This window comes from Spirosoma sp. SC4-14 (genome assembly GCF_037201965.1).
GTDB lineage: Bacteria > Bacteroidota > Bacteroidia > Cytophagales > Spirosomataceae > Spirosoma.
In genome coordinates this window covers 5,670,630-5,728,300 of record NZ_CP147518.1, presented here as the reverse complement: position 1 = coordinate 5,728,300, position 57,671 = coordinate 5,670,630, and the positions used below count along the sequence as shown (strand labels likewise).

Below are 57,671 nucleotides of genomic sequence, written 5' to 3'. Positions count from 1 at the left end.
GCGTGTCGATGCTTATTTCAATGAGAATTCACTTTCACCCCATGCCAATGGGGCTATGTGGGGAAAAGCAATTTTCTTTTTAGGGGGCTACGCACTGCTCTATGGTCTGATTTTATCGAATCTGTTTGGTATTTGGGTTATGCTTGGAATGGCCATGCTGTTGGGCGTATTTGCGGCCTGTATTGGTTTTAACGTGTCGCACGATGCGCTGCATGGTGCTTTTTCGGCTCGCCCGTGGGTAAATCGACTATTGGGGAGTAGCTTCTACCTGCTGGGCGCTAATCCCTACATCTGGAAGATTACGCATAATGTTGTGCATCATACCTACACGAATATACCGGGCCATGACGAAGATATTGAATTTGCGCCGGGCCTGGTACGGCTCGACCCACAGGACACCCTTCACCCCTGGCACCGCTATCAGCAGTGGTATACGATTCCGCTGTATGCACTGGCTTCGCTTTCGTGGGTGTTTCGTAAGGATTATGTCAAGTTTTTCAAGAAACAGATTGGCCAGCGCGACAACTCCTCGCATCCACAACGCGAATACATAAACCTGTTTGGCTCCAAAGTGCTCTATTATTGCTTCTTTCTGCTACTGCCCATGATTGTGCTTGATGTAGCCTGGTGGCAGGTGGTAGTGGGTTTTGTGATGATGCATCTGGCCGAAGGATTAGTGCTGGGGCTGGTTTTTCAACTGGCTCACGTTGTTGAAGGAACGCTTTTTCCAATGCCAGACGAGCAGGGGGATATTCAGAGTGCATGGGCCATTCATCAGTTATATACAACGGCCAATTTTGCTCCGCGCAGCCGGTTAGCCGCTTTTGTGTGCGGAGGCCTGAACCGGCAAATCGAACACCATCTTTTTCCCAAGGTCTGTCACATTCATTATCCAGCCATAACAAGTATTGTTCAACGAACGGCGACTGAATTTGGCTTGCCTTATATGGAAAACAAAAGCTTTGGATCGGCACTTCGGTCGCATTTTCGACTTTTGCGGCAACTGGGCCGTCGACCTGTTAACGAATCTATTTCAGGAGCAACTGTCTGTCAGTCTGATCTTATTAAGGTTAGCAATTAATCGGCATCCGGTACCCTTCCGCGAATTTCATTTTTTTCACCTTTTTCTTTTATTCCAATGGCTTCACAGCAGGATTTAGACTTTACCTATACCACGATCGATAAAATTTTTCGCCTGAGCATGGGCCAGACCGGCGATTATAGCGGAGCTATGTATAACGGCGATTTCTCGCTTACCCTGGAGCAGGCACAGCGTCAGAAACACAAATTTATTGCCGATAGCCTGGGAGTTGGACCTGGCACCCGGATTCTGGATATGGGTTGTGGCTGGGGGCCTTTCCTGCAATATAGTAAAGAACGGGGCGCTATCGGAAAAGGCGTGACTCTATCGAGCGGACAGGCAGAAGCCTGCCGGGAAAATGGTTTGTCGGTCGATATTAAAGATTGCCGACAGATTACGCCCGCCGATTATGGCACATTCGACGCCGTTAGCTGTATTGGCGGGATGGAGCATTTCTGTTCTGTAGAGCAGTATCAGGCAGGGCAGCAGGACAAGGTATATGCCGATTTTTTTCAGTCACTTACCCACTTGCTACCCGTAGGGGGGCGGTTTTATATGCAGACAATGGTATTTGGCAAAAATATGATTCCGTTTGAAGACATCAGTCTCGATGCGCCTAAAGATTCTCCTTCTTATGCCCTGGCACTGATGATTGCTCAGTTTCCGGGTTCCTGGCTACCCTATGGTCCCGAGCAGGTAATTCGGAATGCACAACCGCACTTTAAACTTATTTCGCAAAGTAGCGGACGACTGGATTATATCGAAACCATTGGCCAGTGGCGTAAGCGATTCCGGGCTTTTAATCTTCAGAAATACCTGCTTTATGCGTCATTATTACCTCGTATGCTGACCAGCAAAGCCTTTCGCGATCTGATTGCCGTGTTTCGGGTTAGCCCTAACCGGGTGTGCTTTCAGCAGGAAACAATGGAACATTACCGGCTTGTTTTTGAAAAAGTATAGCGGCAAACAATGGTCGATGCAACACTCAGAACAAATAGTGTAACGCGCTGTAATCTTTTTGTTAATAAACGCGTTACATTTATATAGCGCTGTCCAGATGCTTGCTAACCGGCAGTCAGATGCCTTTATTCATGACCGACTGCCCGGATGCTATCTGCAATGAACAGTACCTGTCAGCGCACTCTGTTTCGGGGTTCAACCTGTTCGAATCCTGGGTTTTATGGCTATCGATCGTGGCAGTTGCCTTGCCCAATCGAAAGAGCATTATTGACGGTTGTGTTGCGGTAGAGTTAGTGTATATCTGCCATGGCAGGAACGAACGGACTTCTTTAATGGGTCGGCATTTACACTTTCGCTGTCGTTATTTGATACGGGCTTTTTCCCGGTGCTATCTGCTTTCGCTGCCCTAAGACAAACAGGGCAAATTCATTGCCAACGAATGCCTGTCAACGAATAAGAACTGGGAAACCAGTTTGCCTTTGCTTACCCATCAGTGAACCAATATAGATGAATTAATACCTAGATGAGAGAAACCTCAAAATTATCGGCTAAAGAGCGTCAGCAGGCGGCTCGCCAACTCATTGAAGCCTCCAAAAAGCCCTACTTTATACGAGATGAACCTCGTACGGTTTTGTATTTGACTGCCGAACAGGCAGCCAAACGGCAAGACCTGATTCCTCAGGTTGGGAATTCGTTTGTAGAAACAGGCCAGTAATTTTATCGGTTATGACGATAATTTTTAATTACCTGTTTACGCCAATCGAAGGGTTTTTTAAAACACGAGTTCCTATTCGGATTCGGTCAGGAAAAGTACTTCCTAAAGGAATAGCACTAACGGCTATGGACCTCGACGGTATTGATCTGCTCTTATGGTCTGGCAAGAATCTGATTGTTACGGTCAGTGAAGGAGTCTATACCATTCACGGGTTGGTCGACTCGTAATTAGGATATCTCGAAAGCGATTTTCTGTCTTCCTATGGCTATTGATCCTTTTGTGTCCATCATTCTGTTCGGCGGCTTCAACGAAGTGGCTCTTCCCCGGAATGCGCAACTTTATGAGGTAGAGGTCAATGGGTACGAAGTTAGTTTGCTTTTTAAGGTCGATACCAACGTTGCAATCGAATATCGACAGTTTTATGTGGCTTTCAACAATGCCCCAACCGATTATGAACATGGTATTCTGCGTTTGTTGAAACGATTACCGTTTAAGGATGGAACCTCAATAGCAATGATTTATGAGGTTTACCCCTATATATTATCGTAATGCTGTATCCGACAGGACGGTATTCGGTATCTAAACCTGAAACCACTATGGTCGATAACGCCACTTCTGTTAAGTCCTTAAAGCGGATTCATGAGTTGCTGGAATCTCCGCTTTTTCGAGAAAACTCTAGCGATGATGCACCCTGGAAATCGGCATTTGCCGAATTGATCATGTTGGTCAATGATCTTCTGGTTGAGGAAAATGCTGTGGGTCATCGGGTTAGCTTTTATGAAGGTGTCGGTGTAAACGGTAAAATTCAGGATATAACCTCCCTTGTTGATTGGCTTCATTCCTATCTGCCGGGCTCTCCGGCCGATTTAACGGCTCGGTTGGCCTATCAGGGGTATTATCATCGCTTAAACCGATACTTCGGTCGGGGAACCGGCTATTTTGCTAATGGCCTCTTTTTTACCAGCGACTATGACGACGATGTTGCGTTTTTTCTGGATGATCAACGCATATACCTGAATCATCATATAAGCCGGGCCGTTGATGAGGCCGAACATCATTTGCTTCCTTAAACAACCGTCCGTCGGGTTCATTCAGGCGGGAAAAATAAATAATCAGCATTCTCCACATGGACTAGTATGTGTGCTCCTGCTAGTCTCGCGAGATAAACTACAAACTATGGAAACATTCAGTAAAAGAGAAAAAGAAAAACAGCGTCAGAAAAAGAGAAAACAAAAGCAGGAAAAGATGGAAAGCCGTAAAGCGAGTACGCCAAAAGGTCAATCGCTGGATCAGATGCTTGCTTATGTAGATGAAAACGGTAATCTGTCGACCACCCCGCCCGATCCACGTCGGCAACGGACTGTGAATGAGGAGGATATTCAGATTGGTGTTCCCCGGCAGTCGGACATAGCAGAAGGAACGAAGATTCATCAGGGAATTGTAACTTCCTTTTCGGCTTCTAAGGGGTATGGTTTTATTAAAGACACACAGACTCAGGCCAGCGTTTTTGTGCATATCAACTCGCTATTGGAACCAATCAATGAACAGGATCGGGTTAGTTTTACACTAACCATGACTCCCAAAGGCCCAAGCGCAATTGAGGTGAAGAAAGCAGCGAAACCCGAATGATTATATAGCTGAATGTCAATAGCGGGCACTATTTGGTTTGCTGATGCTAGTTGATTTTCAGAAGGTTAAAAAGCTGGTTGAGCGAATGGTGTTAGTGTGGTGGTGGCTATGGCCTTCAAAAAGCCCTGTGTTGGCAGACCGAGAGCTACTGGTATTCGCTCCGTCTGCCTTCAAATCGCTAACGCAAACAGCTTCTAATGAATGGATAATTAATTTTACTAACTTATTAACTTCCTGTATGAGCGAATTCCCTCGAATAACTCCCAAAATGCGCAAGTCTGTGGCGCTAGAGCCTATTCCAACCGATAAAAAACCTTATCTGGTGCGTGGTATGCCTGGTACTATTCTGTATATGACGCTCGAACAGGCAACAAAACGAGATGATTTGATTCCTCAATTTATACGTTTGCCATTAGGGGTTGAAGAGTGAAGTATGCTCGCTCATATAGCTTCTTAAGCTAATCGTGAGACGATCCCATTATAAGTAAAGGGCCAGCAAGATTTCGTCTTGCTGGCCCTTTACTTATGGCAAACCTGAAGCTGGTTAACGCACAAGTCGTATAGGCACCTAAAGACTGGAGGTGAAATACAACTGAAGCTTCATCTGGTCGTTTGCTTTTTGCTGGTTGCCCAGAGTAACCCGTTGAATTAACTCCTTTACGGATGGCGCTGTACTGGCTACTGTAAGTAGAAGCGGACGATTGGGAATATTTCGTCTGATTATCTGACCAATGTAGGCTGTCAGGTCGAACGTATAGGTATCCTTGAGCATTAGTGGCGTATCACTGACACTATAGCCAACGGTATACGGTACCTGCCCCGACGATGTGCCGGGTATGTTCGAAACAACTTCGTTCTGGCTGTTGGTCCCATACAAGGTTAACGCTGTTGGCGGACCTGCGTTATCGCTCAGGCTTTTGCGAACCGGACTAACTACCAGAAAAGCACCATTAATACCCGCAAAATTGTCGGATTGAAGAAACTTATCCAGATAAGGTAGTTCAAGGCGCGTTTGCAGGCCCGATCCCCACGATATAAACGTAGTATTATCTGTTAATTGGCTACTAATGGCATCCGAACGATTTTTTAACCCTTTCAATGGCGTGTTGCTCAGGTCTTTTTTCAACTCCGTAAAGTGAGTTGTCGAAAGAGTAAACAGCAGATTCTGACTGGTGGGTGTCACGCCTGACGTGGGATCGGTGGAGTGATAATACAACCGTAAGCCCGTTACAGTTGAACCATAGGAATTTGCAAAACCACGAAATGAATTTACTGTCGATTGCCCCACAAACGCAAAGCCAGGAAGCATTTCGGCCAGCGTCGTATTGCTACTGATGTCGTTATTCTGAATTTTTGTGAATAACGATTGGGCTAGCGTATCTGGGAAACGCACGGTAATCAGTTGGGTTCCGGTATTGTAGTTGGGTACAATCGTTTTCGATACCAGCGGATTTTCTTCGTAGCTAGCTGTGCTGGTGTTGTAATAGGCTAATCCGGCAACAATAGGTTTTTTAAGCTTATGCACGTTCAGCGTGAAGGCTGTGGTTGTATCGCCATACGAGAATGCATAACCTAATTCGAGCACCAGCGAATCAACCGTCAGATTCGTTGTCGTTGCTAACGAGTTCGATGGATAATCAACTGATGTAAAGGTTTTGGCCGTCAATTGTCCGGTTTGTGCATCAGACCAATGACCAACCACAATATTATTATCGCTAGAAGTTGCAAACGAATCGGCTTTCAGAACGGTCGAGGCCAGAATCGTCACAGTGTCAATCGGTTGCAGCAACAACTGCTGAGGGTTGATGACCGATTGACCTATGTTAAGGTCGCCTGATTGGCAAGCAGACAGTATAATACCGGTCAGCAGCAACAAACCGGCGTACCACAGAGTACGCATCATAAAAAACAAATCAGGGAATTTTAACGCCTAACTGGCGCAATTCGTCATGGGTAAGAGTTGGTAAATCCTTCTCTTGTTCTAATTTCTCAACCGCTCGCTCACCGACCTTCTGGGCCTGCTCTGCGTTGGCAAAGCCAACTGTGCCGGCAACACCCGGCACAGTTGGCTGATGAATAAATGCCTTTCCGTTTCTCAGAATATCGTAGCCCCAGCCCTTTCCCGTATCAAATACCTGCACCTCATAATTCGTGTGTCGAGGATAAAACAGGTAAGCCGTCAGAAAGCCAAGTACAACCATCACCCAAAGCAACCCTTTGCGGATCGTTACCGTACCAGAAACCTGGTTATGTGGCTGGGTAGGCTTCTGTTGTAGTATTGACATGGAACAATTTATAATTCCTGAGCAATTGTCGGATCAAACTCCCACAGGTCATCATATTTAGACGATGAACCGTTGGTACCCGTTGCAACATAGCCTTTACCGCCAATAGCAAAGCCAACGGCATAAGTCCGGCTAACACCCTCGAAAGCGCCTAGCGAGTTTGACCACAGATCGGTTGATGGATCATATTCCCACACAACCGTACCGTTTGAGTTACCATTGGTCAGGTAGCCTTTGTTGTTAATGGTAAACGCAACGGCATAGCTCCGGGTAATCGAAGAGGTCTGATCATCGGTGAATTGAGCTTTCTCAATCCACAAATCCTGTGCAGGGTCGTAGCCATACCAGTCCCGTTGAGCCAGCCCATTGTTATTGCCGGTACCAACATAACCAATGCCATTGATAACCATAGCAACGCCACCTTCGCGTTTGGCACCGCTGTAGCTGGCAACTTTTGTCCAGGCATTTTGGGTTGGATCAAAAGCCCAGAAATCTTTCAGGTAGTTGCCATCGAAACCTGTGCCAACATAACCTTTTGTGCCAATGCTGAAGGCAACAGCACCTGTGCGGGCCGTACCACCAAAATCGGCAACTGCTTTCCAGGTGTTTGAGGTCTGGTCATATTCCCAGAAATCTTTCAGCCGGTCGCCATTGGCATTGATACCTGTTCCTACATATCCTTTTGTGCCGATTGAAAACCCAACAGCACTATAACGGGCCACACCAGCCATATCGGCTAGCTGAACCCAGGTGTTTTTATTCTGATCATACGCCCAGAAATCTTTCAGGCGTTCGTTGCTGGAATTAAGACCAGTGCCCAGATAACCAAAATTGCCGATAACAAAACTAACCGCATTGGAACGTGCCGGACCTTCCAGTTCGGAACGACTTTTCCAGTCGCCCAGTACAGTGGCATCTGAGCTTTTGCAACCAACGAGCGCTCCAGCCCAGCCTATACAAACAAGTCCTAAGGCCCAGTTGATGAGCTGCGAACGGCGGTGATTTTTAGTATCCTGGTCTGCTTGAGATTGAGTAGCCGTAGGGGATATTAACTTCGGCATGGAGCCTTTTGCCGAACGAAATCGGATTGGAAAATGAATCATGAAAGATAGCGTAAACGAAAGAACTAAACCGTAAAGTTACACCAATTTGCGTTAAGACTAACGCATTTGACGGCCTGATCGAACAGATTTAGAGCCAATTAGCTGATTGTTACTCCTGCGAGCCAATGCTATCTAACTCTGACCTGTGTGAGGTCGAACGTCAAATGCGCTTTGCAAAATTACTTCAAACTGGCTTTACTTACTAACGGGGGCTATTCATAAAAATTCTTAATTATTGAAGTAGACCGTAAAGTTTGTACCTGATTTTATAGAAAAATGCCCTTTCGATGGGCCGCACCGTGTTCCTTGGTAGTGATTATCAGGAAAATCCGGTGCAGCCAAAGAAAGGGCTCTCATCTCACAGGTTGAGATTTTTAAGACGCCGGAACATCTGACTGCCGCCCGCTTTCCGTTGAATCGACGAACCGAGTGCTTTCAACGGGTTTTGCGAAACGCCCAGCCGACTGTTGGCCGTGCCTGATATGTAGCCCAGAGCCGCGCTAAGCAGCGCTTCGCGCGTGTCGCCAAGCGGATACAGATTGATCGGTTCCTGGACTTCTACTGATGGTGTGAAACCGCCCGAGTAATCGGACTGGCCAAGGCTGTTATAGGACTTAAAGACAATCGGTTGCATACCCCATTTGATTTGTCCACTGTCGTCGGTAACCGTAATCGAGCCAACATTTTTGCCGACGGTTGTGGTGCCAATGGTCGTAACGGTCATGTAGGGACGCAGGCCATTAATCACCAATTCGCTCGAAGAGGCCGTCCAGTCGGTTGTTAAGACAATCAATCGCGACAGATTGCCGCCGATGTTCTGGGCCTTTGTGCTGAATTTTTGCAAAAAGAAATCGCTGCCGTATTGTTGGGTAAGATAGGGAGTCAAGGTGGCATTCCATTCTTCGCGGAAATAGAGCTTGCTGGCATCGACACCTTTTCCGATCAAACTGGCCAGATTGGCCGATGAAGATGTATAGCCGCCCGGATTGTAGCGCAGGTCGAGAATCATTTCATTGACACCCTGCGCCTTGAATTTGCTGAAAATAGCATCGACCTGATCGTCATAGTCAGTGCCGTTGCTGCCGTTTGGTGCCGGAACAAACTGATTGTACACTAAATAACCGATGGTTTTGCTGCCAACCGTATAAACTGAGTCCAGAAAGACCGGATTTTCCTGGAACACAGCCGTTGTTATGGTTTTGGTGACGTCGGTATCAAGAATCGACTGGTTGCTTACCTGGGCCAGCCCAAATGTGTAGGTCGTCATATCGCCAAAAAGCAGCGACTGATAATTGTCGACGGTAATTCCTTGCCCGTTTACCTTGCTGATAATATCGCCCCGTTTTAAACCGGCCTGATCGGCCGGAGAACCGGGCAACACATACAGCACCTGTGCAATGACGTCGTTCGAATTGGCCGCACGCAAATACAGCGTAAATTCCATTCCGGTCGTTTTTGTTTCGCCACTGAGTTCGGCCGTCAGATTATCGGCACTTTCTTCAATCCACGAAAACCGGTCGCCATCGGGGCGCGCAGTAGCATCATAGCTATAGAGAATGGAGTCGAAAAAGTCGGAAGGGGCCAGGGTTGTGTCGGGGTTCGCCGGAATCTTGTCGTTCCAGTAATAAACTTCCCGCATATTTTCCAGAATCCAATGATCGACGAGTGAGTTGTTGGTCGATGTTGTGCGTGTTTGCGGAGAAATTGTGTCCGCATTTTTGTTACAGGAGGTAAACGTTAATACCAAAAAAGTCAATAGTCCGGCAATCGACAGTTGCCCGATAAACCGATTGTGAGATGTGTTGGACATAAGATTTGTTGCCTGAATCTGTATAGTAAGAAGAGTATTGATTCTCTTCTGCTGACAGATACGTTTGGCCTGATTGGAGTGTTGCAGTCGGTGCGATTGTTGACTTATTGGTAGCTGTTAATTGGTTAAAAAATAGCTGTAAGTCAGTTGGTTAGTTTAAAGGGCTTAACAGCATTTTAATGTGCTAAACAGACATAAAAAAGCCTGAATCTGACTATCAGATTCAGGCTTTTGGCCAACGTAAACCTAAAAGGTTTCCAAAACCTTTTAGGTTTATTTAAAACGGTCAGGCGCAAACGGTTCGAGCGGCAGGCTGGTTGGTTTTCCCTGAACAGCCTCTGCTACTAACAGACCCGTAGCTGGGCCGAGGCTTACGCCCATCATGCCATGACCGGTCGCCAGCGTTACGTTATTCAGACTTCGAATCCGGCCAATGTAGGGCAGCCCATCGGGCGAGCAAGGACGCAAACCCCGCCAAACCGTTTCGGTAGCGGGCATCTGTACGGTTAAGTCGGGGTAGTAGTGATTAATGGCCTGCACAATGCCCCGAACCCGATTTGGATTAACGTGAAGATCAGTACCGGCAATTTCGAGCGTACCGGCCAGTCGCAGTTGCCCGTTCATAGGAGTGGCCGTTGCCCGTGCTTCGAGCATAATGGCCGGTACCCGAATGGCCTGTTCGGGTTTGGGAAGCATAAAACTATAGCCTTTGCCACCTTGCAGCGGTAAGGCCAGACCTAGTTTATGCATCAACTCCGGCGACCAGGCTCCGGCTGCAACCACTACCTGATCGAACGAATAGGCTCCCGTTGTGGTAAGCACTTCCCGAATGCTGCCATTCTGAATCGAAAAATCACGAACATGTTGATTCTCCAGCAAGGTTACGCCCATTTGCCGTAACTGAACAACCAGTTCCTGAATCAACTGATTCGGGTAAATATGCGCATCGCCAGGGTAGTAAACAGCTCCACGAACGGTCACGCGGGCATTGGGCTCCAAATCCTGAACCTGCTTGCCCGTCAGCACCTGAGCTTCAACGCCTGCTCGGTTGGCAACATCGGCTTCGTCGGCCATTTCGTGCTCATTGTCAACAGTTTGGTAGAGCATGAGCAGGCCATGTTCTTTCCAGCCAAAGTCCAGTTTGTCGGAAGTCGCCAGCTCCTGGTATAACTTCTTGCTGAGCAGACTCAGGTCGCGCAGAACCGGAATAGCCCGTTCAACGTGTTCGGCAGTCGCATGTCGATGGAAAAGCCAGCCCCAACGCAGTAACTCACGGTTGAGCCGGGGTTTTACGTAAAAAGGGCTGGTCGACCGAAACATCCAGCGGATGCCTTTGGCGATCATGCCCGGTGCTGCCAGTGGAATAATATGACTCGGCACAATCATACCTGCGTTGCCATGCGAACAACTGTCGGCAAAGGTGCCATTTTCGAGTACCGTTACATCATGCCCGGCCCGACGTAGATAATAAGCCGAAAACAATCCGCTAACACCTCCGCCAATAATGCCTATTGTCATTTTTTCTGAAGTTTTCAGTTTACGGTTTATAGTTTACGGTTGCGTTGCTACGGCAGGATGTATGCTGTTAGGCGAAGCAACCGTAAACCGAATACCATAAACTATATCACCTGAAAGCCGAATTGATACGGGTCGTCTTCATCGAGCAGAATCTGGTTGAAACCATGAATGATGGCCCAGCCCTCAATGCTGGGAACGATGGCGGGTTTGCCATTCAACTCGGTTTCGGCTTCGATGCGGCCAATAAATTTTGAGCCGATGATACTCTCGTGAATGAAATCCTGCCCTGGTTTCAGGCGGCCTTTGGCATACCATTGGGCCAGCCGGGCAGAGGTGCCGGTGCCGCAGGGAGACCGGTCAATGGCCTTGTCGCCGTAAAAAACAGCGTTGCGGGCCGTTGAGGTTGGATCGAGCGGTTCGCCCGTCCACAAAATATGGCTCAACCCATTGATGGTCGGGTTTTCGGGATGCACAAAGGTGTATTGTTCATTCATCCGCTGACGCATCACGCGGGCCCAGGCAATAAGTTGCTCGGCTTTATAGTGCTCCAGACCAGGAAAGTTTGGCTGGGGATCGACAATGGCGTAGAAGTTGCCACCGTAGGCCACATCGACAGTCAGAGAGCCAAGATCGGGGCATTCGACAGTCAGGTTTTCGGCAGCCAGATAGGATTTAATGTTCGTTATCTTAACCGATTTTACCTTTTTGCCCTCCTGCCGATACGCCACTTTGACAAGACCAGCGGGTACTTCCAGGTTTAGAATGCCCGGTGTTTTAGGCGTCACCAACCCCTGTTCGATGGCCACCGTTACGGTACCAATAGTGCCATGGCCACACATGGGCAGGCAACCCGATGTTTCAATGAATAAGACACCTACATCGTTGGCTGGATCGCTGGGTGGATACAAAATACTCCCCGACATCATGTCGTGGCCGCGCGGTTCGAACATCAACCCGGTTCGAATCCAGTCGTATTCACGCAGAAAGTGCTGGCGTTTGTCGCTCATCGTTGCACCTTCCAGATACGGAATACTACCTCCCGTTACAACCCGAACCGGATTCCCACAAGTGTGGGCATCAATACAGAAGAAAGACTTCATGAACTCGTAATGTATGATAAAAACAGAGTAATGTCATTAGCCGACATTCGCCAGTTCTTCGAGTTCGGGCAGGGCCGGACGATTAGCCAGACCGGCGTTGATAATTGTCAGGATGCGTTCGCGCTCAGCACCGGCCAGCATCAGGCGGGGAGCCCGTACGTATTCGGTACCCAGGCCGGTAGCGGCTTCGGCCAGTTTAATGTACTGAACCAGTTTCGGATGGATATCCAGTTCGAGCAGGGGCATAAACCAGCGATAGATGGCCCGGGCTTCGTCGTACCGACCGGCTTTCACGAGCCGATAAATGGCAACCGTCTCGCGCGGGAATGCACAAACCAGACCGGCAATCCAGCCATCGGCACCCATAACCAGTTCTTCCATGGCCAGTGTGTCCACTCCGCACAGAATCTTGATCCGGTCGCCAAAACGGTTCCGCAGCCGTGTTACATTGGAAATATCGCGGGTCGATTCTTTTACGGCCTGAATAGTAGGGAAGGCGACCAACTCATCGAACATGGAGAGTGTTACCTCAATTTTGTAATCGACGGGATTGTTATAGAGCATTATGGGCAAATCAGTGGCAGCGGCTATCGCTTTGAAATAGGCGCAGGTTTCGCGTTCATCGGCTTTGTAGCGCATGGGCGGAAGCAGCATCAGACCACGGGCGCCCAGGCTGGCGGCACGCTCGGCTACCCGAATAGCATCGCGGGTAGCCCCTTCTGCAATGTTCAGCAGTACCGGAACCTGCCCATCGACATAGTCGACGGCGGTTTTGAGCAGCGTTTCCTTTTCATCGTTTGAGAGGGTGCTGGCTTCGCCGAGTGAACCGCCCAGAATAATTCCATCGACACCTGCGTCGAGCTGCGCCTGAAGGTTGTGCGTAAATGCTGCCAGATCGAGCTCTTCGTCGGCGGTGAATTTGGTAGTTAAGGCCGGGAATACGCCTTGCCAGTTGATTGCCATAGGGGGAGGTTTTTTAGTTTTCAGTTTATGGTTTTCGGTTTATGTTTTCAGTTTACGGTGCTCCGTAGTAGTGAGGTCCTGAATGAGCGAAGCACCGTAAACTGAAAACTATAAACTCTGAACCAGTTTACTCAATACATAATAATTCGCGTCGGGCGTGAGAGCGGTAGCTCCTTTGGCCGACACGGTTTTCCAGTCGGTTGTTGGATTCAGCTTTTTATACGGTCCCGATTCGTCGAGACAGACGAGCACCGGCATGGCGAAATTGGCTACGCAGTTGGTCCAGCGATACTGGAACCCGCCAGCTACCGGATGGTATTCGAGAATCGGAATCCGAGTATCGCGCAGGTACTGATCGAACACAGGTTTGAGATTCAGGCCGGTTTGTTTGCTCATGTAATCCTCAATCTGTTTCGTCGTTACGGTCTGGTGGTAGAACGTCTTGTTCAGACCACGCAGCACCTGCCGCCATTTTTCGTCGTTATCGACCAGTTGCCGGATAGTATGGAGCATATTGCCACCCTTGTAGTACATATCGCCCGAGCCGCTGTGGTTAACGTTATAAATGCCAATGATGGGTTTGTCGTTGCGGATGTTGTTCCGACAGCCGATCACATACTGCGCACCAGCCGCTTTGCCGTAATAATATTCCGTAAACAGATTCTCGGAGTAGTTTGTAAAGCTCTCATGAATCCACATATCGGCAATGTCTTTATAGGTAATGTTGTTGGCAAACCACTCATGACCCGATTCATGAACGATGATAAAATCCCAGAGCAGTCCCCAGCCAGTTTTGGACAGGTCGCGGCCCAGGTAGCCATTGCGAAACTTATTGCCATAGGTTACCGAGCTTTGGTGTTCCATGCCCAGGTAAGGCGTTTCAACCAGCTTATAGCCATCTTCATAGAACGGATACGGGCCAAACCAATGCTCGAACGCTTTCATCATTTGAGTTACCTGTTTGAACTGTATCCGGGCCGAATCGACATGGTCGCGGAGGGCATACAGATCAATCGACAGTGGCCCTTTTTCGCCTGCGTATTTCTCGCTCCAGTGTTCATACTGACCAATATTGAGGTTTACGCCGTAGTTATTGATCGGGTTGCGCACATACCAGTCGAAGGTGCTGGTGTGGTCGGGGTTGGTAGTTACGTTGCGCAGTTGCCCATTCGATACATCGGTTAGGCCTTCCGGTACGGTTACGCTGATGGCCATCGAATCGGGCTCGTCGTACATATGGTCTTTGCAGGGCCACCACGCACTGGCACCCAGCCCCTGGCAGGCGGTTGCAATGAACCAGTTCCCCGATTTGTCGTGGCTCCATACCATGCCGCCATCCCAGGGTGGGCGCTTGGCTACACGCGGCTTTCCGGCATAAAATACGGTTATAGATTCGGTCTGAGCGATCTTTTGGGGTTTGGTCAGGGTAATGAAATAGGCGTCGCCGTCTTGCCGAAATTTCAGCGGCTGACCATCCTGCTCCACTTTCAGAACCCGTAGTGGTCGCTGCAAATCGACCTGCATCACTTTTTCGGGTTTCAGCACACGGTAGCGAATGGTTGTTGAACCGCTCAGGGTGCTGTCGGTGGGTTGGACCCGGACATTCAGGTGGTAAAAGGCCAGGTCCCACCAGGCGCGTTCGGGCGTAATGGAACCACGCAACGTATCGTCGTGCGTAAACTCATACTTCTGCGCTGTTGCCAGCAAAGGCAAGTTAACAACAAACGCTATGAGAATTGATCGAGTCATGGTTTAAAAGAGCCTTAGCGCGGCCCGGGAGGACAATGCTGAAGCAAATAGTTTGTATAAAGTGTGCGCAGATGCTGCGACGTGCCCGGACCTTCCGAAATGCTATGCGTTCGGTTGGGATAGGGCATCACCTGAAACTGCTTGTTGTATTTGATCAACTCATTGATCAGCACTTCGGCATTATCGTAGTGTACGTTGTCGTCGCCAGTTCCATGAATGTAGAGAAGGTTGCCTTTCAGGTTCTTAGCGTAGGTAACGGGCGAGCCCGCCACGAAGTCTTCGCGGTTTTCCTGCGGCAATCCCATATAGCGTTCCTGATAAATATTATCGTAGAACAACTGATTGCCAACGGCCGCAATAGCAATGCCGGTTTTGTAAATTTCCGGATGCTGGAACAGTAGATGCAGCGTCGTAGAACCGCCACCGCTCCAGCCCCAGACAGCTACGCGGCTGGTGTCCAGATAAGCATGTTGTGAAAATAATTTCTTTGCGCCCATGGCCTGATCGCGGATATTGATGCGGCCAATTTGCCGATAAATGGCTTTGCGCCACGCGGCTCCTTTCAGGTTTGGGGTGCCCCGGTTGTCGATAGCTACGTAGACATAGCCAGTCTTGGCCATATCGCCGACAAACATATGGTTGCTGCCCACCGAATAAACATCATTGACGGTGCTACCCGCAGGCTCACCATAAACATAAAAAACGACCGGGTATTTTTTTGTACTGTCGAAATCGGTTGGTTTGGCCATCCAGCCATCCAGCGATACACCATCGTCGGTAGTGAGTTTGAAAAAGCTGACGTTGGATTTGGCTACTGGTTTGGCTCTGGTGGCAATACTTTCGTTTTCGTTTACTGGTTTATGATCGGGCAGCGTGATCCATTCCCGAACCGGCGGTGTCTGGTAGTTGGTAAAGGTGTGTATGGCCAGCCGACCATTTGGCGAAATCGTGTAGCCGTGTGTACCCGATAGCCCGGCTGGAGTAATACGCTCTGCTTTGCCCTTGCCATCTAATCGGGTACGGTATAAATAGCGCTGATTGGTATTCTCGGGCGAAGCTATAAAATAGATCTGATTGGTTGGTTCGTCGATATGGCTAACCGATGAAATGTCGTAAGAACCGGGTGTCAGTAATACTTCCTGTTTGCCGTCGGCACTAACGCGGTAGAGATGACGCCAGCCGTCTTTTTCTGAAACCCATACGAAAGCTTTACCATTGTTGAGCCACTCCCAGCCAGCTGGTCCGGCCGGACTCCAGCGATCTTTTCCGTCGATCCAGGCTTTGTCGGTTTCGGTGGCAATTAGTTTTGCCGACCCGTCGGTTGGATTGCAAACGTACAGTTTACTTTCGTTTTGCTTACGATTCAGTTGCTGAACAATAACGGCATCGGTGTTTGGGAACCACTCCATCCGCACGAGGTAATGCTGCTGCGGATCGCCGGGGATGTTCAGCCAGTTTGTGGCACCTCCTGTTGCCGACACAATGCCAAGGCGGGCTGGCGAGGGGTTTTCCCCAACTTTCGGATACTCGACCGGCACCACATGCGAATAAATCGAATCGGTGGTGTTCAGCATCAGGTAGTCCCGGATTTTGGTAGCATCGACCTGCCAGTAGGCTATCCGTTTGCTATCGGGGCTCCATCGGAAACCATCCCGACAGTCGAATTCTTCTTCGTAAGCCCAGTCGAAGGTGCCGTTGATGCGTTTGCGGGTGCCGTCGGTGGTGAGTTGCGTTCGCTGACCTGTAGCCACATCTTCAACAAACAGATTATGGTCGCTGACATACGCTACTTTTTGGCCATCGGGCGAAAACCTGGCGTACATATATGACTGGGCCGGTAAGGCGGGTGCCGATGAGCCTAGCTGCCTAAACTGGCCACCAGAGCGGTTAATGAGGTAATAATCGCCACGCGTATTATAACGCCATACGCGGGCCGTATTGGTAAAAATCAGAACCTTGCTGCTGTCAGGGGTAAATACAAAGTCAGTAACAGCGAGTGGCTGATCGGAGCCGGGTTTGCGAAATTTGTCTTTTGTCAGCAGCGTGGTTTTACGACCCGATCGGATGTCGGTTTTAACCAGATCGCCCTGTTCAATGGATGCGTAGGCGTTGCCATCTGCAGACCAATGCATCTGCCACCCCGGAACCTGAGCGGTAGCTAGTGAAACAGTAACGCCAAGCCATACGGTCAGTATGGTTTGGCGAAAAGATAAATGAGATGAAGTCACAAAAAAGCAGCTAGTTTCGGTTAGCCAGTAAAGTTACACGAAATTTAGAATGCTGCCAGAAAAGAACCGCTATTCGACAACAACTGCCGTGCCATTGGCACTTACCATGAGCATAGCACCGTTAGATCCAATGGTCTGATAGTCTAAATCGACACCAATAACCGCGTTGGCACCGAGCCGGGTTGCCTGGTCGATCATTTCTTTGATGGCGATGCTTTTGGCTTCACGCAGGGCCTGAACATAGGCGCCTGAGTGCCCGCCGACTACATCACGAATCGAGGTGAAAAAATCCTTAACCAGATTGGCACCAATAATAGCTTCGCCATTGACCAGACCTACATATCGACTAATGTTTTTGCCTTCAATATTGGGAGTAGTGGTGATGAGCATTGAGAAGAAGTTGTGGCGTTGTGAAGCTGTAAAGTTATACAGTTAAGAATATATACAAATGATTGTTTTCTCAATATGGCTATAGATGTAGTCGATACGCTGGATTTGGGTATGCTTTGCCAAAGAAAATCAGTGAATTGGTGGATAACGCAAACGTTGGCAATAGCCTGATTTGTTTAACGAGTCTGTTGGTATTCGCGCTTCGGGCGTGGCAACAGGAGCAATTCATTGAGGGTTTCTGCTGCTTTGCAGATAGTATATAACAGTTCATCCCGAATGCCCGTGTGGCTGTTGGGGGGGCGGTCTACTTTTGTGTCGAAACTAACAAAAACTCAATCACTAAGACACAAATACTCATGATGAAGTTAGGCCGTTTATTCACCTGGGCATTGGTTATAGCCATGCCGCTTTGGTTCGGAAGTTGTAAGAAAGAAAGTGGCGGTAGTGGCGATCCGGTAACGCCCAATTCAATTGAAGGAAGCTGGAAAATTTCGGGCATGAAACTGAAACAGGGCAACCAGACCGAAGACTACCTCGATCTGATCAAACAATACGTTGGGGAGGATGCCGTAGCCTGTCTGACCGATAGCAAGATCACCTTCAACAGCAATGGTAAAGTTACGGGTGTAGCGTCGCCCAAGTGCCAGTCGGCGGGGGCTGACGATTTCAATCCGGCTACCGACAATTCGACCTGGAATGTCTCGGGAAGTAAGCTCACGATTACCGACAGTGATGGTGCACAGGTTTATGACCTGGCTATTAACGGAAATTCGATGACCTGGAGTGTCAACGAGCAGGACGATCTGGATGGCGATGGCGTGAAGGAGACATACACCACCATGATCGAATTCAAACGCGCCTAAAAGTTAAGCGAAGGCATATTCTCTTTTCCAGTTCAGGCTATCTGCACGATGCAGGTAGCCTGAACTTTTTTAGGGTAACCTGGAGCATGGCGTAGTTTGCGATATTGTTTGTATGCGGTTTATAGAATGTATTGTACAAACGATGCCGCTAACGAAATCTATTCTTTGTATATATGCTTTATGTGTCATTTTTGGGGTGAGTCCCATTGTTCATATTTTTATTTACGTTTAATGAGAAAGAATTATTTGCTTCGTTCATTTGCCTGGGCCCTGATTATGGTCCTGCCTCTTGCCTTCAGTAATTGCAGTAAGAGTAGTAATGATTCGGTAACGCCCAGTTCGGTTGAAGGAAACTGGAAAATAACCAGTATGAAAATTAACCCGGCTGTCGATACGGGTATCTTTGGGACAATAGATGATTTCTATCAGCTATTTGTAGCACTTGGAGCCGAAACATGCCTGAAAGAATTGACACTTACTCTCAATAGTAACGGTACGACCTCCTCAAATAATCCAGCCTCCTGTCAGGATGGAACAGATGAACTAAGCGATGTTGCTCCGGTTTCCAATAATGGAAAATGGGTTATGAGTGGCAACAAGCTTACAATAACTAATTCCGACGGTACAATTGAGAATTATGATACCGCAATCAGTGGCAATACACTGACTTTAACTGCAAAAAAACAAGTTGGTGATAAGGACGGAAATCCTGTGAACGCGACCATGACAATCGTCCTGACGCGAGCTTGATCAACATCGTGGTGGATAAAAAAAGCCCGCAGGCGGGCTTTTTTTATGCCTTTTCCAGGCAATCCTGCAAGGTGGCGATGTATTTTTCCAGATATGTTGCCGCGTCTCGGCTTCTGTATTGCAGAATATAACGCGGATGATCGAGCGTAACGATTGAGTCGAAAAAATTATGCTGATTGTTCAGTCGTTGCAGATAGCCTTCGTTTTTTCGGCCCAGACAAACGGCTACGCGCCGATTGTAGCCAAAGCGGGTCTGTGTCTGAACGGTTTCCGTAATGGCAGGCCATAACGCATCGGTCGTGGCGCGGTCGTCGTAGAAATTGTAGTTTTTCCCGGATTTGGTGAGTGCCAGCGGAAAGAGTGATGTCAGAAAAAAGCGATTGTAAAATTCTTTTGCTCCGCCAAATGCCTCAACAACCTGATAAATAAACCGACTCGACAGTTCGGGTGTGTCGGCCAGTGCATTGTCGATGCCACAATACCGGCGCAGATTCTGGGGTGTGGTGAAGGCAATGCCCGTTACGCCCGCTCCAAATCGGCCGGGGTTGATGCCCAGTACAAAAACGCGGGCTGCGGTGTCGTTGAAAAAACGCTGATAAAACGCGCTGACAATCTGCTGTACGGCTGGTTTCTGATACGGGTTCATCACGCCGATTTCGGGTGGCAAACCGGCAGGGGCCATCAGCGAATTGTAGTAATCAATGGCTTTTTCGGCAAAGGTGGTCATGGTTGAGCAAAGTAAGTGTAACAGCGTAGGGCAACCTCCCCAATGATCCGTTCGGCTTCTGCGGTTGGGACACCTTCGACAAAAACAGAAAGCAGAAAGGGCCGAAGCTGATTGCCCGATCTGGCATACACGATCCCGGCATCACCCCGAACATACGATAGCGTACCGGTTTTATGCGCCACCACAGTACCTTTGGGCAGTAGGCTCGGAATGCTTTTCGTATCTTCGACCTGCTCCAGTATTGTAATCATCTGGTCGCAGAGTTCGGGCGTAGCAACCTGTTTGCGGTATATTTTTTCCAGCAGCTCATTCATTTCCCGCGTGGTCACGTAGTTTTCGCGACCTTGCCGGGCAGCCAGCGTGTCCATCATCACACGATTCAATTGCGTTTTCGTAAGCCCAATGCTGCGAATCCGCTGATTGATGGCGTCGCGCCCGAGTTCATTGATGAATATGTTGGTTGCGGTATTATCGCTATAGATGAGCATCAACCGAAGCAAATCGCGATAGCTGACCCGGCTGCGATGCGAATAGGTTTTCAGAACGCCACTCCCCCCGGTTTTTTCGGAGTTGGTCAGAATATGAATCTCGTCGAGGTCGAGCATGCCGGCTTTAACCCGCTCCATCGCTTCGAGCATAATCGGAAGCTTAATAACACTGGCTGATGGAACCCGCTCATCGGCCCGGTAGTAGAACGACTGGCTGCTATCGAGTAACGATTGCGTAGCAATACTGATACGGGCGTTTTGAGGAAGTTGTTGATAAAAAGCAGTCAGGCTCTCGGAAAGGGTCTGCCCAAATGTGGTTGAAACCATACAAAGCAGAAAAAATAAAGTCGGAACGGAAGCCCCGACTTTATTTTTCAGACCACCAACTGTTGGTTTATCGATCATAAAATTGCCTCAAACAGCATCTGGCTGTTTGTTAATACTTATACTACAAACAGCCAGATGCTGTTTGAAACCCTACAGATAAACCTACTTAATATTTTTCCGGCGGTTGCGCTGGAAATCTTCGAACATCATATTGCCTAACCCCTGCAGGCCGCTATAATAAGCCCGTCCGTTGTTCACTTTCGTAAACTCCTGCACAAATTGTTTCAGATACGGATCAGAGGCAATCATAAAGGTCGTGATCGGAATCTCCAGCCGACGGCATTGGGCGGCCAGCGTTAAGGTTTTGCTGACCACTTTCCGGTCGAGGCCAAACGAGTTCTTGTAGTATTTGATCCCTTCTTTCAAACAGGTTGGTTTCCCATCCGTAATCATGAAAATTTGCTTGTTCTTGTTCTTCCGACGGCGCAATAGATCCATTGCCAGTTCGAGACCAGCTACCGTGTTGGTATGGTAAGGGCCAACTTCCAGATAGGGCAGGTCTTTGGCCTGAATTTGCCAGGCATCGTTGCCAAACACTACAATGTCGAGCGTGTCTTTTGGGTATTTCTGTTTCACCAGTTCGACCAGGGCCAGCGCTACTTTTTTGGCCGGTGTAATCCGGTCTTCACCATACAGAATCATCGAGTGGCTAATATCGATCATCAGCACCGTAGACGTCTGTGTTTTCTGCTCTTTCTCGGTCACTTCCAGATCGCGCTCCATCAGATGGAACTCTTCGACACCGCTGTTGATCTGCGCATTTTTGATCGATTCGGTCATCGAGATCTGTTCCAGCGTGTCGCCAAACTGATAGGAACGAAGATCGCTGCTCAGCTCATCGCCCGTGCCAGTGTATGGTGTGTTGTGGTTGCCCCCCGATTTTGAGCGTTTGAGCTTGCCGAAAATTTCTTCCAGCGCCGACCGGCGAATGGTTTGTTCGCTTTTGGGCGTCATCACAATTCGACCTTCTTCATTGCTTTCGGTCAGGTAGCCTTTTTCTTTCAGATCATCGAAAAAATTACCGATGCCATACTTGTCGTCGGTCAGGCCATATTGCCGGTCGAGCTGGCTCATCCACGCCATTGCCTGCTCAACATCGCCAGACGTTAGCAATAATAGTTGCTGAAAAATGTTGAGCAGTTGGTCAAATTTGCTGCCTTCTTTTTGTTCGGGCGGTATGTAATCAGAAAATTGAAAGCCTTTCATAGATTAAAGAGCGAAAGTGTGCGAGAGCGAATGTGTGAATAGCTAGTGACTGGAGAACAGTATGGGTTGAGGATTTGTTCGCCTTATTTCTTCACAATCGGTAACCGGATTTGCGACGGATACTGGGCCGTGTGAAAAATCTGATTGTGGGCCACCACACCATTTGTTTCGCTAACGTTATCTCCGCCCGTATTCATGTTTCGATCGAAACGCGGAAAATTACTGCTCGATACTTCAATCCGTATCCGGTGGCCCGGTGCAAAATAATTGCTGGTTGCCATGGGGCTTAATGTGAGCTTGTATACTTTTCCTTTCTCCATCCACACTTCTTTGTCGAAACCATCGCGATAACGGGCGCGCAGAATGGTTTCATCCAGATTATAGGCTTTCCCATCGGGATAAACGTCGATCAGTTTTACCGTAAAATCGGTGTCTTTGGCATCCGACGATACGTAGAGGGTTAGTTCAATGGAACCCGTCAGTTCAACGCCATCGGCAAAAGGTTCGGTGGTATACACCAGAATGTCCTGCCGGGTTTCCATCTGGTGCTGATCGAAGGAGCCACCCTGAACGGCATTGCCTGTGCAGCATACATTGCCACCATACGACGGTACCGGATAATTGGGGTCATAGGCAAAGGCATCCGGTTTTTCATCTTTTCCTAATGGCCTGGTTGTTAATTTTCCATCGCCATAGAGGCTATTGGCACGGCCACCACTGGAAAGAAAGTAGGTAGTCATTTCTGCATTGGCGGGAGGCCAGGTATCCGAGGTCTGCCATTTGTTGGAGCCCATGGTGTAGTATTTCACGCGGGGCATATTAGTCGGTACACCATTGTTTGCGTCTTTCAGAAAGTGATCGAACCAGCCATAAATCATACTGTCGTAGTCGAGTCGGGCATCGCCAACGCTGCGTTCGCCAACAATGGTGTTGGCCGTAGCCCGTTTGTAGGCGCAGTGCAGCGTAGGTGCAATGACCAGATACTGATTGTCGCGCACCTGCGGATCGGTCGCATTTTTACGAACGTGATTGAACAGTGCCAGATTCGGTCCGGTCGACACGTCATACCACGACACAAACCAGTAGCTAGGCACGCCAAAAGGCATGTTGTCGTGATACAGACCGCCTTTATACCAGTCGGGGTCGTTGGGTTTGCGAACGATCATTTTTTCGTAAATACCTTTCTGGCCGTTCACATTTTTGATAATGTCCTGAACGGGCAAATGCTTCAGCCCCTGCACCCAGTCGACTTTCGGCATTTCGGGAGCCAGGTCGTAGAAACGCGAAACGCGGGTAAGGTCTTCACTGCTAGCGGTTTTGGGAAAGAGCGGACGCGCAAACTGGTCGGTTTGGGTGCCGTATAGCCAGGTCGTAAAAAGCATTTGTTGCGCTCCGCCCCGGTACCAGTTGCCCTGTTCATAAAACGACCCTACGCGTCCTACGCCTGCGCCGAAGCCCATTGGGACCATAGCAGCATGGGCCGGATGGTCCAGTGCGGCTACTGCCATTTGCCATTCGGCAGTCGACGAGCAACCGTATGTGCCAATCTTCCCGTTCGACCACGGCTGTTTGGCCATCCAGGAGAAAGCGTCGTAGCCGTCGGTAGTTGGCGGGCCGAGAATATCCCATTCACCTTCCGAGAAAAATTTACCCCGCTCGTTCTGAACCACATAGGCATAGCCCCGATTAACGGCATCGAGCGCAGCCTGATAGGAGTTCATGCGTTGTTCGCCGTCGCCCCAGCTATTGAAATTGTACGGTGTTTTGGAGAAAATAATCGGGACTTTCTGATCGGTTTTGGGCCGATAGATATCGGTTGCCAGCCGAACGCCATCGCGCATGGGCATCATCACTTTCTGCTCGATGATGGCAATATCCTGTAATTTTTTAAGAATGTCTTCCTGGGCGTGGGCGTAGTGTGTAACGCAGAGGGCAATAAAAAGAATGGTTCGAACGAATGTAGAGGAGTGTTTCATTGATGAGGTTGTATGATTGACAGGCTAGGTAGTGAAATAACGCATTTCGGCGGATAAAACAAAAGCGGTAAATGGAACCGAGCCTGATCGGTCGGAGTCACATCGAAAAATACAAGCTTTGGTGTATTGCTTAAAATAAAGAAGCTGACTACCTATATAACTGACCGGGTCGCCATAAATCCGGGCATTTGCAAGTCAAAAGATAGCGCAGGCTAATGGAGGGGTTGTTTCGCGAACTATGCTGTTTTCGCTTCGTCAATTGTCTCAGCTACAGTAAAGCAAACTGGTAAGTCTGATAGATAAGCCGAGTAACCGCTATTGTTTGTCTCTTCAATACAGGGCTTTTCATAGCAATGCCGTAGGCATGTCATCGTAGTAGTTATTCTGGTTTATGAAAAGCCCTGCTCTTCAATAATGACGGTGTATTGTATTACTTAAAGTCGTTTATTTTACAACTGCGCCAGCAGATACAGCACCGCCATTCGAACGGCAACTCCGTTTTCGACCTGATCGAGAATGATCGAATGCGATGAGTCGGCTGCGTCGGAAGTAAGTTCAACGCCACGGTTAATAGGGCCGGGGTGCATCAGCACAATAGGGCGGTCCAGTTCATCGAGCATTTGCTTCGAAATGCCGTAATAGAGCGAATATTCCCGCAACGACGGGAAATACTTGATTTGTTGACGCTCCAACTGAATTCGGAGCACATTGGCTACATCGCACCAGGCCAGCGCTGCCCGAACATCATGCCCAACTTGAACGCCCAGTGACTCAATATACTTTGGAATCAGTGTTTTGGGGCCGCAAACCATCACCTCGGCCCCCTGTTTCTGAAGGCAGAAGATGTTCGACAGCGCCACGCGGGAGTGGGTGATGTCGCCGATGATGGCAATTCGTTTGCCCGCAACATCGCCGAGTTTTTCACGAATCGAAAACGAGTCGAGCAGGGCCTGCGTTGGGTGTTCGTGGGTGCCATCGCCCGCGTTCACAACATTGGCTTTGATATGGTTGGTCAGATAGTGCGGAGCGCCGGGGCTGCTATGCCGCATCACCACCATATCGACCTTCATGGCCAGAATATTATTGACTGTATCGAGCAGGGTTTCGCCTTTTTTGACCGAGCTGCCCGATGCTGAAAAATTGACTACATCGGCCGAAAGGCGCTTTTCTGCCAGTTCGAACGATAGCCGTGTGCGGGTCGAGTTCTCGAAAAAAACGTTGGCAATAGTAATATCACGCAACGATGGGACTTTCTTGATCGGGCGATTGATGACTTCTTTAAACTGACCGGCCGTTTCCAGAATGAGTTGAATATCTGACTCGGTTAGGTCTTTGATACCCACCAGATGGCGGACGCTGAGGGATTGGGCCATGTGAACGATACGAACAAAATTGGGCAAAGATAAGGGGAGCAGCGGTAAACCGAACCCTAAAATCTGCATTTTTGGCCGTTGACCTAGTATCGGTTCCTACAATTGGCTGATTTTGGCCCGAATGGTAGCTGCTGTATCTTCATAGGACGCACCAATTGGAATGGGGTGTCCGGCAATAGTAAGTTCCTGACGCCCAATTTTATCGATTTTACTGAGGGCAACCAGATAGGACCGATGCACGCGTGCAAACTGATGTGCTGGTAAGTGCTGCTGAAGTTCGGTCATGGTTTGGCGACTAAGCAATTTCCGGTTTTTTAAAACATAGGTTAAATAATTGCCCTCTGCTTCGATGTAAAGAATGTCGCTGAGCATTACCTTTTCTTCGTCGTAGCCCGTTTTAACGAATAAAAAATCCGGCTCTTCGTCCGACCGAAGTGTTTTTTGTTCCAGAACTTTGTTGCAGGCTTTCACGAATCGTGCCAGCGAAAACGGCTTGAGTAAATAATCGATTGCATCCAGGTTGAAGCCCTCAACGGCATAATCGGAATAAGCTGTCGTGAACACAATCATTGGTGCTTTGGGCAGGCAGTTGACCACCTCAAGGCCCGATATGTCGGGCATTTTTATGTCAAGAAACAGCAGATCGACTTGATTGGTCTGCAACCAGGCCATTGCTTCGAACGCATCGGTAAAGGTTGCTTTCAGGTCGAGAAAGGCTACTCGGGCGGCATGGAGCCGAATAACCTCCAGCGCTTGTGGTTCGTCGTCGATAGCGATAGCGGTTAGTATCATGGTGTTTTAACCTTTACCCATTTTGTGTTCTCATGAACAACTCCCGCAATGGTAGTGTCGGAAGCTGGTTCAAAGGTAAACCGATCGCCATATTCTTTTACGAAAAAAGCGAATGATCCTTCAGGATGCAGCGTATAGCTAAAGCCGTTCCACAATTGTTGTACGAACAAGCTGTTTTCCTGGACCGTAATCTGGAGCGACCGGTCGGTGCGATTTTCCAGTTTGTATTCCCCAGCCATACTGGCCAGTTTTTGCTGTGAAACCTGAATTATTTTTTTAATGATCGGTTTGAAGTCAGGCCATTGGTATACGTGCGCAATACTGCGCATCAGCTCGAAAATTAAGCCCATACCGCTGTCGGCATTGGTCATCACAACGACACCCTGACCTGTTTTGGCATAGCTGTAGAAATAACATTTGTAACCAGCGTTGCTGCCGCCATGACTGAATGCCAGTGTGCTATCTGAACCGTGAATTTCTGGTCCAAGACCATGTTCGCCCGGTTGTTTGGTCAGCATTTTGTTGACCATCGACCTCGAAAGCACATGATTGGTTTTCCCTTGAAAGGACTGCTGAACATCAACCAGGTAGCGAGCCAGATCGGTGGCAGTTGTCCACAAGCCAGCCGGAGCCATTTCGGGGTAATTATGCCAGTTTCCGGGTAGTTTTTGGCCATTGCCCAAATGCCCAATACTCGCATTGCTCCATAAGGCTTTGGGTAAGGGTTGCTGATAGGTGCTGCAATCCATTCCTATTGGTTTCAGGACTAGTTGCTGCATGAGGTCTGGAAATCGTTTGCCCGTCACATCGTTGAGTAGTTGCTGCAAAATCACGTAGCCGCCACCCGAATAACGCCAGCCGCTACCAGGAACCGTATCGGAAACAACAGGTGGAGAATTGGCTGGTTTTTCGCCGTTCAGAATTTGCGTTACCGACGGAATCGAGTCGCCGGTGGCATAACCCCGAAAACCATGAACCGTCAGTCCGGCGGTGTGCGATAAGAGCGCTCGGAGCGTAACGGGCTTCTGGTCTGTAAATCGACTTTGGGGAAGTTGCCAGGTTTTCAGATAGGCATTTATGTCGGTATCCAGATCAAGCTTTCCCAGTTCAACTAGCCGCAGAGCTGCCATTGCGGTAATTGGCTTACTGATCGATGCGGCCTGAAATAGGGTATGCGTATTGGCGGGCTGTAAACTGTCGTTACTCAAATACCCATAGGCTCTGGCCCATTCGAACACACCATTGTTGATGAAGGCGATGCTAACCGCCGGAACATGGTAGTGTTTCATTCGATCGGTAAGGCTGAATTGAACGAATGGTTTGTGGGCCAGTTGGAGCGGGGGCATTAAACTGGTTTCGACTTCGTGGATCGTTTTTTCAATTGTTTGCGAACGGGGCTGGCCAATGGCAACTTTAGCCACCAGTAGCATGAGCAGAAATAGAATGAATTGTTTCATAGGGATAGCTGCGTCGGTTGACGTTTGGGAATGAAACCAGAAAGAGAACGGCGTATTGCTGGCGAAAAACGGATGCTTATTTACCAGAAAACGAGTGTAAGTGAGACAAAATAATCCTGATCGGACTGCTGAATGGAAAGCTCATGGCGATCCGGATAGATGAGGGCCAGCCGCTTCCGAACGTTGTCGAGACCAACGCCCGAATGTTCTTTTTCGGTATCGTTTGTTGGTTTGGTGTGCAGCGAATTATGCACTTTAAAATAGAGCCGGGTGGCATCGAGCGTCAGGGTAATATAAATCCACGACGGGTTTCGGAGGCTGATACCGTGTTTAAAGGCATTTTCAACAAACGGAATCAGCATCATTGGCGCCAGATAAATGTCGCGGTCGGGTTCCTGAATGTTTACCCGGATCTCAATAGCGTGCGATTCGTCGAGCCGCATCCGTTGTAGCTGGATGTAGTTGTGCAGGTACTCAATTTCTTTGCTCATTGGAATGCGGTCGCGGTTGTTTTCCTGGAGCATAAACCGCATCATGTCGCCTAGTTTCTGAATGCCATCGGCTGTTTTTTCGCTATTTTCCCTAAGCGCCGTTGCATACAAACTATTCAGGGCATTGAAGAGGAAATGCGGATTGATCTGTGCGCGGAGGCTGGCCAGTTCGGCCGATTTTGTCGATACCTGCGTTTGCAGAACGGTTGTCTCACGGTTTAATGTCTGGCGCAGGTAGGCAATGGAGAAGGAGGTCAGATAGGTTAAAGCTAAAAAGCTGATAAGCCGGGAAAAGGTATAGGGGCCACTTACCCAACATAAGATTATTGATCCTAGCAGACCAAGCACTACATAAACGATGAGGTTGGCAACCGATACGGCTAAAAGTTCCCGACGGATGTGGGGCAGCACATACGTAAAGCAATATGCCTGCAAAAAATAAACCTGAATGATCAGAGCCAGTGTGATGAGCATTCCCCGCAATTGGTAATCCCACAGCGTAGGTGGAAGCTGTGCTGTCAGGGCAAAGGCTACGAAAAACAGGCTCACACCAATAATAAACAGATAGCTGATCGGCCGGAAATAGGTCTGGGTGTCCTGGGTGATTTTCTGGTTCAGGAAGTAGTAAAACTGGGCTACTAATTCATACGAGAGCAGGATAATGCCAAGGCCAATGGTATCGGCTACGACGGTTCGTTTTCGGTATAATGAAAAGGCTTTTATACCGATAATCTGCCCAAAATCGTCGTGCTGAAAACGCAGATGTATTTTCTGATAATGATAGCTCAGGGCGCTGAAAAAGAGCAAGACTATAACCAGACCACCGAGTAACCACTCCTGACGGTTGGCCGAGTTTTGGCTGAGTTCAGGATAGGTGCGGTAGTGAAAAATATACCACGCCATCAGAAAGAAAACGGCACCGGTAATCAGCGGGATGTTGTTATTCAGAATATAATTATATGTGCCCAGATCAGGCAAGCGGAGAGACGCCGGTCCTGGAATAGATCGAATAATACCGACCATGTTGTCGATTCGAGTCACCTCCTGCACTAGCCGACGAATAACATATATAGTAGCTACGCCGACAATAAAGGGCAGTTCGAAGCGTCGGACAAGAGCGATGTTCCACATAGTTTTAATTTTTGATCAAAACTAGGCAGACAGGACAGGCTCGTGGCGAAAATGGGTTGAATTGTCCGGAAAATGGGACGAATCAGATGTGTTGGCTAGTTTTAGAAACGGTTAGCAGTTGAGCATAGTCTTCACTATGCTCAACGACGGAAAAATCTATTGCTCTTTACCAAATGGAAACAGGGCCGAACGCGTGTGGGCTTTGTTCATAAGCTGACCCAGTTGCCGGGCTTTGTCGGGATATTGAGCCGCTACGTTATGCCTTTCGCTGAGGTCTTTCGATAGGTCATACAATTCAATGGGGCCATTGGGGTCTTTATCGACCTGTAACCGAACGGCTTTCCAGTTGTTTTGCCGAACCGCCTGTCGGCCTCCACCTTCGTGAAATTCCCAGTAGAGATAATCGTGTTTTTTCTGGATGCCTTTACCGGTTAGTGTTGGCACAAATGAAAGACCATCAATGTGCGAAGGGGCTTTAACACCGGCCAATTCGGTGAAGGTAGGGAGCAAATCCCAGAAAGCACCAATATGATCGCTTGTTGAATTTGGCTTAACAACACCGGGCCAGCGAACAAAAAAAGGCTCGCGAATACCGCCTTCATACAGGTCGCGCTTAACTCCACGCAGGCCACCCCCACTGTTGAAGAAAGCCGGATCGGCTCCGCCTTCGGTGTGTGGGCCGTTATCGCTAGAGAAAATGATCAGCGTATTCTGGTCGAGTCCGCTGGCTTTCAGGGTTTCCAGCAACTGCCCAACATACAAATCGAGCCGGGCTACCATAGCCGCGAAGGTCGCCTTAGGATAGGCCTGCGATGTGTAGCCACCAGTTTTGGCATCAGGACCATAATCGGCTCCTTTAAACGGTTTTTCGTCGAATTTTCCTTTGTAGTGGGTAAACAGGCTATCGTCGGGAACCAGCAATTCTGCATGAGGTAGTGTATAGGGTAAAAACAGAAAGAACGGCTGTTGACCGGTCTGACTGTTCACAAAATCCAGCGCCTGTTTATGAATGAGATCGGGAGCATATTCGTTGGTTTTCTGAAGATGTTCATTGGCATCCAGCACAACTTCCCGCTCATTATCCCACAGATGGTCGGGATAATAACGGTGCGCTAAGGCCTGACAATTGTAGCCATAAAAACGATCGAAGCCCTGTTTGAGGGGATCACCTTCCGAACCTACCGGACCGAGCCCCCATTTACCAAAAGCTGCTGTTGTATACCCTCCTTTTTTCAGCAGTTCGGCCACCGTTACCACCGAATCGGCAATGGGTTGCTGGCCTTCGGGCTTAACTTCTTTGTTTCCCCGAATGTAGGTATGGCCTGTATGTTTCCCCGTCATCAGCGACGACCGCGAGGGCGCACATACCGACGTGCCTGCGTAGAACTGCGTAAACTGCATTCCTTCCCGAGCCAGTCGGTCGATGTTTGGCGTTTTAATCAGCTTCTGACCATTGACACCTACATCGCCATAGCCCAGATCGTCGGCCAGAATGAAAATGATATTAGGGCGGTTGGCAGCGCGATTTTGGGCTTTGGTGACTGGGCAAACGAAAACCAGAAGCAGAACATTGAGCAGGAGTCGGGCCATGAATAGAGCAATTGATTATACACCAAAGTCGAATTTGGGCCAGGATTACTTAACAGCCGTAAAGTTCATCTTCGGGTGCTGCATGGCGTTTTCAATCAGGTTGATCTCCAGCCGAAGAATGGCTTCTTCGGCGCTGGCGTCGATCTTGCCCGGATCATCGGTTGGCCTGTGGTAGTCGGGGTGGCCACCCGTATGAAAGAACAGTACCGGAATCTGTTTAGCATAAAAGGCTGCATTGTCAGAGCCACCATTGCCTGCCCGATCGGTAAAGAATTTAATTGTACTGCTAAGGCCGTTGAATACAGCAGGCCAGGTATTGCTTGTGCCATAGCCCCCAATGCCAACGCCCCGATCTGGATTATATCGACCAATCATGTCCATACAGATCATGAAATTCATTTTTTCGAGCGGTAGGGTAGGGTTGTTCAGAAAGTAGCGAGACCCCTGCAAGCCTAGCTCTTCGGCTCCGAACGCCATAAACAGGAAATTGTATGGTTCTTTTACGCTATTTTGAGCGAAATACTGAGCCAGTTCCAGCAGCCCGGCTACACCCGATGCATTGTCGTCGGCACCGTTGTGAATTTTACCTTGTGGCAGCGAATCGAGCGAACTCCCCTGCCGACCCATACCCAGATGATCGTAGTGGGCACCAATAACGATGGTGTATGGAGCCTCGTTATCCAGAAAGCCAATCACGTTGGCGGCTTTTCGTAAACTATCGGGAACAACAACCCGTCTGACTTTGGCCGTAAAGGGCTGATAATACCCATTGGTTCCTAAGGGTGTCAGACCATATTTTTTAAAGTGCCTGACAATATAACGGGCAGCTTTGGCATTTTCGGGGCTACCCGTACCCCGGCCTTTCATCTTGTCGGAAGCAAGGTTGTTGATGTGTCTGGTAATCTGGCGGGCCGTTGGCTGCTGAGCAAACAAAGGGTAAGCCAGCGTAAGGAGTACGAAAAAAAAGCGGTATTGCATGAATGGATTTGAAGAAAGCCCAAAGATAATACCCCTCACCCGATCAGTACACAACTGTATTTAGGAACAACAACCCGCCCTTCAACGAGCGAACTGCCTGCCGCTGTTTCGAATACGATGCAACGGCACCATTCCTCGGTAGGTGAAAATACGACCTCAATGGGTTTGCCTGTCAGGTTATGAACGACCAGCACGCGCTGGTTGCCGGTTGCATTCTGTCGTATGAATGCAACAACACCTTTCTGCCGAATCCCTGATGACTGAAGTTTGCTTCGGTTATCGTTCAGGACCGAATGGCTATTGCGAAAATGAATCAACCGTTTGTAATGCGTAAAGAGAGAGTCTGGGTCGGTTTGCTGATGAGCCAGGGGCCGAACGGTCTGGCTAGTGCTATATCGGCCACGTTTCCACGACGTTCGTTGCCGGTCGAGCGCACGGGTATTCCACAGAAATGGTTCGCGGATATGTTCGTCGGGTTTCATGCCAAGCATACCAATTTCTTCGCCGTAGTAAACATAGGGTAAACCCGGAAGCGTCATCAGCAAATTGGCTGCTACCTTCAAGTGATTCAGGTTTCCTTTTAGCATACTGCCGATCCGATTCTGGTCGTGATTCGACAAGAGCAACGCATCCAGAAACTGGGGATTAATGGTGCTGAACGTAGCATGGACGTAGGTCAGGTATTCAACCAACTCTTCGGTATCGTCTTCCTGCCGAACAATGTCGGTCAGCATGAGTTGCAGGTCGAAATTGAAATTAGCTTTCAGTCCTTTAAAGTAAGGCGCAATATGTTCGGGGCGCGTCCAGACTTCGCCAACCGTATAGGCACTAGGTTTTGCCGCGTCGACCACCTGCCCAAACTGCGCCCAGAACTCATGGTTTTTAGGTTCTTCGAATTCCCGATATAAGTGCCGGGCCGCATCGAGCCGGTAACCATCGACGCCCACCTCGTTTAACCAGTAACGAGCAATTCTGAACACTTCTTCGCGCAACGGCTGATGATCGAAGTTCAGATCGGGCATACCACTCCAGAACATACCATAATAGCGTTCGGGATACGTTGCTCCTCGAACGGCATGCCACGGATTTCGTTCGCCCGAATCGGCCGTAATATCGCGGGTTGCCAGATTTCGGCGTTTGATTTCGTCGGGCCGTAGCCATTTATAATACTGCCAGTACAGATTGGCTGGCCCTTTCGCGGCTTCCTGAAACCACGGATGGCGAATGCTGGTATGGTGAAGTACCAGGTCGATAATGACGGCGATTTTCCGCTTGTGGGCTTCGGCTATCAGTCGTTTGAAATCGTCCAGTGTGCCATAGTCCGGGTCGATTCCGTAATAGTCCGTAACGTCGTATTTATGATAACTAGGCGATGGGCTGATGGGCATTAGCCAGATGGCCGAAATACCAAGCTCTTTCAGATAATCGAGATTATTGGTAACGCCATTGAGGTCGCCAATGCCATCGCCATTGGAGTCGGCAAAGGAGCGAACAAAAATTTCGTAGTGAACACCGTGGTGCCCAACGGGGGAGGGGGACATATAACGAGTGAAAGAGCGAATAAAGAAAGAGTGGAAGAGACAAATGCACCACCAACGTCCGTTACGGCACTCGTTCAACATCCGTTGCGGCACCCTTTAAAAATAAGCTGAGCGCCTGATACACCCGGTGTGTTGGTAGGCCCATTACTGTATAAAATGACCCTTCTAGTTGCTCAATGCCGATCAACCCGATGAAATCCTGAGCGCCGTAAGAACCAGCTTTATCGAAAGGCTTACATTCCCGAATGTAATAAGTAATTTCGGCATCACTGAGTGTGACAAACCGAACCGTGGTTTCGTCCGTAAAGGAGTATAAGGCTGGTGTTGTCGGATCATTGCCGGGCGACAGTATGGCTACGCCCGTACGAACCCGGTGCGTTCTGCCCGAAAGCACCCGGAGCATTCGGTGCGCGTCGGCTTCATCCTGGGGTTTGTTCAGAATCTGATTGTCGAGAATTACTACCGTATCGGCACAGAGCACAATCCGCTGGCCCAGGTCTGATATGAACTGCTCGGCTTTCTGACGGGCCAGGTATTCGGCTACATCATTGACGGGCATCGTGTCGGGAAAAAATTCATCGGTAGGCCGGGTTTCGATCGTAAACTGAAAGCCGGCATCGGTCATGAGCTGTTTTCGGCGGGGCGACCCCGAGGCTAATACGAGCGGATATTGTAAAGTGAGCATGAACAGATTCGGAATGACGAGCAAGAATTCACCGGCAAATTTCGGTCTATATTCGTAAATAGTATGTTGTATTTAATAAATCTTGATTGACTTGTTGATCCGAACCGCTACTCTTTCCGATGTTTCCCTACTTTGGGAACTTGCCGTACAAACCATGCGCGAAGCATTTGGGCCTCCACACAACTCTGCCGAGTTAGTTGAGGAATATATTCAGGCCGACATCACATTGCCTGCTCTGGAAGCCGAACTGGGCGATCGGCGGGCTGCTTTTTTTGTGTTCGAACTGCCCGATCGTACGCCTATTGGTTATGCGAAAATGCGCCGGCATTCACCTCCGCGTCGAATGCCAGAGCCATACCGACGTGCCCGTAATGCCATTGAAATCCAGCGCATCTATCTGTTGCAGCAGCATACGGGGCAGGGGCGCGGGCGAATGCTGATGGAGCATTGCCTCAACTGGGCGCGGGAACAGGGCTACAAAGCGGTGTGGCTGGGTGTATGGGAGCATAATGAACGCGCCCTTACTTTTTACAAAAAAATGGGTTTCGAGCCGTTTGGCTTTCATTATTTTCAGTTCGGTTCCGAACGCCAGCGGGATTTTTGGCTGCAAAAACAGTTATAGGCTTGTGAGACGTTTTATGGAATAGGAGCAGCCACGCAGCGAAATCCGAAATGATAACGTACTGGTGGTGTTAGTTTGCCTGCCAACTAAACGAAGGGATACCGAACGACTCTAAGTAAAAAACACGTACAGTGAACAACTCCTGCCCAAGACGATTGCTACAACTGCCGCACTGGATACTGGTGTGGTGTATGGCATTGATAGGGACAGGTGTAGGCGCACAGGTACCTCTGACACCCACGCAGCCGGATTCTACGCGCTATGTATCGAAAAAAACGAACGATTCGCTGGCAACCAGGGTATCCGTACGACCCGATAGTGCGTTGCACCAGCGGGATAGTGTTTTCTACAATCGATTGAAAACCAGGATGTACAAGCATCGGCTTACGCACCAATTGTATGATCTGATTTTTCAGGATGTTTACAATAGCCGGGAAAATACGGGGGAGGTGAGCCAGCTTGAAGTAAATCCGTTTAAGGAGTTCGAAGGCCGTATCATTGGCGATATATACATTCGGCGGTTGGGCGTATTTGGACAATCGGTTTATGATACGCTTCGACAACCCGGCAACTGGGTAGAACGGACGGGCAACCGTTTGCACACCAACACGCGCGAGAATATTATTAAGCGCTCCTATCTGCTTTTTAAAGAAGGTGATGCGCTCGACCCAACCGTATTGCGCGACAACGAACGATTACTGCGGACAACGTCGATTTTTCACGATGCCCGTATTCTGGTCCTGCCACGCAAAGGCAGTAGGCAATTTGTGGATGTATACGTGATTACGCAGGATGTTTGGTCGTTGCTGCCAACGGGTGGGGTTGGCGCATTGAATCAGTTCAGCCTGGGATTCGAGCAAAAAAACTTTCGGGGACTTGGCCATCAGCTTTTTGCGCAGGTGGCCTATTCGGGTGCCGATCCGCGACAGAAAATAGAATATCAGGCTCGCTATACGGTTCCCTTTATTGGAAAAACATTTCTGACTGCGCAGGCTGAATTGCTGTATCTGCGCGATCTGAAACAGGTTGCCTTTCGGCTCTATCGCCCTTTCTTAACGCCCGACACCAAATATGCCGGTTCTATTGAAGTGAACCGGACGCAGGTGAACAACCGTCTGGTTACCCGAAACGACAGCGTTTTGCTGGTGCCGCTGAGCTATTATTATTCTGATGTGTGGGTAGGTCGGTCGTTCCGGATATTCTACAGTGCACACGATGCCGAAGGAAAAGGCCGTACCCGACTTATTATTGGTTTGCGAAATACCAACTATGTCTATTCGCAACGCCCCAGAGTAACGCCCGATACCAATCAGGTCTATCAGGACAGCCGCACCACCTTGTTCAGTATTGGCTATTCGCGTCGAAAATACGTGCGCGACGTTCTTATCTATGGCTTTGGCCGTACGGAAGACGTGCCGGTTGGCGAAGCTATATCGGTCGTTACTGGCTTCGATAATGCGGAGCTGGGAGCCCGCAAATACGGCGGAATCAATTTTTCTCAGGGAAAATACCTCAACAAGTCGGGGTATCTGTATTCGTTGGCCAGCCTTGGGGGCTACATCCGTAACCAGCGGCTCGAACAGGGCGTTTTGTCGCTCGAAACAAATTATTTCAGCCCATTGATGACTACCAAATGGGGCAATATGCGGCACTTTTTTAACGGCCGTATGACAGTTGGGCTCAACCGCTTCGATAACGAATACATCACCCTAAACAGCAGTGGTAGCGGTATCAATACCGATGGAATTGGTATCAATAACGATGCGCTTCGGGGTGTTAATCGCCTGCTTATCAACTACGAAAATGTTCTTTTTTCTAAATTGAATTTTATTGGATTTCGGGTCGCATTTATTACGTTTGCGAATCTTGGACTGGTTAGCTTTCCCGAACGGTCGCTGCTAAAGGGGCCGCTCTATCAGGGATATGGCATTGGTTTCCGGCTGCGAAACGAAAACCTGACCTTCAACAGTTTTCAGGTCCGATTGGCTTATTACCCTAACATACCCAATAATGCGTACCCATTCCGATTCGCATTCGAAGGAATCCCTGTTCTTCGCTTCCGCGACTTCGACATTTCGGCTCCCCAAATTATTCCCTATCGATAGGAACTAATTTATTTGTATATAATGTTGCAACATTAAATGTATAAGCATTATATTTGCACCATGTCCATAGAAACAGACATTAAGCAAACCACTCCGTTTAAGACGCCTTATCATCGGGTAATGGTTAATCTGATGTATACCAGCAACTGGGTTGCTGATGCACAGACGCGTATACTCAAACCGTTTGGATTAACCTTGCAGCAGTACAATGTCTTACGGATTCTACGTGGGCAGTATCCGAATCCGGTAAAAGTGAGCGATATCACCGAACGGATGCTCGATAAAATGTCCAATGCGTCGCGATTGGTCGATAAGTTGGTAGCCAAAAAACTCGTTCTGCGTACCGAATGCCCCAGCGACCGGCGGGCGGTCGACGTGGTGATTACCGACAAAGGGCTGGCTTTATTGAAGAAGCTGGATGTGTATCAGGCCGAGCTTGATGATAAACAGCGCTGCAAGCTTACCGAAGAGGAGGCTGTATATCTGAGCCAATTGCTCGATAAACTGCGCGCCTAACACTGCATTCTTTTAAATTTTCTATAATACAACCAAACAAACAGAATGAAAACGCGTCAATTCCTGGCTGGTTTAGTTGCCGTAGCCGTACTGGCAGGTACATCGGCTTTTATTGCCCCAAAAAAGGTAGCTACATTAAAAGTAGATACACAGAAAAGTATCCTGAACTGGAATGGTAAAAAAGTAACGGGTGAGCACTCTGGAACCGTTAAACTTTCGGATGGAGCCCTAACGGTCGATGGAGGTAAACTGACTGGCGGGTCGTTTGCCTTTGATATGAATAGCATCGTTTGTACGGATCTGACCGATGCCGGATACAATGCGAAGTTTATCGGCCACATGAAATCGGAAGATTTCTTCAATACCGCCAAATACCCAACGTCGACCTTCAAAATCACGAAAGTGACGCCTAAAGGTGGTGATGCCTACGACATCACGGGTAATATGACGATCAAAGGAATTACCAACGCCGTAACGATTCCGTCGACGGTTAAGGTAACGGCCAATGGAATCGAAGCATCAGGCAAAGCCACGCTCGACCGTACGAAATACGATATCCGTTATGGTTCGAAATCGTTCTTCGAAAACATCGGCGACAAAGCCATCTACGATGACTTCGTAGTAGAAATTAAGCTGGTAGCTGGCAAATAAGCTGCTTTTGACTACAACCTGAACGATTCCCGGTACATAATGGTACCGGGAATTTTTTTATGGGTACGACTCCACCACGTTTATGGGGCCAATGATGTGACGGTTAAACTCATCAAGTTCTTCAGAAGGTACCCACAGTTCGTTATGGATAGTCCCTCCCACATTTTCGACCTTGTATTTTTTCAAATACTCACTGTCGACCTCAAATTGAGTTACATACCCGTTACCGTAGGCCGGTACATTCCATTCAACCGTAATTTGTCGGGCGTATTCGATATTCGTGACTGGGTAAAAAATAGGTTGTTCAGGTAATCTTGGCGGAAATTTAGTCCAGTTAGATTGTTCAATCAGATCTAATTCTTTTCTGCTGACGGGTCTGAATAAGGTGGTAGTCATTATCAAAAAAATTAATAGTATTACTTTATCCAGTGCCGCCTGTCGCACACACGACCCGCTGAACACGCCTTTTTTATACTTGGCTGTTCACTCAGCACCAGCAGGTGTTGATGGCGAGGAACGAGCTTTTACACACATGGTCAGATGTATGCAATGTTTTTAACACACTGATAACCAACAAGTACAAACATTGCATTTTCGGGGGGGCGCCAGAACACGGTGGTGGTTGGGCTGCCGACTGTCCAACGGGACGCGCTGCCTGTCGCCGGAAGCCTACCATTAATTGGTTTCCAAAAGGTCAGCGTTGTCAGGCCTATAAAGCCGGACTCCTGGCACGCGTTCAAAGTGCTTCGGATTGAGCGTAAAAATAGGTATGTCAAAAAACAGCCCGACTCCAATTGTAAAGCAGTCGCCAAGGCCAGTGTCTGGGTAAAGTCGACATGTTTCTATCGCGAGCTCAATGCAGTTGCCGTGATTTAACTGCACATACTTATCCAACTGCTTTCGGATAGCGTCAAACTCACTTTTTGTAATCGGGTCTGTTGCACGGCCACGAATATTGACCAGCCACCGTAGCAACTTAATATATACGCTGGCTGAAATGACGGGGACTGCCGTGACCACCAGTTCAGTATAGGCTTTGACAATTTGTGGCTTCTTCAGAAAAAAACGACTCATTACGCCCGTATCTACCAGCACGAACGAAGTGGTGAGGAGACGGTCATTCAGGTAGAATAGGCGTGGGAGTGATGTCTTTGTGTTTAGCTAATATTCTCTGAATAGCCAAGCCTGGGTCTTCTGTCGGTAACTCACCGGCCGGAATAGAGCCCTCAATGATTTTACCTGTCGCATTACGTCCCCGTACTACCAAAGGGAGAGTGGACTTCTTGGTTTTGTGAGTAGGCATCGCTTTATCGTTGTTACTATCCTAACAAAGTTAAACGTTTTCTGGCTCCTGCACCAACAAGCTTTTTGCTACGTCTTCTCAAGCCCGACTGCCGGGGCGTTCGCTTTGTCGCAAGCAACCCGAAAATGGGAACCCAAAATCCTACCAAATGAGACGTGAACCCTGTCGCAGGTAACCCGCCCTATGAACCCATCTTGTTCCGTTCCACCCAACCGTCCATGTGTGTTGATGACGACCGTAGGGAGACATCAACACACATGGACGGTTGGGCTGTCAAACCTCTGACTTTGGGACGCGCTACCTGTCGCCAGAGATTTTGCGAACCAGCTCTTCACTTACACCGACGGTTTGGGCTATTTGACTGACTGTCAAAACACCCAAACTCAAAAGATTTTTGACTGTTTCGCTTTTTACAAGATTTTCTCTACGTTCCTCGGCTTCTTCAATCCGCTTTTTCTCAGCTTTAACCGCTTCGGCGTTGGCCGCTGTCACACGAGCAAAATAGGCCCGCTCTTCTGGAGTCATCTTTCGGGTGTCCAATTCGTCAATCGCTCTTTTAAGCCATTCCTCATTCCAGAAAGCCGGATACTGCGTAGGTTCGGTGGTGTGAAGCGTCTTCATGGTATAAACCAGTTTTTCCAAATCGGTTTCTATATCAGCTACTTGCCTAGTAAACTTAGCCAATTCTACGATGATAAACGTCATTTGGCTATCAATGATTTCACCGAATTCGCTTCTCAGATTTGCTACTGTGTGAAAGTTTGCCACTGGCAAGATGCTTTTTTCCAAGAAGGCGATGGTGTACAGCCTGGGCAGGTTGGCGTAGTCAAACTCACCACGTTCCACCAACGGGTTAAAGCGGTGGAGGGCGTAGAACTTCATACGCTGCACAAAATGGGGAGCATAGCCCAATTGCATCTCCACGATGAAATGATTGCCCTGCTCATCGGTGCAGGAAACGTCAAAAATCCCGCTTCGGCTGTCAACCGTCAGTGCCTCAAACGCATTCTTGTCAAAATGTACTTCCCGAATAGGCGTATCCGATTTGATCAATGCCTGTAAAGCTGTGCGAAGAAATAAACTGTCAGCTTCGTTGCCGAAAGTGGCTTTGAAACCGTAGTCTGAAATAATGGGAATGTAAACGCCTGTCTCCATTGGGCAAAGTTACTCGAAAGATAGGAACGTGCTTCTTGTAAGCGGAAGCCTGCCCACGCGGAGCGCATAACAACACAAAATCCGCTTTAGTCAGGTTCAAGATACATCGGCATTGTAACAAACATCGCTGCACGTTTGCCATTTATTCTACCCGGTTTCCATTGTCCGCTGGTTAGCTTGATAACTCGAACAATTTCCTCGCCAGTGCCAAAACCATAATGTTTTGTGGCTTGAACGCTATCAATACCTCCATTTTGAGTCACTCGAAAACGTACCACGATTTGCCCCGTAACGTTAGCCTTCAGTGCTTGGCTCGGATAAGAATAGTTCTTCATAATGAAAGAGCCAAATTTAGCTTTACCGCCAATAAACTCAGGTTCCACTTTTTTCAATGGCTGCGCATTTATCTGGGCTTTGGGCATAGAGAAAAACACAAAAACGGCCAAAGAAAGCAAAATCTGGTATCCCATAATTATAAAGCATGACTAACCTAAGCGTTCACCTTGTCAGCCGAGAACTGGAATTTGAAGCCCAAGCTACACCAGCCGGGGCGTTTATCCTGTCAACCGAAACGTCGAAATGAAAGCTTAAGCCTGACCGCTGGGACGCGCTGCCTGTCGCCCATAACCTGCCTTGTACTCCCATTTTGGCTTTTCACCCAACTGTTAGGCTTGCTCCTGTTACAAAACCAAGAGTGAAGTCTCGCCTTTGTGGCTAAAAAAGAGGAACTTTCAAAGGGCAGCGGGTCGAGCTAATCACCCAACCAGGCAGCAGGCCTATCGGTGCGATGCAGACCCCGCTGACCCCTTTGAGAGCAGAACCGGGAACCTATAGGAATTCAGGCTTGGGGCCTACTATCACACCGGACCGCCGGAGCGGTTACCTTCGATATGTTGCCATACTTTAGTTGTCCATTGTAAAACTGCGAAGAACTATGTAGAACTACAACCATTTTATCGGTGCTGACATCGGTAAGGAAACCTTAGCTATCTGTGTGATCAACAAGGCCGAAGATCGTTTGTTAGAGTGTTCCCTCACTAATACCAAAGCAGGGATGCAAACCCTGCTAGGCAAGCGACAAAAACTGCCTGGCTTCGACCAAGCCACTACACTAATCTGTATGGAGCATACAGGGCTTTATTGTCAGCCAATGGTCAGCTTTTTCTATGCTCTGGGTGGGGATCTGTGGCTCCAATCGGCCGTCCAGATTAAGCAAAGCTTGGGAGTCAAGCGGGGAAAAACCGATAAAGCCGATGCCCCAAGCATTGCGACCTATAGCCTTCGCCACCAGAAAGACTTGCGCCTTTTCTGTCTTACTGACAGCGTGTTAGCTAAAGTGCGCCAACTGGCCAGCCAGCGGGAGCGGTTGATGGAAATGGCCAAACAACTTACCGATATTGCTCAGGATTACAAGGCGATGGGGCTAGTGGAAGAGCTCAAACTCCATGAGCAAACCTCTGAGTTGGTGTTGCTGGCTTTGAAGAAGCAGATTGCCCAGGTTGACAGGCAAATTGACACCGAAATCAAGGCCGATAGGGGCCTTCAAACCCGCGTTGATTTGTTAACGTCGATACCGGGCGTAGGCCGACAGACGGCGCTGTATATGCTGATTTTTACGGCCAACTTTACCCGCTTCGATGACCCCAAAAAACTGGCCTCTTATGCGGGTGTGGCTCCCTTTGCCTACGAGTCAGGGACCTCGGTTCGGGGGCGGACACAGGTGAGTCCGATGGCCAATAAAAAGCTGAAACACTTATTGCATATGGCCGCTTTAGGAGCGGTACGGGTGGAGGGCGATTTGAAGCATTATTTTGAGCGGAAGGTTGGGGCCGGAAAGCGCAAAATGAGCGTATTGAACGCAGTACGAAATAAGATTGTACATCGGATTATGGCCGTAATGGAACGAGGAACGGCCTACACGAAGGTGTATGCGAAAATAGGATAATTTTCAGCGAACAAGGCTTGCATTACACATAGGAATCGACCCAGGGGGTTGATGGATGAGGAGACAAGCTGTAACAACGCACGTACCTGCCTGCCTTTACACCCCCTGCCGGTTGGGCTGAACGCCTTCCTTACCGGCGAGCATCCTGTCGCCGGTAAGCTGCCCCATGTAATTTGTTACAACTTACGAGCCAATTTAGCTGCTTTCATTACTGGTTCTAATTCGTATTGATTGAAAACTTCATTGTAAACTTCTAGGAGTTCATACGACTCATTTAATAATTCTACGTCTGATGAATGGTCACTATAGATTTTGATAACCACAAAATCCGTTGGTAACTCCGCTTTATCACCAAACAACCTGTTATAAACAAATGACTCAATCTTCAGCCAACAATCCTCATTAACAATAAAATAAGACCAATTATTGGGACGTCCCCAAAGACTCATTGAATCTAACTTGTGGACTTCAGTGACAATAACTTGGCCTTCTAGTTTATATGGCGATAATTGAATGACAATCTTTACTCCCTCTTTTGCTTTCAAAAAAAGCATTTTAGTAATTCTTTCTGGACTGAGTTCAGTAGCATCAAAGTCCATTGTAGTTGAATCAAAAATCAAATTCAATGGCTCACTGCCTAAATAGGGCTCAATTATCATTGCTCCAAATTCTGTACGATACCCCCAATCTCTACACTGCTTACTGTAAAACGAGCCATTATATGCTAATTGATAGTCATAATACCTTTCCGGGAAGGGACTTTGCTGGCAAACTTGCGGAGAAACACATTTCTTAAATAATTGCAAATGACCTATTTGCTCTTCCTCTATACTAGGATTTTCAATTAGGATATTGTATAGTCCATCAAGTGGAATGATGAAATCAGCCGTGTCAATGACTCGAAAGTCAGCAATTATTATACTATTCTGGCTATACTCAGCTTTGTAATCAGTTTGCTCAACGGTAATCCTAATTGCTCTACTTTTTTTCTCAGGATTCCATTCAAATAGTATTATATCACCCTTAATCAGTAAAAATGTCTGTACAGACATATAGCCTCTTCGGGGCCATCGTTCGTTGTAGACGACAAATGCATCTACGAGTTTTGTGTTCATTATACCTACGACTCAGTTTTTAAATCGACTCATTTTGGGGGCGTTGCCCGTGTCGAACGCTACGTCGAAAACCCACTTTTTGCTGGCCCAACCGGAGCCATTCTAGTGTCGGCACTAAGTTTCAAATATACTTTTGGTCTCCCTAATTGGGGCGATTCTTGTGTTGACCGGAGCTGCCTAACGAGCCCTAAGATGGCCGCTGAGACGGTTCCCCTGTCGCCCGCAAGCCCACAAACGAACACTACTTTTTGGCAATGCACCCAACGCCCCAGGGGGTTGATGGCTTTGCAAGGTAGCTGAAACGGGCGAAGTACTCGCCTGCCTTTACACCCCCTGCCGGTTGGGCTGCACGGCCTGACTTTGAGACGTGCGGCCTGTCGCCAGACAGCCGCCCACACTGAACATTTTATTTTTGATGATTTCCTAGTTCAATCAGTGTTTTCATCAAGTCCGGCTTTTCCAAAAACATGGGCAAAAAAGCCATTAGCATTTCGTTTTGACTACTCTCTTTAGGAGCATTGAGTAACGTTTTAAGGTTTTCGTCTTGCTTGTCAATAAGCTTTGTTATCTGTTCTTTCAAATCTTTTCTAGTCTCATCCGAAATAGCCTCAATTCTAACCACTTTTTGTTTGATCTCATCGAGTAGTTTTTCGGTTTCAGATTTCGTCTCTTTTGCTTGATCTAACTGTGACTTGGCTAGAAATCCTTGCCAAAACGCAACGATGATTGCAACCAATGATATTATCAGTGTTAACAACTGCGAATTGTCCATTTTCAAAAAGTGCTTTCTACAAATTTACACCAACTATCTTTACTAAATGGTCGTTTTGTCGAACGGAATGTACTCAACTATAGTGCTATTATAATGAGCCGTTTGGCTTGTCAGGCTCACTAGCCGGAGCGTTCGGATTGTCAAACGACGCCTGAAACATAAGTACAAATACTTGTCTATCAAGCAAGTGTGGCTTGTCGCACGAAGCCCACGAACACGCTCATGCCCTTTGATGGCTGGACCCGCACCCAACGACCCATATCTTCGCTTTTCAGGAATTACCCTTAAAAATATGCAATTTTGAATAAAGCCATTGGTGAGTAGAAAAAGCCTGAACCCAACGAAAATGCGTCCTGACTAGAACGACATTGGCTCATTGGTTTTGCCCTGCTCACCACCCTTTCCAGTAGCCTGAACAGTACCTAAGAACGTGGTTGTACTACGATTCAGCATCATGTGCAAAGTCGGGAAAGTTAATGGCAAAACCAACCCCTGATCTCTTAAAAATTATTCCAATGGAAACCGTTTTTACTCCCCTCAAGTATGGTGTCGGTATCGACATGGGCAAAGAAAAGTTTGCCGCCTGCCTTAGTGCTATTGATACGACCGGACGCATCAAAATCAAAGCCACTCATAGTTTCGCTAATTCTCCTAAAGGCCATGCTGATTTCGACCGCTGGTGTACGCATCATGGCAAACACCCGCATGTGCCAACCCACTACCTCATGGAAGCGACTGGAGTATATTACGAGCACTTAGCGTTGGCGTTGCACCAAAAAGGAGCGCATGTATGCGTGATACTGCCTCAGAAAGCCAAGTACTATGTTAAAGCACTAGGTATCAAAACTAAAACCGATGGAGTAGATGCTCAGGCCCTGGCGACGATGGTCTGTCAGCAACGGCTGGAGGTTTGGCGTCCCATCAGTCAAGCTATGTATGAGTTGCGGCAACTAACCCGTCAGCAGGCTGACTTACAGGTTTTTAAGACGAAGGTGAGTAATCACCTTATGAGCTTGGAACAGGGAATCTATCAGGCGAAAGAAGTGAAGAGGCAAATGGCTAAGTTGCTAGCCGAGATTGAGAAACAGATCGATGAGTGCGAAAAACTGATTGCCAAAGCCATTGCTCAGAACGCGGAGTGGAAGCGTAAGGTCGAGCAGATTTGCGCTATCAAGGGGGTCGGTTTACTGACCGTTGCTAACCTGATTACAGAGACCAATGAGTTTGCTTTGTTTGAGAATCAACGGCAGTTAGTCAGTTATGCGGGCTACGACGTAGTAGAAAACCAGAGCGGCAAACGAGTGGGCAAAACACGGATTAGTAAGCGGGGTAATGCCCGGATTCGACGCGGGTTACACATGGCTTCGCTGATGGTTGTTCGCTACGAGCAACGACCGTTTGTGGGGTTATACGAGCGGGTCTTTGAGCGCACCAAAGTGAAGATGAAAGGCTATGTGGCGGTGCAACGAAAATTGCTCACCCTCATCTATGCATTGTGGAAAAAGGACGAGAAATATGACGGTAATTTTGTGAGTGCAGGGCAAAAAAAAGTAGCCCCAACCAAGGGGGCTACGCTGCATCGACCGCAAGCGGACGTGCTTGAAGGGGTAAATATAGGCGAGTTAGTCGAATCTTGAAAAAATTATAGCGTTTTTCTTGGATTTAAAGACAGTACCACACAGGGGTTGATGGTTAAGCACGCTACGTGCCTGAACGGCAACAACCTGCAACCTTTACACCCCTGTTTTAGTTGGGCTGCCCCGCTTTCCCTCGGGACGTGTGTCCTGTCGCCCGCGATTTGATACACAGATAATAAATGATTCTATTCATCTATATCCTCAAATATAAGTGTATCGTCTTTTTTACTAATTTTTATTCTCCTAAACTTTGGGGCATATCCAATGCCTTGAGGCTCAAACAATTCCCTTATAAAGTATGGCTTTGTCTCATAATTTCGGATAATCTTTTTTCCCGTATATCTGTTTGGCTGTTGAAAAAGACTGTCATCTATCCAAGTTTCTGTATTCTTGGTTCTGAAATCAGATGCATTTCTGATAGATTGAATGATTCTTCGTTTATCCGTGTCTGATATTTTCAATGTGAAAGTATGGTAATAATCGCCAATAGCTGACATTGATTTGTTTTCTAAAAGATCAAAATCACCTATCAATTTAGTGTTTTGTTCGGCTAACAGTTCCTCTGCATCACTCTTGGAGAATAGGGCGTCCTCAAAAATTGCAAAGAAGACCAATAAAATAAAAATTGCTCCAATACTGTATGACAAAACTCTGCCCAATCCTGGATAACCTAACTTTTTGGGTATCCAGTAAAGTGCATATGGAATACCCACAAGAATTATCAGGATTATCAAGAAGAATAGCCCAATCATATTTTTATATTGAAAATATAAAGCCAGCCTGTCACTACGTTTCTGTTGTCGACTGAAACCAGCAAACGAACCCAAAAGCGACCCTGTCACCGGTGGTTCTCGTGTCGACCGGAACCGCCCACTACGTTGTTTTCGCTGTTGTATGCACCCAACACCCATGAGTGTTGATGGTGATCTCGAAACTCAACTGAACAAACGTACCTGAACCTTTACACACTCATTATGTTGGGCTGCGACTTACCCACGGGACGTGCTGCCTGTCGACGGGAAGCAACCCCACGCGGAGCGTAATGGTCTTGTCAACGGTTAGCCAAGAATGCCTTGATATTTTTTTCATCAACTACTTTCCTTCCTACCCAATCAACTAAATACAAATTCTCTAACGACAAAAGCCTTTCTAATTTTTGACCAACATTACTCAACGAATCTGAATTATCTTCGAAAATGCAAAAAGCGTTAACGTTCCCTTTATTGTCCTTTAATCCATAGAAGGACACACCATTAGCTATCAGCGAAAAACCCTTTTTTATCTGCCCACCATTCCCTCCGTCTATACCAGAAACTTGGTCATTATAACAGGATAAATACCCCATAAGCTTCTTATACGGAACACTCAGTGGTTTGTTTATAAGTTTTCTATAATGGCATCGATTAAAATAGTTGTGTCCTTCATTCGTATGAATTTCATGGGTGAAGACGTAATTTATACTATCCATTTCTCGGTCAATCAAAGACTTTTGGGCTTTAGAAATGAACTCAAGTTGCCTCCATTCATATGGGAATAAGCTCATATTGCCCAAAGTGGTAGCAGTTTCAAACCTAAGTAAAGAATCTGTGATTGTCGGAAAGGGCATTAAAACTTCATTAGTTCTAACTATCTTAATTTTCCCCTTTTGAGATAATGTAGTATTTTCTTCTTGTTGCGATTGGCTGTTACAAGCGATGAATACAATAGAGCAAATAGCTAGGCTGACAGGAAATATAAGCTTACTGGTCATACTGTATCCCTTTTCTATTGAAACTATCAAATTGCTTAGTCAAGACGAGCTACCTGTCGAAAGTAACCCGCCTGACTAGTCAAAGCCCAAATTACAGGGCGGTTGGCCTGTCGACTGTAACCCGACCAACGAGCCAAACGGCTTTCCTGTCGAGACGTGCAACCTGTTGACCGTAACCTGCCTTTTACTCCCATCTTGTTCCCGCCACCCAACGACCACAAGGGTTGATGGTACTCAAAATAGCTCATTTCACTACGTTCATTTCACCTTTACATCCTTGTTTGGTTGGGCTGACCCGCTTTCCTGCGGGACGTGCGTCCTGTCACAGGAAAGCTACCCTACGCGGAGCGATGACAACGCAAATAATCGAATTATTCATTTGGGAATAAATCTGTCGTAAAAAATACCTGTTCCTTTTGCGTCAAGTCGGCCTACAATAACTTCACTTGAGCTATTGGATAGTTCAACCCCAGGGCTTAAATGATAATGCTCCCTTGCGCCAATTGGCAAGTCTGTATCGTTAACTTCTTCTTGATTCAATTCAGCAATATCTATGAGTAATTTAGCTAGAGATTTAAGTCCTTCTGAATCTCCATGTATTAGGATTGTTTCATTTTTATCATCCTCATTTTGGTAGGAAAATATGTCTAAATGTCCTTCGATTTCGTTTCCTTTTATCTTTTTATACTCCATTCTGATTTTGAATTATTCAGCCTTTTAGAAGTTGAATGAAATGTTAGATTGTAACTCAACTTAGGCTTGTCGACTGAAGCCGTTATGCCGACACGTTCCTGACATTCAAGTTATGGCTGTCAACCGAGGCCACCAAACGAGCCTGAAAAGCCTCCTGTCGAGCCGTGCCCTTTGTCAACCGAGGCCAACCAACGAACCAAACAATCTGCTTATCGAGACGTGCTTTCTGTCGCACGCAAGCCGACTGCTACGTTATTGGCTGTTCGGGCCACCCAACATAGTATTGTACGCGAATTAGCGGAACTATCGACAGCTAACAAGCAGGTTATCAATTATTTTTAGTTCCGCTAATTTTTGAAACCAATAAATACGATTAGGGTTCGTTCCAAATAAATAACTTGCCTATGAAAATAACAAATTAGAGTTTTCGAAGTGACTAAACGGTAGGTAAGGCAACGTATCAACTACCTCGTTTAGAAATAGCAATAAAAGTGAACTTCCCTGCTTATACAAACGCCGGGAAATCGTCCAGAAAACGAATGTCGGCGGTGTCGTGGTCGATACCACAACAATAGTGGGTGAGGCCGTTGGAAATGACCAGATACGGAGCGCGATGGACATGATTGTAGCGGGCAATCTGATCGAAAACGGCCTGGGTGAGCGGAACGTGCGGAGCCTTGCATTCGACAACCAGAAAGGGCTGTCCCTGCCGGTCGAATACCACTATGTCGGTACGCTTTTGGGTCATATTGAGCGTTAGACCACCTTCCATACGAATAAGCGCTTTCGGGTAAGCATAATGCGTGAGCAACAGGTTGACAATGTGTTGCCTGACCCATTCTTCGGGCGAAAGACGCACGTACTTCCGGCGCAGTAAATCGAAAATATAGGGTTTCCCGTCGACTTGCTTAGTTTTGCAATCAAAAGCGGGCAGGTTTAACGCGACCATGCTCCAAAGTTACTCACTCTAACATACACTATGAAAACAAAAGAAGAAATCGTTGAAAACTGGTTGCCCCGCTATACGGGCACGCCCATCGAGCTATTCGGTGAATATATTTTGCTCACCAATTTCATCAACTACGTTGAGATGTTTGCCAAAAAGTTCGATGTAGAGGTCTATGGCGTTGGACGGGCTATGCAAACAGCTACGGCTAATAACATTACCATCATCAATTTCGGAATGGGTAGCCCCATGGCCGCCACTGTGATGGACCTGCTTTCGGCCGTGAAACCCAAAGCCGTGTTGTTTCTGGGAAAATGCGGTGGGCTGAAAAAAACGCAGATCGGCGATCTGGTTCTGCCGATTGCCGCTATTCGTGGCGATGGAACCAGTAATGATTATATGCGCCCCGAAATTCCGGCCCTACCATCGTTCCGGTTGCAGCGGGCGGTGTCGTCGACCATAAAGAAGTACGAGATGGATTACTGGACCGGTACGGTATATACGACCAACCGGCGCATCTGGGAACACGACGAGCCGTTTAAGGATTACCTGCGCGAGATTCGTACGATGGCTATCGATATGGAAACAGCCACCATCTTCACCGTTGGCTTTGTGAATTCAATACCACATGGGGCACTGCTACTCGTATCCGATAATCCACTCGTGCCCGAGGGTGTCAAAACCGAAGAAAGCGACAAGCGTGTGACAACTCAGTTTGTGAACAAACACCTCGACATTGGCATCGATGCCCTGATCGAACTCGAAATGTCGGGCGATTCGGTAAAACACCTCAAGTTTGAATAAATAGTCAATAGTTATTGGGGATTAGTCATTGGCGCTTTGCCTTACAAAAGGCTTCTATACTAATCACTAATCCCCATGAGCGCCTAGTTGCAGAAATCGCTAATGACTTTGTAGGCAGGCGTGTAGCCGAGTTCGCCCGCTTTCGACAGGTCCAGACAGCCGCCGTTTTCGTCGCCCAGGCTATGCCGGATCAGGCCGCGAACATAAAAGGCTTCACTGTAGCGCGGGTTGATTTTAATGGCATTGTTGCAGTCGGTAATGGCCCCGCGCTGATCGCCCTGCGCCGACTTGATCAGCCCGCGCGAAAAATACGCTTCAGCATACGTTGGATTCAGCTCAATGGCTTTGTTAAGATCGCCAATTGCTCCTTTCTGATCGCCCTGTTTTTTCTTGCTGAGGCCACGGCTGAAATAAGCTTCGGCTCGCTCGGTCGACAGATCATTGATGCGGTCGTGCTCCTGTACCAGATTCCGAAGGTTGTCGAGCGTGGCGCGGGATAAGCGGCCACTATAAACAACTTTGGTGTCGTTGTTCGAGTTGCCCATTTCAATAGCCTGCGAAAAATCCTGAACGGCACTTTTCTGATCGCCGAGTTTGCCGCGGGCAAACCCACGCCCATAATAGGCTTTATAATTGTCGTTTTTGAGCGCAATCGACCGATCATAATCGGCGAGGGCACCTTTAAAATCTTCCAGTTTCCCTTTGGCATACCCCCGATAGAAAAAGGCTTCGGCATCCTGAGGGCTCAGTTCGATGGCTTTGTTGAGATCGGCAACGGCCCCGTTGAAATCGTTTAATTCAACTTTCGAAATACCCCGGCCCGTAAATGCCTGACTCCGTTTAGGGGTCATCTCGGTTACTTTTGTAAAGTCGGCCAGGCTACCCGAATAATCCTCCAGTTTCTGCTTCGTAATGCCACGTGCATAGTACAGGTTCACATTGGCCGGATCAAGTTCAATTCCTTTCGAGAAGTCGGCCAAAGCCCCCCGATACTGCTCCAGTCGGCTGCGGCTGATGCCCCGGTTATAATAGGCTTGTGGTTCATCGGGGTTGAGTTCAATGGCCCGGCTGAAATCGAGCAAAGCACCCCGGTCGTCGTCCTGTTTGCTTTTGCTAACGCCCCGGCTTAGGTAAGCCATGGCATCTTTCGCATTCAGTTCAATGGCCCGGTCGTAGTCCAGAATAGCTCCCCGATGATCTTTCAGATTGGCCTTGGCAAGCCCCCGGTTGTAGTAACTGGCTGAGTTTTCGGGATTCATGGTGATGGCCATACTAAAAGCCTGAAGAGCACCCGTAAAGTCGCCCGCTTTACTTTTGCCAATTCCACTCTCGAAAAAATCGACAGCCGTTTGCTGAGCCGAAGCCCTGAGCGTTATTCCAATCAATAAGTACAGTACAGTTAACGGTAGAAGAGGTTGCTTCATAGATAAGGGTACGAAAATTTTGGTGAGTCAATTTTATTTGGAGGGCTAAAATTAGGCGTTCGGGCGCGGTAGACAAAAGACTATATATGTTAAATTTCTGTTTGTCAGCACAATGCGAAAATAGGATACCTGTGACAATGATTTTTTAGCTTGCCACCCAGACAGTAGCGGTCAGTAAAAGTATAGAAAATTGTGACATTTTGTCTTATTATTTTGTGCGAAATTAGATTAATTATGTCAAAATGTCATAATTAACGCGCTGGTTAGCTTTGGTATATGGTTTGCCTATAGAAGAGTGTATTCGATGATACACGATCTTAACAATTCGAAAAACATGGCAACTTTAGTTCGATATAACCGCATTCCTACCTTCTTCAATCCATTTTATGGCCGTCCTGTCATCCATCGGTATGCCAACACTAATCCTAACGTTCCGGCCGTAAACGTTAAAGAAACTGACAACGCTTTTCAGCTTGAGCTGGCAGCTCCTGGCCTGAAAAAAGAAGAGTTGAAGGTCAACGTTGAAAATAATACGCTGACGATTGCTTATCAGCACGAAACAAAAACCGATCAAACATCGCCTAAATTTACGCGGCATGAGTTTGGTTTTAGCGCCTTCGAACGGAGCTTCCGTTTGCCTAAAACAGTAAATGCCGACGCTATTAAGGCGACTTATACGGATGGTATCCTGACGGTTGAATTGCCGAAGGTTGAAGTGAAGGAAGAAAAAGTGGTGAAAGAAATTGCTGTAGCTTAAGTTAGCAGGCAATTGATCGTAGTGCGAATGGGTAACCGGCAGCCAGTAGGGCGTCGGTTACCCATTTTTTTGTGGCTTGGTCATTGCACACTAGAATAAAACAAATGACTAATTATCCAGTGCTTTTAGGGACAAAAAAACAATTTAAACAGTTAAGCAGGTGATCAGCATCTCAACACATGGTTACCGATAGTACTCCTCCCATTGATTCCTATGCCTCGCTACGCATTCCTGACTTTCGCTATTTTGTAATGAACAGCTTCCTGATGACGGTTACGTTATTGATTCAGGAAGTTATTTTGGGCTACGAACTGTATAAAATCACGCACGATCCGCTGGCCTTGGGACTTGTTGGACTGGCCGAAGCACTGCCGTTTATTGCGCTGTCGCTGTTTGGCGGACATCTGGCCGACCGACGCGATAAAAAACGGATTTTGCAGTGGAGTTCACTGGTTATTCTGTTCGGTTCGGTCATTCTGTATTTTGTTTTCCAGCCGTCGGTTGTGGCGGGGTTGTCGCAAACGGTGCGGCTGGCCACGATCTATGGCGTACTGATGCTGATTGGCACGGCAAAAGGATTTTATTCGCCCGCTAGTTCGTCGCTGAAGCCGTTTCTGGTGCCGCGTGAGCTATATGCCAATTCGGCAACCTGGAGTAGTTCGTTCTGGCAGGCAGGGGCTATTGTGGGGCCAGGTGTTGCCGGGTTTATTTATAACTGGGTTGGTTTCGACAATACACTGATTGTGGTAATTGGCTTGTTTGCGGTTTGTCTGTTTCTGATTAGCCTCATTAAATCGAAGCCTGTTCCCGTAAACGAAGCACCCACTCAGAGCCTGCGCGAAAGTCTGAAAGAAGGGTTTCGGTTTGTGTTTAAAACACGAATTGTGCTCTACGCTATCTCGCTCGATTTGTTTTCGGTGCTTTTTGGGGGAGTGGTGGCTATACTACCGGTTTTTGCCGAAGATATTCTGCACGTTGGCGCCGAAGGGCTTGGTTTTCTTCGGGCAGCGCCTTCAATAGGTGCATTACTGACCATGGCGTATATGACCAAACACCCACCTACCCATAATGCCTGGCGGAATATGCTCCTGGCGGTAGCGGGCTTTGGGGTCGCTACAATCGTTTTTTCGCTCTCAACCAATATCTATCTGTCGCTGATTATGCTCGCCCTAACCGGCGCTTTCGACAGCGTGAGCGTGATAATCCGGCAAACAATTCTACAGATCTTTCCTCCCGATCATATGCGGGGGCGTGTTGCGGCCGTAAACGGGATTTTTGTAAGCTCATCGAACGAAATTGGTGCGTTTGAATCCGGATTGCTGGCCCGGTTGCTCGGAACAGTTCCCTCTGTAGCACTGGGCGGAGTGGTTACGCTGGGCGTAGTAGCCTATGTCTATACCCGATCGAAGGAGCTATTTGCGGTCCGGTTGAGCTAGCAATTGTCTGTAGCAGTATCTTACCGTTTTAGAAAAAAGAAACAGTCGCCTGATTGCTGGTTTTTTGACGAGAAATCGGGCGACTGTAGGCAACGTTGCAGGAAACATCAGTAACGACTGGTTGGCAGATTAAGATCGCGTACGTAAGCATTTACATCGATCTGCTCGTTGAGCAGCACCCTGGCGTTGAAAATTTCCCAGAACAGTTCATCTGAAAGCTGGTAATCACGTTGCAACTGGACCATGTCGCGAATGCTGTCTTTGAGTTGGTTAACTTGCGGTTGCATTGGAGAAACGCTGGCTTGATAATTTTCCATGACCTTTGTTTTTAGCGTGCGAGATGTTAAACTGATCCTATTTTAGATTGTTTTGCATATGGATTTAGTAGATTATTTGTCGATTAGAAATATTATATAGTTTCCGTTTCGGACAGGCCGTAAAGCTGATGACACCCCGGCATGATACAACAAAATTTTTTCGTTTTTTTTAATCAATTGATTGTCAAGTTGGATGATGAAACAATTTCTGTTTGTAACTATGGTTGTATGCATGGGGGCTGGCCTGGCCGCCCTGTCTCCATCGGCCGTTCGGCCAAAGCCACTTAAGCTCACAAAGGCCTGGGAAACCGATACGACCCTGCGAACACCTGAGTCTGTTTTGTTCGATGGGAAGAATACGCTCTATGTGGCAAATATCGATGGTAAGCCCGACGGACTGGATGGAAATGGATTTATCTCAAAAGTTTCGCTCAGTGGCAAGATTGAAAACCTGCATTGGACATCGGGTCTGAACGCTCCTAAAGGCATGGGTATCTACAAACATTTACTTTATGTTGCGGATGTTTATCGGTTGGTTGCAATCAATATTGCAACTGGCCAGGCCGAGAAGACCTGGGATGCCATCGGCAAAGGCGCGTTTCTGAATGATGTAACGGTCGATAAGGATGGAACGGTCTATGTATCCGACAATCGCAGCGACAAGCTATACCGGCTGAAAGATGAAAAGTGGGAGTTGCTGATTGATGGTGGAGGGCTCAACAGCCCCAATGGCGTTTTGGCAACCCGCAAAGGCGAGCTAATGATTGGTAGTACGAAAATTGGGGCTTTGTGCCGATTAGACCTGAACACTCAAACCGCTACGCCAATAGCCGATGGCATGGGGAATACTGATGGTATCGTATCGGATGGTAAGGGAAACTATTTCGTATCGGACTGGAACGGTCGGATTTTTCATATCGATGCCGATGGTACTAAAGAGCAACTACTGGATACCCGCGCCGATAAAGTAAATTCGGCTGATATTGAGTATGTTGTTAAGAAGAAACTGCTGGTCGTGCCAACGTTCTATAAGAATAGTCTGGTAGCGTATAAAGTTGAATAGCTTAGTCATTAGTCATAAAGTCATTGGTCATTTGTTTTTTTCATGACCAATGACTTTATGACTAACGACTAATTTCCAGAGCTTGTTCGGCCCAGTAGCTGGCTGATCGCTTCCTGGGTGCGGTCGGCTCTGAAACCGGCCATTGCCTGCTGCATTTGACCGACAATCAACGGATTGCCCAGATTGCCGATACTACCCTCGTGGGTATGGTGTAATTCACGTGGCGGAAGGTAAGTATGTTCGGCGATTTCTTTGCCGACCGTCTGATACGCTTCCCGGAAAGGTACTCCCTGCAACACCAGCTCATTAACACGTTCGACGCTAAAGAGCAGATCGTAGCGCGAACTATCGAGCAGATTGGTTTTAACTTCCAGATGCTCCAGCATGAAGTCGGTAATGTCGAGACAGTCGAGCAGTTCGTCGAAGGCGGGCATCAGAATTTCTTTCAGCAATTGCATATCCCGGTGATAACCGGAGGGTAAATTGCTCATTACCAGCGTTACTTCCATTGGCAGCGCTTTCAGCCGATTCGTTTTAGCCCGCAAGAGCTCAGCCACATCCGGGTTTTTCTTGTGCGGCATAATGCTACTGCCCGTTGTGAGGGCATCGGGTAGGGTCAGAAACCCAAAGTTCTGGCTATTATACAGGCAGATGTCCATCGCCATTCGGGAGAGGGTAGCTGCTATAGCTGCCAATGCCGTAAGTGCCGTTTGCTCCGTTTTTCCCCGGCTCATCTGGGCATACACCACATTGACATGCATACCCTCGAAGCCCAGCAGTTCTGTGGTCAGCGTTCGGTTGAGCGGAAACGACGAACCGTAGCCTGCGCCTGATCCGAGCGGATTGCGGTTGGCCAGCCGATAGGCCGTTTGCAACGTTAGCATATCGTCGGCAAGGGCTTCCGCATAGGCTCCAAACCACAGCCCAAACGACGATGGCATGGCAATCTGCAGATGCGTATAGCCCGGTAACAGATCGTCTTTATGCTGTTCGGATCGATTAATCAACCGGTCGAACACACGTCGGGTAGCCTCGGCTACGCGCCAGAGCCGGTCGCGGGTAAAAAGTTTTATATCGACCAGTACCTGATCATTGCGCGATCGTCCTGAATGAATTTTCTTGCCAACATTGCCCAGCGTACGGGTTAGTAGCAATTCGACCTGCGAATGAACATCTTCGATACCCTCTTCGATCTGGAATTCACCGGCTTCAATATCCTGATAAATAGTTTTGAGTTCGGTTTGTAGCAGACTTAGCTCATGCGGGGTCAGCAGATCGATGGTTTCGAGCATCTGCGCATGAGCCAGATTACCCAACACGTCGAACGGAGCCAGGTATAAATCCATCTCCCGGTCGCGGCCAACCGTGAAGCGTTCAATTTGTTCGGCAGTCGTAACGCCTTCTTTTTGCCAGAGTTTCAAAGTGAAAGAATGTTTTTTTATGGATTGGCATTAGCCATTAGTCAGCTTTCATTGGCAGGTTAGCATAGTTTAGCAACGACCAATGGCTGATGACCAATGCCAATGAACAAGCACAAAGGTCGTAAAGATGTCGGGTTTGAAACGCAGGGTAGCTTAAGATTTGCCTAAAAAACGCCGGGCTGTAATCAGCGCGATGGGTAAACCAACAAAGAATAAATGCCAGATAAAGACCAGAATGACCGATAGCGTGACCGAAAACGGCGATTTTGGGGTAGCCGAGAGGGGAACAACAACGAAATTCATAACCAGCCACACGAAAGCACCGTAGGCAATACCGCAGATAGTTGGCTGACTGATCAGGAATCGGATACGGGTAGCCAGCAGGTAATAAAAAGCAGCAAAGATAAAAGCGATCATAAAATGCCAGAATAAGCCGTAAAAGGCCATTGGCACGCCACCGTTGAAGGCTCGCGGTCCAGCCGCACCACTCGCAATAAACTGAAAAATGGGTAGTACAGACGACTTGCCCGGCAGCACCACATAAATCAGAATGGCTCCCAACGCATCGAGGGTGCCCGCGGCAACTCCTGCAACGAAAATGGTTGGCAGGGCTTTTGGACGATTAGCGAAGGCGTTCATTTGACAGGTTGCCGGTTCAGGCCCAGGTCGGTTGGTAAACCGTCGAGGCTAATCAGATTATTTTCATCGATATAGTCCGATAACCCCTGTTTGCCTTTTTTTTCGGCCCATCTGAAATGAATGTCGCGTTCGCCAGCATAGTCATAGAGCGGTACACCAAAACCACAGGATGTTTGCACCAGATCGATGTCGGCAACGATCAATTGACGGGTGCTGGAGTACGTTCTAAAATGCGGAGCATACTGCTCCCATTCGTCGGAGTTGGGCAGCACGGCGCAGCCCTTGCCATATAGTCGAAGAATGAGGGGCGTTTCGTCAAATGAGCAGAACATAAACGTAATGCGTCCGTTTTCGAGCGTATGCGCCGACGTTTCGTTGCCGCTGCTGATGAGGTCCATATAGCCGACCTTGCTTTCTGACAAAACCCGAAACGCATCGAGCCCTTTGGGCGAAAGATTGACCCGGCCACTTGCGCTGAGTGGGGCTGAGCTAACAAAAAAAATGTGCTGTTTTTCGATAAAGTCTTTATGCGCTGGCTTTATGGAATCATGAAACTTGCCCATACTGCTAAAGGTGATGATTTTTGGCTGCAAGGTAAGCGAAACTCCTGTAGGCTGTGCTTTGTCGAGCAGTT

General features: G+C 48.0%; 57 protein-coding genes (2 of these 57 cut by a window edge). 20 read left to right on the top strand and 37 right to left on the bottom strand.

What is annotated here, in order from left to right; all coding sequences use genetic code 11:
• From WBJ53_RS23485 to WBJ53_RS23450, 8 genes are all read left to right on the top strand, one after another.
• Positions 1-1,081 carry the 3' portion of an acyl-CoA desaturase gene (locus tag WBJ53_RS23485; protein ID WP_338870713.1) on the top strand. 62 nt of this gene lie to the left of the window's left edge, so the window shows 1,081 of its 1,143 coding nt (coding positions 63-1,143); its start codon lies beyond the left edge, outside the window; the stop codon is at positions 1,079-1,081.
• A gap of 57 nt (positions 1,082-1,138) precedes the next feature.
• The gene (locus tag WBJ53_RS23480; RefSeq protein WP_338870710.1) at positions 1,139-2,041 is read left to right on the top strand and encodes a class I SAM-dependent methyltransferase; all 903 of its coding nucleotides are present in this window, start codon (positions 1,139-1,141) and stop codon (positions 2,039-2,041) included.
• Between the two features lie 523 nt (positions 2,042-2,564).
• Entirely contained in the window at positions 2,565-2,756 is a 192-nt protein-coding gene (locus WBJ53_RS23475; RefSeq protein ID WP_338870708.1) for a hypothetical protein, read from the top strand.
• Positions 2,757-2,767: 11 nt separating this feature from the next.
• Entirely contained in the window at positions 2,768-2,983 is a 216-nt protein-coding gene (locus tag WBJ53_RS23470) for a hypothetical protein (RefSeq protein ID WP_338870706.1), read from the top strand.
• A 34-nt stretch (positions 2,984-3,017) separates the two neighbouring features.
• Positions 3,018-3,305, top strand: coding sequence for a hypothetical protein (locus tag WBJ53_RS23465; RefSeq protein WP_338870704.1), 288 nt, complete (start codon positions 3,018-3,020; stop codon positions 3,303-3,305).
• 47 nt (positions 3,306-3,352) lie between these two features.
• On the top strand, positions 3,353-3,826 hold the full coding sequence (locus WBJ53_RS23460) for a hypothetical protein (protein WP_338870702.1): 474 nt from the start codon (positions 3,353-3,355) through the stop codon (positions 3,824-3,826).
• Between the two features lie 106 nt (positions 3,827-3,932).
• Positions 3,933-4,385 (top strand): cold shock domain-containing protein, encoded by a 453-nt coding sequence (locus tag WBJ53_RS23455; RefSeq protein WP_338870700.1) that lies wholly within the window; start codon positions 3,933-3,935, stop codon positions 4,383-4,385.
• A gap of 238 nt (positions 4,386-4,623) precedes the next feature.
• Entirely contained in the window at positions 4,624-4,815 is a 192-nt protein-coding gene (locus WBJ53_RS23450; protein WP_338870698.1) for a hypothetical protein, read from the top strand.
• Between the two features lie 138 nt (positions 4,816-4,953).
• On the opposite strand, the gene WBJ53_RS23445 is transcribed toward WBJ53_RS23450, so the two are convergent.
• The 10 genes from WBJ53_RS23445 to WBJ53_RS23400 all read right to left on the bottom strand — a co-directional run bounded on the left by WBJ53_RS23445 (position 4,954) and on the right by WBJ53_RS23400 (position 17,531).
• Positions 4,954-6,288, bottom strand: a complete 1,335-nt coding sequence (locus WBJ53_RS23445; protein ID WP_338870695.1) for a DUF4270 family protein — start codon at positions 6,286-6,288, stop codon at positions 4,954-4,956.
• Between the two features lie 10 nt (positions 6,289-6,298).
• The gene (locus tag WBJ53_RS23440; RefSeq protein WP_338870694.1) at positions 6,299-6,670 is read right to left on the bottom strand and encodes a DUF4907 domain-containing protein; all 372 of its coding nucleotides are present in this window, start codon (positions 6,668-6,670) and stop codon (positions 6,299-6,301) included.
• An 8-nt stretch (positions 6,671-6,678) separates the two neighbouring features.
• Positions 6,679-7,773, bottom strand: coding sequence for a kelch repeat-containing protein (locus WBJ53_RS23435; protein ID WP_338870692.1), 1,095 nt, complete (start codon positions 7,771-7,773; stop codon positions 6,679-6,681).
• 358 nt (positions 7,774-8,131) lie between these two features.
• The gene (locus tag WBJ53_RS23430) at positions 8,132-9,583 is read right to left on the bottom strand and encodes a S41 family peptidase (protein ID WP_338870690.1); all 1,452 of its coding nucleotides are present in this window, start codon (positions 9,581-9,583) and stop codon (positions 8,132-8,134) included.
• A 273-nt stretch (positions 9,584-9,856) separates the two neighbouring features.
• Positions 9,857-11,101, bottom strand: coding sequence for an FAD-dependent oxidoreductase (locus WBJ53_RS23425; protein WP_338870688.1), 1,245 nt, complete (start codon positions 11,099-11,101; stop codon positions 9,857-9,859).
• A gap of 101 nt (positions 11,102-11,202) precedes the next feature.
• Positions 11,203-12,201, bottom strand: a complete 999-nt coding sequence (locus tag WBJ53_RS23420) for a 4-hydroxyproline epimerase (protein WP_338870686.1) — start codon at positions 12,199-12,201, stop codon at positions 11,203-11,205.
• 36 nt (positions 12,202-12,237) lie between these two features.
• The gene (locus WBJ53_RS23415; protein ID WP_338877226.1) at positions 12,238-13,158 is read right to left on the bottom strand and encodes a dihydrodipicolinate synthase family protein; all 921 of its coding nucleotides are present in this window, start codon (positions 13,156-13,158) and stop codon (positions 12,238-12,240) included.
• A 114-nt stretch (positions 13,159-13,272) separates the two neighbouring features.
• On the bottom strand, positions 13,273-14,913 hold the full coding sequence (locus WBJ53_RS23410; protein ID WP_338870684.1) for a M1 family metallopeptidase: 1,641 nt from the start codon (positions 14,911-14,913) through the stop codon (positions 13,273-13,275).
• Between the two features lie 14 nt (positions 14,914-14,927).
• On the bottom strand, positions 14,928-17,045 hold the full coding sequence (locus WBJ53_RS23405; protein ID WP_338877225.1) for a S9 family peptidase: 2,118 nt from the start codon (positions 17,043-17,045) through the stop codon (positions 14,928-14,930).
• 165 nt (positions 17,046-17,210) lie between these two features.
• Positions 17,211-17,531, bottom strand: a complete 321-nt coding sequence (locus WBJ53_RS23400) for a heavy metal-binding domain-containing protein (RefSeq protein ID WP_338870682.1) — start codon at positions 17,529-17,531, stop codon at positions 17,211-17,213.
• Positions 17,532-17,887: 356 nt separating this feature from the next.
• On the opposite strand from WBJ53_RS23400, the gene WBJ53_RS23395 reads away from it, so the two are divergent.
• A complete protein-coding gene (locus tag WBJ53_RS23395; RefSeq protein ID WP_338870680.1) occupies positions 17,888-18,394 on the top strand; it encodes a lipocalin family protein in 507 nt (168 codons plus the stop codon).
• Between the two features lie 231 nt (positions 18,395-18,625).
• On the top strand, positions 18,626-19,144 hold the full coding sequence (locus WBJ53_RS23390) for a lipocalin family protein (protein ID WP_338870678.1): 519 nt from the start codon (positions 18,626-18,628) through the stop codon (positions 19,142-19,144).
• Positions 19,145-19,187: 43 nt separating this feature from the next.
• Here WBJ53_RS23390 and WBJ53_RS23385 read toward each other — a convergent pair whose 3' ends face one another.
• The 12 genes from WBJ53_RS23385 to WBJ53_RS23330 all read right to left on the bottom strand — a co-directional run bounded on the left by WBJ53_RS23385 (position 19,188) and on the right by WBJ53_RS23330 (position 33,966).
• Positions 19,188-19,871 (bottom strand): uracil-DNA glycosylase family protein, encoded by a 684-nt coding sequence (locus tag WBJ53_RS23385; RefSeq protein WP_338870676.1) that lies wholly within the window; start codon positions 19,869-19,871, stop codon positions 19,188-19,190.
• Positions 19,868-20,764: a serine hydrolase gene (locus WBJ53_RS23380; RefSeq protein WP_338870674.1), complete on the bottom strand. Its 897-nt coding sequence runs from the start codon at positions 20,762-20,764 to the stop codon at positions 19,868-19,870. The genes WBJ53_RS23385 and WBJ53_RS23380 overlap by 4 nt, the downstream gene beginning before the upstream one ends.
• A gap of 84 nt (positions 20,765-20,848) precedes the next feature.
• Positions 20,849-21,952: a VWA domain-containing protein gene (locus WBJ53_RS23375; RefSeq protein ID WP_338870672.1), complete on the bottom strand. Its 1,104-nt coding sequence runs from the start codon at positions 21,950-21,952 to the stop codon at positions 20,849-20,851.
• A gap of 83 nt (positions 21,953-22,035) precedes the next feature.
• The gene (locus WBJ53_RS23370) at positions 22,036-23,928 is read right to left on the bottom strand and encodes a CocE/NonD family hydrolase (protein ID WP_338870670.1); all 1,893 of its coding nucleotides are present in this window, start codon (positions 23,926-23,928) and stop codon (positions 22,036-22,038) included.
• Between the two features lie 449 nt (positions 23,929-24,377).
• Positions 24,378-25,301 (bottom strand): aspartate carbamoyltransferase catalytic subunit, encoded by a 924-nt coding sequence (locus tag WBJ53_RS23365; RefSeq protein ID WP_338870668.1) that lies wholly within the window; start codon positions 25,299-25,301, stop codon positions 24,378-24,380.
• A 96-nt stretch (positions 25,302-25,397) separates the two neighbouring features.
• A complete protein-coding gene (locus WBJ53_RS23360; protein WP_338870666.1) occupies positions 25,398-26,093 on the bottom strand; it encodes a LytTR family DNA-binding domain-containing protein in 696 nt (231 codons plus the stop codon).
• Positions 26,090-27,550, bottom strand: a complete 1,461-nt coding sequence (locus WBJ53_RS23355) for a serine hydrolase domain-containing protein (RefSeq protein WP_338870664.1) — start codon at positions 27,548-27,550, stop codon at positions 26,090-26,092. Before WBJ53_RS23355 ends, WBJ53_RS23360 begins: the two co-directional genes overlap by 4 nt.
• An 80-nt stretch (positions 27,551-27,630) precedes the next feature.
• The gene (locus WBJ53_RS23350; RefSeq protein WP_338870662.1) at positions 27,631-29,172 is read right to left on the bottom strand and encodes a histidine kinase; all 1,542 of its coding nucleotides are present in this window, start codon (positions 29,170-29,172) and stop codon (positions 27,631-27,633) included.
• Between the two features lie 156 nt (positions 29,173-29,328).
• The gene (locus tag WBJ53_RS23345; protein WP_338870660.1) at positions 29,329-30,762 is read right to left on the bottom strand and encodes an arylsulfatase; all 1,434 of its coding nucleotides are present in this window, start codon (positions 30,760-30,762) and stop codon (positions 29,329-29,331) included.
• A 45-nt stretch (positions 30,763-30,807) separates the two neighbouring features.
• The gene (locus tag WBJ53_RS23340; RefSeq protein ID WP_338870658.1) at positions 30,808-31,740 is read right to left on the bottom strand and encodes a M20/M25/M40 family metallo-hydrolase; all 933 of its coding nucleotides are present in this window, start codon (positions 31,738-31,740) and stop codon (positions 30,808-30,810) included.
• Between the two features lie 35 nt (positions 31,741-31,775).
• Entirely contained in the window at positions 31,776-33,281 is a 1,506-nt protein-coding gene (locus tag WBJ53_RS23335; RefSeq protein WP_338870656.1) for an alpha-amylase family glycosyl hydrolase, read from the bottom strand.
• Positions 33,282-33,342: 61 nt separating this feature from the next.
• Positions 33,343-33,966 (bottom strand): Maf family protein, encoded by a 624-nt coding sequence (locus WBJ53_RS23330; protein ID WP_338870654.1) that lies wholly within the window; start codon positions 33,964-33,966, stop codon positions 33,343-33,345.
• A gap of 91 nt (positions 33,967-34,057) precedes the next feature.
• On the opposite strand from WBJ53_RS23330, the gene WBJ53_RS23325 reads away from it, so the two are divergent.
• From WBJ53_RS23325 to WBJ53_RS23310, 4 genes are all read left to right on the top strand, one after another.
• Positions 34,058-34,588: a GNAT family N-acetyltransferase gene (locus WBJ53_RS23325; protein ID WP_338870652.1), complete on the top strand. Its 531-nt coding sequence runs from the start codon at positions 34,058-34,060 to the stop codon at positions 34,586-34,588.
• A 131-nt stretch (positions 34,589-34,719) separates the two neighbouring features.
• The gene (locus WBJ53_RS23320) at positions 34,720-36,693 is read left to right on the top strand and encodes a hypothetical protein (RefSeq protein ID WP_338870651.1); all 1,974 of its coding nucleotides are present in this window, start codon (positions 34,720-34,722) and stop codon (positions 36,691-36,693) included.
• A 60-nt stretch (positions 36,694-36,753) separates the two neighbouring features.
• The gene (locus tag WBJ53_RS23315) at positions 36,754-37,209 is read left to right on the top strand and encodes a MarR family transcriptional regulator (RefSeq protein ID WP_338870649.1); all 456 of its coding nucleotides are present in this window, start codon (positions 36,754-36,756) and stop codon (positions 37,207-37,209) included.
• A gap of 45 nt (positions 37,210-37,254) precedes the next feature.
• Positions 37,255-37,860, top strand: coding sequence for a YceI family protein (locus WBJ53_RS23310; protein ID WP_338870647.1), 606 nt, complete (start codon positions 37,255-37,257; stop codon positions 37,858-37,860).
• 57 nt (positions 37,861-37,917) lie between these two features.
• Here the strand turns inward: WBJ53_RS23310 and WBJ53_RS23305 are convergent, their stop codons facing one another.
• The 4 genes from WBJ53_RS23305 to WBJ53_RS23290 form a co-directional block, all read right to left on the bottom strand.
• On the bottom strand, positions 37,918-38,256 hold the full coding sequence (locus tag WBJ53_RS23305) for a hypothetical protein (protein WP_338870645.1): 339 nt from the start codon (positions 38,254-38,256) through the stop codon (positions 37,918-37,920).
• A 279-nt stretch (positions 38,257-38,535) separates the two neighbouring features.
• Complete coding sequence (locus WBJ53_RS23300) at positions 38,536-38,955, bottom strand: hypothetical protein (RefSeq protein ID WP_338870644.1); 420 nt, start codon at positions 38,953-38,955, stop codon at positions 38,536-38,538.
• Between the two features lie 505 nt (positions 38,956-39,460).
• Positions 39,461-40,318 (bottom strand): Rpn family recombination-promoting nuclease/putative transposase, encoded by an 858-nt coding sequence (locus WBJ53_RS23295; RefSeq protein WP_338870643.1) that lies wholly within the window; start codon positions 40,316-40,318, stop codon positions 39,461-39,463.
• A gap of 86 nt (positions 40,319-40,404) precedes the next feature.
• Complete coding sequence (locus WBJ53_RS23290; RefSeq protein WP_338870641.1) at positions 40,405-40,788, bottom strand: energy transducer TonB; 384 nt, start codon at positions 40,786-40,788, stop codon at positions 40,405-40,407.
• 524 nt (positions 40,789-41,312) lie between these two features.
• Between WBJ53_RS23290 and WBJ53_RS23285 the strand changes: the two genes are divergently transcribed.
• Complete coding sequence (locus tag WBJ53_RS23285) at positions 41,313-42,263, top strand: transposase (RefSeq protein WP_338870640.1); 951 nt, start codon at positions 41,313-41,315, stop codon at positions 42,261-42,263.
• 176 nt (positions 42,264-42,439) lie between these two features.
• Here the strand turns inward: WBJ53_RS23285 and WBJ53_RS23280 are convergent, their stop codons facing one another.
• Positions 42,440-43,315 (bottom strand): hypothetical protein, encoded by an 876-nt coding sequence (locus tag WBJ53_RS23280; protein ID WP_338870638.1) that lies wholly within the window; start codon positions 43,313-43,315, stop codon positions 42,440-42,442.
• A 469-nt stretch (positions 43,316-43,784) separates the two neighbouring features.
• Complete coding sequence (locus WBJ53_RS23275) at positions 43,785-44,150, bottom strand: hypothetical protein (protein WP_338870636.1); 366 nt, start codon at positions 44,148-44,150, stop codon at positions 43,785-43,787.
• A gap of 515 nt (positions 44,151-44,665) precedes the next feature.
• On the opposite strand from WBJ53_RS23275, the gene WBJ53_RS23270 reads away from it, so the two are divergent.
• On the top strand, positions 44,666-45,787 hold the full coding sequence (locus tag WBJ53_RS23270) for an IS110 family transposase (protein WP_338870634.1): 1,122 nt from the start codon (positions 44,666-44,668) through the stop codon (positions 45,785-45,787).
• Between the two features lie 185 nt (positions 45,788-45,972).
• Here WBJ53_RS23270 and WBJ53_RS23265 read toward each other — a convergent pair whose 3' ends face one another.
• From WBJ53_RS23265 to WBJ53_RS23250, 4 genes are all read right to left on the bottom strand, one after another.
• Positions 45,973-46,629, bottom strand: a complete 657-nt coding sequence (locus tag WBJ53_RS23265; RefSeq protein ID WP_338870632.1) for a hypothetical protein — start codon at positions 46,627-46,629, stop codon at positions 45,973-45,975.
• 209 nt (positions 46,630-46,838) lie between these two features.
• Entirely contained in the window at positions 46,839-47,537 is a 699-nt protein-coding gene (locus tag WBJ53_RS23260) for a hypothetical protein (protein ID WP_338870630.1), read from the bottom strand.
• A gap of 375 nt (positions 47,538-47,912) precedes the next feature.
• Positions 47,913-48,230 carry a hypothetical protein gene (locus WBJ53_RS23255; protein WP_338870628.1) on the bottom strand — a complete coding sequence of 106 codons (318 nt, stop codon included), beginning with the start codon at positions 48,228-48,230 and terminating at the stop codon, positions 47,913-47,915.
• Positions 48,231-48,735: 505 nt separating this feature from the next.
• Positions 48,736-49,179 (bottom strand): type I restriction enzyme HsdR N-terminal domain-containing protein, encoded by a 444-nt coding sequence (locus WBJ53_RS23250; protein WP_338870626.1) that lies wholly within the window; start codon positions 49,177-49,179, stop codon positions 48,736-48,738.
• Between the two features lie 30 nt (positions 49,180-49,209).
• Here WBJ53_RS23250 and WBJ53_RS23245 point away from each other — a divergent pair, with 30 nt between their 5' ends.
• Entirely contained in the window at positions 49,210-49,980 is a 771-nt protein-coding gene (locus WBJ53_RS23245) for an AMP nucleosidase (protein WP_338870624.1), read from the top strand.
• 83 nt (positions 49,981-50,063) lie between these two features.
• Here the strand turns inward: WBJ53_RS23245 and WBJ53_RS23240 are convergent, their stop codons facing one another.
• On the bottom strand, positions 50,064-51,404 hold the full coding sequence (locus WBJ53_RS23240; protein WP_338870622.1) for a tetratricopeptide repeat protein: 1,341 nt from the start codon (positions 51,402-51,404) through the stop codon (positions 50,064-50,066).
• Between the two features lie 334 nt (positions 51,405-51,738).
• On the opposite strand from WBJ53_RS23240, the gene WBJ53_RS23235 reads away from it, so the two are divergent.
• Together WBJ53_RS23235 and WBJ53_RS23230 are read left to right on the top strand one after the other, a co-directional pair.
• Positions 51,739-52,161, top strand: coding sequence for an Hsp20/alpha crystallin family protein (locus tag WBJ53_RS23235; RefSeq protein WP_338870620.1), 423 nt, complete (start codon positions 51,739-51,741; stop codon positions 52,159-52,161).
• A gap of 179 nt (positions 52,162-52,340) precedes the next feature.
• Positions 52,341-53,597 (top strand): MFS transporter, encoded by a 1,257-nt coding sequence (locus WBJ53_RS23230; RefSeq protein ID WP_338870618.1) that lies wholly within the window; start codon positions 52,341-52,343, stop codon positions 53,595-53,597.
• A 107-nt stretch (positions 53,598-53,704) separates the two neighbouring features.
• Here the strand turns inward: WBJ53_RS23230 and WBJ53_RS23225 are convergent, their stop codons facing one another.
• Positions 53,705-53,884, bottom strand: coding sequence for a hypothetical protein (locus tag WBJ53_RS23225; protein ID WP_338870616.1), 180 nt, complete (start codon positions 53,882-53,884; stop codon positions 53,705-53,707).
• 223 nt (positions 53,885-54,107) lie between these two features.
• On the opposite strand from WBJ53_RS23225, the gene WBJ53_RS23220 reads away from it, so the two are divergent.
• The gene (locus tag WBJ53_RS23220; RefSeq protein WP_338870614.1) at positions 54,108-54,977 is read left to right on the top strand and encodes an SMP-30/gluconolactonase/LRE family protein; all 870 of its coding nucleotides are present in this window, start codon (positions 54,108-54,110) and stop codon (positions 54,975-54,977) included.
• Between the two features lie 68 nt (positions 54,978-55,045).
• Here WBJ53_RS23220 and argH read toward each other — a convergent pair whose 3' ends face one another.
• From argH to WBJ53_RS23205, 3 genes are all read right to left on the bottom strand, one after another.
• On the bottom strand, positions 55,046-56,398 hold the full coding sequence (gene argH, locus WBJ53_RS23215) for an argininosuccinate lyase (protein WP_338870612.1): 1,353 nt from the start codon (positions 56,396-56,398) through the stop codon (positions 55,046-55,048).
• A gap of 153 nt (positions 56,399-56,551) precedes the next feature.
• The gene (locus tag WBJ53_RS23210) at positions 56,552-57,037 is read right to left on the bottom strand and encodes a hypothetical protein (protein ID WP_338870610.1); all 486 of its coding nucleotides are present in this window, start codon (positions 57,035-57,037) and stop codon (positions 56,552-56,554) included.
• Positions 57,034-57,671, bottom strand: partial view of a pyridoxamine 5'-phosphate oxidase family protein gene (locus WBJ53_RS23205; RefSeq protein WP_338870608.1) — the 3' portion only. 106 nt of this gene lie beyond the right edge of the window; the window shows 638 of its 744 coding nt (coding positions 107-744); its start codon lies off the right edge, out of view; its stop codon occupies positions 57,034-57,036. The genes WBJ53_RS23210 and WBJ53_RS23205 overlap by 4 nt, the downstream gene beginning before the upstream one ends.

Coding starts and splice junctions, on each gene's coding strand:
- WBJ53_RS23480 (WP_338870710.1), top strand. CDS start 1,139: ATGGCTTCACAGCAGGATTTAGACTTTACCTATACCACGATCGATAAA.
- WBJ53_RS23475 (WP_338870708.1), top strand. CDS start 2,565: ATGAGAGAAACCTCAAAATTATCGGCTAAAGAGCGTCAGCAGGCGGCT.
- WBJ53_RS23470 (WP_338870706.1), top strand. CDS start 2,768: ATGACGATAATTTTTAATTACCTGTTTACGCCAATCGAAGGGTTTTTT.
- WBJ53_RS23465 (WP_338870704.1), top strand. CDS start 3,018: ATGGCTATTGATCCTTTTGTGTCCATCATTCTGTTCGGCGGCTTCAAC.
- WBJ53_RS23460 (WP_338870702.1), top strand. CDS start 3,353: ATGGTCGATAACGCCACTTCTGTTAAGTCCTTAAAGCGGATTCATGAG.
- WBJ53_RS23455 (WP_338870700.1), top strand. CDS start 3,933: ATGGAAACATTCAGTAAAAGAGAAAAAGAAAAACAGCGTCAGAAAAAG.
- WBJ53_RS23450 (WP_338870698.1), top strand. CDS start 4,624: ATGAGCGAATTCCCTCGAATAACTCCCAAAATGCGCAAGTCTGTGGCG.
- WBJ53_RS23445 (WP_338870695.1), bottom strand. CDS start 6,288: ATGATGCGTACTCTGTGGTACGCCGGTTTGTTGCTGCTGACCGGTATT.
- WBJ53_RS23440 (WP_338870694.1), bottom strand. CDS start 6,670: ATGTCAATACTACAACAGAAGCCTACCCAGCCACATAACCAGGTTTCT.
- WBJ53_RS23435 (WP_338870692.1), bottom strand. CDS start 7,773: ATGATTCATTTTCCAATCCGATTTCGTTCGGCAAAAGGCTCCATGCCG.
- WBJ53_RS23430 (WP_338870690.1), bottom strand. CDS start 9,583: ATGTCCAACACATCTCACAATCGGTTTATCGGGCAACTGTCGATTGCC.
- WBJ53_RS23425 (WP_338870688.1), bottom strand. CDS start 11,101: ATGACAATAGGCATTATTGGCGGAGGTGTTAGCGGATTGTTTTCGGCT.
- WBJ53_RS23420 (WP_338870686.1), bottom strand. CDS start 12,201: ATGAAGTCTTTCTTCTGTATTGATGCCCACACTTGTGGGAATCCGGTT.
- WBJ53_RS23410 (WP_338870684.1), bottom strand. CDS start 14,913: ATGACTCGATCAATTCTCATAGCGTTTGTTGTTAACTTGCCTTTGCTG.
- WBJ53_RS23405 (WP_338877225.1), bottom strand. CDS start 17,045: ATGCATTGGTCTGCAGATGGCAACGCCTACGCATCCATTGAACAGGGC.
- WBJ53_RS23400 (WP_338870682.1), bottom strand. CDS start 17,531: ATGCTCATCACCACTACTCCCAATATTGAAGGCAAAAACATTAGTCGA.
- WBJ53_RS23395 (WP_338870680.1), top strand. CDS start 17,888: ATGATGAAGTTAGGCCGTTTATTCACCTGGGCATTGGTTATAGCCATG.
- WBJ53_RS23390 (WP_338870678.1), top strand. CDS start 18,626: ATGAGAAAGAATTATTTGCTTCGTTCATTTGCCTGGGCCCTGATTATG.
- WBJ53_RS23385 (WP_338870676.1), bottom strand. CDS start 19,871: ATGACCACCTTTGCCGAAAAAGCCATTGATTACTACAATTCGCTGATG.
- WBJ53_RS23380 (WP_338870674.1), bottom strand. CDS start 20,764: ATGATCGATAAACCAACAGTTGGTGGTCTGAAAAATAAAGTCGGGGCT.
- WBJ53_RS23375 (WP_338870672.1), bottom strand. CDS start 21,952: ATGAAAGGCTTTCAATTTTCTGATTACATACCGCCCGAACAAAAAGAA.
- WBJ53_RS23370 (WP_338870670.1), bottom strand. CDS start 23,928: ATGAAACACTCCTCTACATTCGTTCGAACCATTCTTTTTATTGCCCTC.
- WBJ53_RS23365 (WP_338870668.1), bottom strand. CDS start 25,301: ATGGCCCAATCCCTCAGCGTCCGCCATCTGGTGGGTATCAAAGACCTA.
- WBJ53_RS23360 (WP_338870666.1), bottom strand. CDS start 26,093: ATGATACTAACCGCTATCGCTATCGACGACGAACCACAAGCGCTGGAG.
- WBJ53_RS23355 (WP_338870664.1), bottom strand. CDS start 27,550: ATGAAACAATTCATTCTATTTCTGCTCATGCTACTGGTGGCTAAAGTT.
- WBJ53_RS23350 (WP_338870662.1), bottom strand. CDS start 29,172: ATGTGGAACATCGCTCTTGTCCGACGCTTCGAACTGCCCTTTATTGTC.
- WBJ53_RS23345 (WP_338870660.1), bottom strand. CDS start 30,762: ATGGCCCGACTCCTGCTCAATGTTCTGCTTCTGGTTTTCGTTTGCCCA.
- WBJ53_RS23340 (WP_338870658.1), bottom strand. CDS start 31,740: ATGCAATACCGCTTTTTTTTCGTACTCCTTACGCTGGCTTACCCTTTG.
- WBJ53_RS23335 (WP_338870656.1), bottom strand. CDS start 33,281: ATGTCCCCCTCCCCCGTTGGGCACCACGGTGTTCACTACGAAATTTTT.
- WBJ53_RS23330 (WP_338870654.1), bottom strand. CDS start 33,966: ATGCTCACTTTACAATATCCGCTCGTATTAGCCTCGGGGTCGCCCCGC.
- WBJ53_RS23315 (WP_338870649.1), top strand. CDS start 36,754: ATGTCCATAGAAACAGACATTAAGCAAACCACTCCGTTTAAGACGCCT.
- WBJ53_RS23310 (WP_338870647.1), top strand. CDS start 37,255: ATGAAAACGCGTCAATTCCTGGCTGGTTTAGTTGCCGTAGCCGTACTG.
- WBJ53_RS23305 (WP_338870645.1), bottom strand. CDS start 38,256: ATGACTACCACCTTATTCAGACCCGTCAGCAGAAAAGAATTAGATCTG.
- WBJ53_RS23295 (WP_338870643.1), bottom strand. CDS start 40,318: ATGGAGACAGGCGTTTACATTCCCATTATTTCAGACTACGGTTTCAAA.
- WBJ53_RS23290 (WP_338870641.1), bottom strand. CDS start 40,788: ATGGGATACCAGATTTTGCTTTCTTTGGCCGTTTTTGTGTTTTTCTCT.
- WBJ53_RS23280 (WP_338870638.1), bottom strand. CDS start 43,315: ATGTCTGTACAGACATTTTTACTGATTAAGGGTGATATAATACTATTT.
- WBJ53_RS23275 (WP_338870636.1), bottom strand. CDS start 44,150: ATGGACAATTCGCAGTTGTTAACACTGATAATATCATTGGTTGCAATC.
- WBJ53_RS23270 (WP_338870634.1), top strand. CDS start 44,666: ATGGAAACCGTTTTTACTCCCCTCAAGTATGGTGTCGGTATCGACATG.
- WBJ53_RS23260 (WP_338870630.1), bottom strand. CDS start 47,537: ATGACCAGTAAGCTTATATTTCCTGTCAGCCTAGCTATTTGCTCTATT.
- WBJ53_RS23255 (WP_338870628.1), bottom strand. CDS start 48,230: ATGGAGTATAAAAAGATAAAAGGAAACGAAATCGAAGGACATTTAGAC.
- WBJ53_RS23250 (WP_338870626.1), bottom strand. CDS start 49,179: ATGGTCGCGTTAAACCTGCCCGCTTTTGATTGCAAAACTAAGCAAGTC.
- WBJ53_RS23245 (WP_338870624.1), top strand. CDS start 49,210: ATGAAAACAAAAGAAGAAATCGTTGAAAACTGGTTGCCCCGCTATACG.
- WBJ53_RS23240 (WP_338870622.1), bottom strand. CDS start 51,404: ATGAAGCAACCTCTTCTACCGTTAACTGTACTGTACTTATTGATTGGA.
- WBJ53_RS23235 (WP_338870620.1), top strand. CDS start 51,739: ATGGCAACTTTAGTTCGATATAACCGCATTCCTACCTTCTTCAATCCA.
- WBJ53_RS23230 (WP_338870618.1), top strand. CDS start 52,341: ATGGTTACCGATAGTACTCCTCCCATTGATTCCTATGCCTCGCTACGC.
- WBJ53_RS23225 (WP_338870616.1), bottom strand. CDS start 53,884: ATGCAACCGCAAGTTAACCAACTCAAAGACAGCATTCGCGACATGGTC.
- WBJ53_RS23220 (WP_338870614.1), top strand. CDS start 54,108: ATGATGAAACAATTTCTGTTTGTAACTATGGTTGTATGCATGGGGGCT.
- WBJ53_RS23210 (WP_338870610.1), bottom strand. CDS start 57,037: ATGAACGCCTTCGCTAATCGTCCAAAAGCCCTGCCAACCATTTTCGTT.